This is a genomic window from Niallia sp. HCP3S3_B10 (genome assembly GCF_052064465.1).
GTDB lineage: Bacteria > Bacillota > Bacilli > Bacillales > Cytobacillaceae > Niallia > Niallia hominis.
The window spans coordinates 1-57,671 of the sequence record NZ_JBQHVO010000014.1 but is presented as its reverse complement, the minus strand read 5'-3'; the positions used below and the strand labels follow the sequence as shown (position 1 = coordinate 57,671).

Sequence of the window (57,671 nt, the reverse complement as noted above, 5' to 3'; positions counted from 1 at the left end):
AACAGGTGCTTTAATTGTTTACACTTCAGCAGATTCCGTCCTTCAAATTGCTGCTCATGAAGAGGTTGTGCCATTAGATGAGTTATATCGAATTTGTGAATTAGCAAGAGAATTGACGCTAGACGAGAAATATATGGTTGGACGTATTATTGCTAGACCGTTCTTAGGAGAGCCTGGAAACTTTAAACGGACTGCAAATCGTCATGATTATGCATTAAAACCATTTGATCGTACAGTAATGAATGAATTAAAAGATAATCATATCGAAAGCATTGCAATCGGGAAAATCTCTGATATTTATGATGGTGAAGGGGTTACAAAGTCTTTACGAACAGTTTCAAATATGGATGGAATGGACAAGCTTGTAGATACCTTGAAAATGGATTTTACTGGTCTAAGCTTCTTGAACTTAGTAGATTTTGATGCTTTATTTGGACATAGAAGAGATCCGATTGGTTATGGAAAAGCTCTAGAAGAATATGATGCTAGACTTCCAGAAGTATTTGAACTACTGAAGGATGATGATTTATTAATTATTACGGCAGACCATGGAAATGATCCGATTCATCATGGAACAGACCATACAAGAGAATATGTGCCACTACTAGTGTATAGTAAAGCATTAAAAGAACCGAAGGAATTGCCACTTCGTCAAACATTTGCTGATATTGGCGCAACGGTTGCGGAAAACTTTGACGTTAAACTGCCTAAATATGGAACAAGTTTCTTAAATGACTTAATATAAGGGGAATAATAATGAATTTTACAATGATTAAACAGTCAGCAGATTTCTTAAAACAAAAATATGCAAATACGCCTAAAATTGGCTTAATTCTTGGCTCTGGATTAGGTGTTTTGGCAGAGGAAATTGAAAATCCAGTAAAAATTCCGTATGAAGATATACCGGAATTTCCAGTTTCTACAGTGGAAGGACATGCAGGTCAACTTGTATTTGGCACGATTAATGGAACAGAAGTAGTAGCAATGCAAGGGCGTTTCCATTTCTATGAGGGTTATTCTTTTGATAAAGTAACTTTCCCAGTTCGAGTAATGAAAGAACTAGGCGTGGAAAAATTAATTGTTACAAACGCAGCGGGTGGAGTGAATGAAAACTTTGCACCAGGTGACTTAATGCTAATCTCTGATCATATTAATAATATGGGAACAAACCCATTAATCGGTCCAAATGACAGTAAGTTAGGCGTACGATTCCCTGATATGTCAGAAGCATATTGTAATAATCTTCGTGAAATAGCACGCAATGTCGCAAGTAAGATTAGTCTTAAGGTGCAAGAAGGTGTCTATGTTGGAAATACTGGACCATCTTATGAGACACCAGCTGAAGTAAGAATGCTTCGCGTATTAGGTGGAGATGCAGTCGGCATGTCTACTGTACCAGAAGTAATTGTTGCTCGTCATGCAGGTCTGAAAGTATTAGGTATTTCTTGTATTTCGAATATGGCAGCTGGTATTCTTGATCAACCTCTAAATCACGAGGAAGTAATCGAAACAACGGAGAAAGTTAAAGCAAACTTTCTTCAATATGTAAAAGAATTGATTAAAGAAATCGGTGCATAATGAACTAAGTTAAATGAGAGAGTTACCATTTGAGCAATACTGATTTATGTGGTAGCTCTTTAGTTATTAAAACATTTTACACCGTTTACAAAAATCAAATCCTTTGACGGTTAGTTCATGTGACTTTAATTTTTGCAATGTTAAGAAGAATGATTTCAATACATAATGAAGGAGATTCAATTATGGCATTAAGAATGGTCGACTTAATCGAAAAGAAAAGAGACGGATTAGAATTAACGAAGGAAGAAATAGCGTTTATCATCAATGGGTATACAGAGGGGGAAATACCAGATTATCAAATGAGTGCTTTTGCAATGGCGGTATTTTTTCAAGATATGACAGAAGCAGAACGTGCAGAGCTGACTTTGGCGATGGTGCATTCAGGCGATGTCATCGATCTATCTGCTATTGAAGGTATTAAAGTAGATAAACACTCTACAGGAGGAGTTGGCGATACAACAACTTTAGTATTAGGTCCGCTAGTTGCTGCTGTAGGTGTTCCAGTGGCAAAAATGAGTGGAAGAGGACTAGGTCATACTGGTGGTACAATCGATAAATTAGAATCCGTAAAAGGATTTCATGTCGAAATAGAAAAAGAAGCATTTATTGACTTAGTAAATAAAAATAAATTGGCTGTTATCGGACAAAGTGGTAACCTCACCCCAGCTGATAAAAAATTATATGCATTAAGAGATGTAACAGCGACCGTTAATAGTATTCCTTTAATTGCGAGCAGTATCATGAGTAAGAAAATTGCAGCAGGTGCGGATGCTATTTGCTTAGATGTTAAAACAGGTGCTGGAGCATTTATGAAAACACTAGATGCCTCAAGAGAGCTTGCAGAAGCTATGGTTAGAATAGGGAATAATGTTGGCAGAAAAACAATGGCTGTGATTTCTGATATGAGTCAGCCTCTAGGATATGCAATCGGTAATGCCTTAGAAGTAAAAGAGGCAATTGATACATTAAATGGTAATGGGCCAGAAGATTTGACAGAATTATGCTTAACTTTAGGAAGCCACATGGTGTACTTAGCGGGAAAAGCAGAGTCTACAGATAAAGCGAGAGAAATGCTGCAAGAGGTAATCGATAATGGTAAAGCCCTTGAAACATTTAAACTTTTCTTAAGTTCCCAAGGTGGCGATGCTTCTGTTGTTGATCAAACAGATTTATTACCAAAGGCCAAATATATAATCGAGCTCCCAGCAAAAGAAACTGGCTATGTCGCAGAAATAACTGCTGACAGCATTGGAACAGCTGCTATGCTGTTAGGTGCAGGCAGAGCAACAAAAGAGTCAGAAATTGACCTTGCAGTAGGTTTAGTTTTACGGAAGAAAATCGGTGAAAAAGTCGAAGCAGGCGAATCACTTGTTACGATTTATAGTAATACAAAAGATATTGACGATGTAACAAAAAAATTGTATGAAAATATTAAGCTTTCAGCAAATGAAGTGAAGGCTCCTACTTTAATTTATGAAGTAATTACAGAATAATAAGACAAGAAAAAGACCCACAAATTGTAGAGGGCACTGAAAAGTCTAGTTCTCCAAATAAAATGAGGTTTTATTTATTTGAAAGCGAATAATAAGTTGGTTTGGAGAGGCGTCCGCTCGACTCCTACGGGAGATGCGAGAAAGTCCGAGACCCTGCAGGAGCGTGAGCTGTGAAGCGGCTCGGCGCTCGCCCCGGTGAGTCGTGCGGTAAGCCTCGGAAAACAAAAACCTACACTAAGTTAGAAAGGTTTGGTAACTACCGATTCACCAGGTAATTCACTTTTTCAGTGGCCTCAAATTGTATGAGGCTATTTTATGTTTCATAGCTAATACTTTGTGAGTCTTTTCGTTTATTCTAAGGGAATATCTATTTTTTTATTATACTCTTTCATATAATGCAATCCACCAATATGAAGTTCCAAAGGTTTAGCGTTTGTTTCAAATAGTAATGTTCGCTCATTAATAATTGTTCCATCTTTGTTTTTGGCTAATTGTTGATTCGTTGTCGTTTTTAAAGGGATGTTTTCTTGAGCCTCATTGATAATACTTACTTTATCTAATAGAATAGAATCACTCGTTGAAATACGTATCATTAACTCATCCTTTAATTGAATGTCATTTATCGTCAATTCCCCATTCTCTAATGGTATCACTTTCTTTTTTTCTTCCCCAATAAGAGAAATCGATTTATTTATTTCTTTATATCCAATAAAGTTTTTCATATGGATTTCGAGTGAATCTACATCTTCAGGTAACCCACCATATTCAATGGAAAAAGCATTATTTTTACCAAACGATGAAGAACTACTGTAGCCTTCTAATGGGAGGGGCTGGCCATTGACAATAAGTTCCACTCCGTCAAATCCATGACTGAGACGGTCATAATTCTCGACATTAAATGTTCCTTCTATTACTGTTTGAGTGGGGGTCGCTGTAATGGTTTTAAAATTAACCGTTCCTTTATCGACTTTTAATTTTTTATTAATAGATTGCTTCATTTTTGTTTGCCATGCTTCTTTGTGATTATAGGGAAAAGTAACCGCCCCCTCGATTATTTCGGTATCATTTTTCCAGTAATAGTATTGTAGCTTAAGTTTTTTTGAAAAAGCATTAATAGAATCATATTGTAAAATTCCCGTCATTTTTGTTTTATCATCACTTATTTCATAGTAAGAGCTATTAATATTGGCGTTCGTAAAAAAGCCAGTAATGCTCTGAGGGGTAAAAATACGATCTAAATCATCTGGTAAACCTTCTTCATTTGCTAATGTAATATAGACAACCAATCTATTTTCATCAGACATAAGTCCATTGATCGTTAATGTAGTACCATTTTCTAATAAAAAAGATTGCTCTATATTTTGCCCGAATCCATCTTCGTTTAAATCTTTTAAGGATTGGGTCATAAGCGTAATAAACCTAATAGCTTTTTACCGTAATAAGCAATCGCATTTGATTGGTAAGTAATAAAAATGACTAAGACAATAGCGGCTACTGATAATGGGACCCATCGCTTAAAAGGAAAAAATTTAACTTGCTTAGCATAAAGCGCTTGCGCTAGTCTTTGTTCTAATTCTGGAGGTGCAGTTATGTCTGTTAACTTCTTTTGTTCCTCTAATAATTTCTGTTCAATTGAGTTCATACATCATGCCTCCCATAGACCCTTTTTAATAGGTTTAATCCATTGTGAATTCGTGATTTTACCGTTCCAACAGAGACATTCGTGATTTTTGCAATGGTTGCATTATCTAAATCGTGTAGGTATTTTAATTTAATTGTTTCCGCCTGATATGGATTTAAGGATGATAGCAGTTGTTCTATATCCATCGTCTCTGCTTTATATTTATAGGGGTCTGTTGTTTGAGTTGTACTAGAGTGGAGCTCAATATCATCGACAAGTAACTCTTTATGCTGTTTTTTTAATTTTGTTTTACAAAGGTTTACTAAAATGGTCTTGCTCCAGCTATAGAAGGATTCGATTTTTTCTAGTTGCCCAATTTTCTCATACAAGATGATAATCATTTCTTCCATTATATCCATTGCACCATGAGGATTCTTCATATATGAATAGGCTAAACGATAATAATCATCCTTTTGTTGCATTACTAACTGAAGTAAAGCTTTTTTATTTTGCTTTTTTGCCTTTTGTACGAGTTTTTTCTCATTCATGCGTTCACCTCTCATATATAGGAGTATTTTTCTGTATAAAAAGTTCATTTTTTTATAAAAAAATAAAAAAGGGATAGTATAGATTGTAAAAAAAAGAAACCCAATGGCGAAAAGGAAGCCATTGGGAGTATGTTTATTGTTTTGTTAAAATAACCGGTCCATTAGATGTAATAGCTATAGTATGTTCATATTGTGCTGATAGACTTCCATCAACTGTTCGTGCTGTCCATCCGTCTAAATCAACCTTGGCATGATACATGCCGATATTTAACATCGGTTCAATTGTAATAACCATTCCCTCTTTAAGAGGTGTCCCTACTTTTGGAGGACCATAGTGGGGAATTTGAGGTAGTTCATGCATTTCTTTTCCAATTGCATGACCGACAAAATCTCGAACTACGCCATACCCTTTAGCTTCTGCGAACGTTTGAATGGCATGAGAGATATCTCCCACTCGGTTTCCAATCACCGCTTGTTCTATTCCTATGTATAAGGCTTCTTCTGTTGTTTTTAATAAGTTTTTTGCATCTTCTGAGACATTTCCTACGGGATAAGACCAGGCAGAATCAGCAAGCCATCCATCTAAGTTTACTACCATATCTATCGTAACAATATCTCCGTCTTTTAAGATTGTTTTGGAAGGGAAACCGTGACAGATCACATCATTTATGGATGCACATGTTGCAAAAGGATAACCATGATACCCTTTTTGTTCAGGCGTGGCCCCTCTTTGTAAAATAAAGTTTTCGGCAAACACATCAATTTCTTCGGTCGTAATGCCTGGTTTGATTAATTTTTTTATTTCTTTATGACAATCTGCAAGAATTTCTCCTGCTCTTTTCATTTTTGCAATTTGCTCTGGTGTTTTTAAATGAATCAATTGTTTTCCTCCTTTAATCTCCATTAATTATAACCTAGATCAACAAACTAGCCTAACTTTTCCTATAATATGCACTACTCTTTCTATCTTCATTTAGGGCTATTCTAATTATTTTATGAATATTCCTGGTTGGCTGTATAAACTTGTCTTTTTTGGAAAAAATGGAGGCTATATAGAATGGAGGGTCAATAGATGAAACGCATCATATCAATGTTAATCATTACCTGCTTTATGACATCAATTTTGGCACCAAGCACATTAGCAGCTGAGAAAAAGCAAGAGCTAGTTGATAATGTAAAATCAGCCATTTTAATTGATCGTGATACAGGAACAATCATGTATGAAAAAAACAGCGAGGAAAAGCTTCCCCCAGCAAGTATGACGAAAATAATGACAATGCTTCTTATTATGGAAGCGATTGATCAAGGTAAATTAAAGCTAGACGAGAAAATTCGTACAAGTGAGCATGCGGCATCTATGGGAGGCTCGCAAATTTTCTTAGAACCAGGAGAAGAAATGACAACAGAGGAAATGCTAAAAGGAATTGCTATTGGTTCAGGAAATGATGCAGCAGTAGCTGTTGCAGAAAGACTAGCAGGCTCTGAAGAGGAATTTGTTCATTTAATGAATAAAAAAGCAAAAGAATTAGGCTTAGAAAGTACTCAGTTTCAAAATGTGACAGGGTTGCCGGTAGCAGATCATTACAGTTCTGCAAAAGATATGGCGCTTATGGCTAAAGAGCTATTGAAATATGAAGATATTACTAAATTCACCGGTACCTATGAAGATTATTTAAGGGAAGATACAGATAAAAAGTTTTGGCTCGTTAATACGAATCGTCTTGTGAAGTTTTACCCAGGAGTAGACGGATTGAAAACTGGATTTACAGCTGAAGCTAAATACTGTTTAACAGCAACTGCTATGAAAAATGGAATGAGAGTAATTGCAGTTGTTTTCGGTGCGCCAACATCTAAAGAAAGAAATGCTCAAGTAACCAAAATGCTTGATTACGCATTTAGTCAATATGAAACACATCCATTGCATAAACGAGAAGAGGCAATTGGTAAAGTAAAGGTAAGCAAAGGTTCAGAAAAAGAAGTTACGGCGGTAACTAGTGAACCTATTTCCATCCTAACGAAAAAAGGGGAGCAAATAGATAAGTTAGAAAAAGTAATTACCATGAATAAAAACTTAAAAGCTCCCATTCAAAAAGGACAAGAAATTGGAGAAATTACGTATAAGCAAGATGGCAAAACATTAGTTACAAGTCCATTGGTTGCTCAAAAAGAAGTAAAACAAGCAAAATGGTGGACGTTATTTAAACGATCAGCAGGTATGTTTACAAAAACAGAATAGTCTTTTTTTCCATCTTGTCGAAATAATTTGTATTCCTTCTTTTTTTAGCGAATGAACACTAGTTTTGTCTGTGGAGAAGGAAAAGCTATATAAATCTAGAATAGTTTCTTTAAACCAAATAAGGAGGCTATTCTTGTGAGTCTTAATATTGAGTTGGAAGTAAAGAACAATGTACTTTGTATACGTCTATCTGGGGAATTGGATCATCACTATGCGGAAGAATTGCGTACAAAAGCAACTTCTGCCATAGAGAGCTATAATATTCGTCACATTGTGTTAAATCTTGAAAACTTAACATTCATGGACAGTTCTGGCTTAGGTGTTATCTTGGGCAGATACAAGCAAATAAAGCAGCTTGGAGGAGAAATGGTAATTTGTGCTATTTCCCCTAGTGTACAGCGCTTATTTGATATGTCAGGTATGTTTAAAATTATGAAGCTAGAAACAAATGAAGAATTTGCCCTACAACGATTGGGGGTAGCTTAAAATGAGAAATGAAATGCATATTCAATTTAGTGCTCTGAGCCAGAATGAATCGTTTGCACGTGTGACGGTAGCAGCTTTTATAGCCCAGCTTGATCCTACAATGGATGAATTAACAGAAATTAAAACAGTTGTATCAGAAGCAGTGACAAACTGCATTATTCACGGATATGAAAATGATCCAAGTGGAATTGTTTATATTTCGGTTATATTAGAAGATTCATACATTGATTTAACGATCAGGGATGAAGGGAAAGGAATTTTCGATGTAGAGGAAGCAAGACAGCCATTATTTACGACAAAGCCAGAGCTTGAACGATCTGGTATGGGATTCACCATCATGGAAAACTTTATGGATGATATCGAAATTCAATCAAGTCCAGATAGCGGAACAGAGATTCGTCTGCGTAAGCATTTAATGAATAGCAAAATGCTAAGCAATTAAGGAGAATCGTCTATGGATGTGGAGGTAAAGAAAGATAAGAAGGAAACGTATCTAAAAGACCATGAAGTCAAAGACTTAATAAAACGAAGCCAAGATGGAGATCAGTCAGCAAGAGATACAATCGTTCAGAAAAATATGCGTCTTGTTTGGTCAGTCGTGCAAAGGTTTTTAAATAGAGGCTATGATCCAGATGATTTATTTCAAATTGGATGTATCGGTCTATTAAAATCAGTGGATAAATTTGATTTAAGCTATGATGTTAAATTTTCAACCTATGCTGTTCCAATGATTATTGGAGAAATTCAACGATTTATCCGTGATGACGGAACAGTAAAGGTAAGCAGATCGTTAAAAGAATTAAGCAATAAAATTCGTAAGGCGAAGGACGAATTATCGAAGCAATACGGCAGAACACCAACAGTTGGGGAACTTTCTGAGTTTTTAGATATACCTCCAGAAGATATCGTTCTCGCGCAAGAAGCAGCAAGAACGCCATCCTCCATTCATGAAACAGTTTATGAAAATGATGGGGATCCTATTACTTTATTGGATCAAATCGATGATGGCAATGAAGGCAAATGGTTTGATAAGATTGCTTTGCAGGAAGCAATCCGTGAATTAGATGAAAGAGAACGTCTGATTGTTTATCTAAGATATTATAAAGATCAAACACAGTCAGAAGTAGCAACAAGGCTAGGTATTTCTCAAGTGCAGGTTTCTAGGCTAGAAAAAAAGATTTTACTGCAAATGAAAGATCAGATGGATTTATAAATGGGAAAGTCGGCAAATCTCCATATAGGAGGATTGTCGACTTTTTTATTTGGCTTTACGTAAGAAATGAACAGCAATATATTGAGAGGAATGGATCGAGAGTAGGAGTATTATATGGTTGAAGAAAAAATTACCACTTAGAAGTCCATCATATTTTATAAAAGATTATCGAATACTACATTTAATAGGAAAACAATGTGTGTTAGGACGTGGAACTTATGGCAGAGACGATATATATTCGGATGAGGCATCGTATTCAAAAAAAGTCAGATGAACGGATATTCCTACAGGATCTTGCGCAAATCATTGCCACAGATGAACTGCTGTCGTCACTAAAAAATGTATGTCTTTACCATATAACAGAACAGGATAAGAATATTATTATCATAGACAGTACACGACTTATCCGTGAGATAAAAAAGCGATATAAAGACCTGGAAATTCAATTGATTGGCCCTGCGCAAACAATTATAGAGGTAGTTTTTGAAAAGAAAAAAGTAGCCCTTCCGTTTTTTATACTAGTGTGGTTGTTGCTGTTTATTGGGTCTGGATTGACGATTATGAATTTCCATGAAGATGTAAGTATGCAGACGGTTCATCAGCGCATTTATATGATGATTACCGGTAAGGAAATAGAAAAACCATTAATTTTTCAAATACCTTATTCAATCGGATTAGGACTTGGAATGGTAATATTTTTTAATCATGTTTTTAAAAAGCGCCTAAATGAAGAGCCGAGCCCGTTAGAAGTAGAAGTGTTTAACTATCAGCAGTCCCTAGATCAATATATGATTATGCATGAAAATAAAGAAAGTATTAAAAAAGTAGATGATCATTAGTATTCTTTTTGTGATTTTTGTAGGGCTAGCCTGGGGAATTACGGTTGGTGCTGGATATGTTGCTTTTTTAACTGTATTTGGCATTATTCCTAGGCTGACACAATTGACTAAAACCTTCAGTAAAATCTATGCATATGAATGGGCTGCTGTTTTAGGAGCTGTTTTAGGTACAATCGCATTTTTACAAGAACCTACTTTTTCTTTACCGGCTTTTCTCCTTATTCTAATAGGATTGGCAGATGGAATATATGTGGGAATGATTGCGGCCGCATTAACAGAGGTTTTAGATGTTTTTCCCCTTTTAGCTAAAAGAATTGGAATTGACGATCGATTATTAATTTTAATGATGGCTCTTGTTTTTGGTAAGATCTTTGGCTCCTTGTTTCATTGGATCTATTTTATTCCATAATATTAGAAACGGAAAGGAAGTATAAAGAATGAATAATAGGAGAAAAGTAATCCTTATTACAGATGGAGATGAGTATGCCAAAAGAGCCGTTGAGATTGTAGCAAAGGAAGTAGGCGGGAGATGTATATCTACTTCATTTGGTAATCCTAGCCAGCATAGCGGCAAGGAAATTTTAAGTCTTATTAAGCAAGCCAAACAGGATCCGGTGTTAGTTATGTTTGATGATAGTGGGTTTGTTGGAGAAGGTACTGGTGAAAAAGCATTGAAATACATAGCTACACATCCTGATATAGAAGTGTTGGGAGTTATTGCAGTGGCAAGCAGGACGAGAAGAGAAGAATGGACGAAAATTGATGTTGCGATTGACCAAGATGGAGAACTGACTCCCTATGGTGTCGATAAATATGGAATTCCTGAAATCGAATTGGGAAGAGTGAATGGAGATACTGTATATGTCTTAGATGAGTTAAACTTACCACTTGTAGTTGGGATTGGCGACATTGGGAAAATGGGGAAAAAAGATTCTTATGAAAAAGGAGCACCGATTACGAGAAAAGCAGTTGAATATATATTAGAAAGAAGTGGTTTTTATGAGCAGTAAGACTGAAAAAAAGGTGCAGATATACGAAGATTTAGATAATGTGGAAAAATATATGAAAGACCGGGTCGGACTTGGTACGAGTTTTGATTTAGGAGTCCGCAAAATAAAGGTAATGCAAAAACAAGTCCATTTATATTATGTGAATGGACTATGTGACAGTGTCTTAATTGCTGAATTATTAGAACAGCTATTATTCTTAAATGATACAGATAGAAAATCACAAGCTAGAAATATATTTGATATTGTGGAAAATCAACTTGTTCATCAAAGTGTACAGCCGATTAAAAAAATGGATGAATTAGTAGATCAAGTACTTTCAGGATTAATTGCCATTGTGGTAGAAGGCTATAATCATGGGTTAGTGGTAGATGTCAGAAGCTATCCAGGAAGAATGCCACAAGAACCAGACACAGAAAAGGTAGTTCGTGGTTCACGAGATGGTTTTGTTGAAAATATTATCGTAAATACAGCCATTACAAGAAGAAGAATTAGAGATGAGCGATTACGCTTTGAAATTATGAGAGTAGGAGAGCGCTCTAAAACAGATATTGCTGTTGGTTATATTGATGGAGTAGCAGATCCTGATTTAATTAACATTGTCATAAAAGAGCTGAAAAATATTAAAGCAGATGGATTAACGATGGCGGATAAAACAATTGAGGAATTTTTATTAAAGCAAAGCTATAATCCATATCCTCTAGTTAGATATACCGAAAGAGCGGATGTAGCGGCGACTCATTTATTAGAAGGACATGTGGTTATCTATGTAGATACATCCCCAAGTGTCATTATTACACCAGCAACCTTTTTTCATCATTTACAGCATGCAGAAGAGTATAGGCAAGCACCATTAATTGGTAGCTTTATAAGATGGGTTAGATTTTTAGGTGTTTTTGCTTCGATTTTTTTCCTTCCTCTTTGGTTTTTAGTTGTATTAGAGCCATCCTTATTACCAGAGCGACTATCTTTTATTGGACCAAATGAAACAACAAATATTCCAATTGTCGTCCAAATCTTTATTGCAGATCTAGGATTAGAATTTTTGCGGATTGCAGCCATTCATACGCCAACACCACTGTCAACCGCAATGGGACTAATTGCCGCAGTTCTAATTGGACAAATCGCAATAGATGTAGGTTTATTTGTTCCAGAGGTTATTCTTTATGTGTCAGTTGCGGCAATTGGTAACTTTGCTACACCTAGTTATGAGTTAGGAATAGCGAACAAACTTGTACGATTAATTTTATTAATAGTTGTAGCAATATTCCATACACCAGGTTTTTTTATTGGAATAACTGTCTATCTTTTATTTCTAATCCGGACAAGAACATTAAATGTCCCTTATTTATGGCCGTTTATCCCTTTTTATCCAAAAGCCTTTGCACAAATTCTTTTACGCCGTACGGTTCCAGGTAACAGAATTAGACCTAGTCATTTACATCCACAAGATCGTTTTAAGCAGCCGTAAGCAAAAAAAGAGGCAATTTGATTCTTGAATAGTAGTGAGCGAGAACGGGCAGATTATTTAAAGCTCCTTAGAGAGTGAATAACTGTCCGTTCTCTTTGGTAAAATTAGATGATCAGCTATTGAGAATTGCCTGAAATTATGGTACATTTGGATAATTAAAGTGAGCTAATAATAAAGTGAAACTTCAATCAATTGGCATTTTACCTAACTTGAAATGTTAGTTGAATGAATCGTTTTTTACGAGCTGTATTCCTCTTCAATCTTTTTAAATCGTGATTTGATGGTGAGTGTTATGGCCTTCCTGGCGGGATAGAAATAAGTTTCACAAACAGACAAGTGCTTTCTTTAGACTGTCTGTTTGTGATTAGGAGCATTTATAATATTTTATGGAAGAATAGAGGGGAATCAATGCACTATTACGGAACTTCAAAAGTAAATGATGCTGGTCATCTTGAAATAGGTGGCGTAGATACGCTTTTATTAGTCAAAAAATTTGGAACACCAGTTTACATTTATGATGTTGAATTAATTAGAGAAAGAGCTAGAGGGTTTAAGCAAACGTTTGACCAATTAGGTGTGAAAGCGCAAGTTGCTTATGCAAGTAAGGCCTTTTCTACGATTGCAATGGTTCAGCTAGCAAATGAGGAAGGCTTATCATTGGATGTTGTTTCTGGTGGTGAATTATATACAGCTATTGCTGCTGATTTCCCTGTAGAAAGAATACATTTTCATGGGAATAATAAAAGTAAAGAGGAGCTATTGATGGCAATCGATTATAAGATTGGCTGTATTGTCGTTGATAACTTTTATGAACTTGAAATGCTTCATCAATTATGTGAAGAAAAAAAGACAAAAGTGTCTATTCTTTTAAGGGTAACTCCTGGCATTGAAGCACATACGCATGACTATATATTAACAGGGCAGGAAGATTCAAAGTTTGGATTTGACTTGCAGAATGGACAAGCAGAGGCCGCTTTGTTGAAGGCGAAAGAGTCACCATTTTTAGAAGTTTTAGGACTTCATTGCCATATTGGCTCCCAAATTTTTGATACAACAGGTTTTGTACTTGCTGCAAAAAAAATAATGGCGCATTTAACAGATTGGAAAGCGAAGCATGAATTTGAGTCACAGGTCTTAAATTTAGGTGGTGGCTTTGGTATTCGCTATACAGAGGAAGACCAACCAATCAAGCCCGCTGAATATGTAGAAGTAATCATTAAGGAAGTTAAAGAACAAGTAAGCTATCTGAATATGAAAATGCCAGAAATATGGATTGAGCCAGGAAGATCTCTTGTAGGAGATGCTGGGACTACACTATATCAAATTGGTTCACGAAAAGAAGTCCCAAATGTCAGAAATTATTTAGCGATTGATGGAGGAATGAGTGATAACATTCGTCCTGCTTTATATCAAGCAAAATATGAAGCGGTTCTTGCAAATAAGCCTCTACAAACACCAGATGAAACAGTTTCAATTGCAGGGAAATGCTGTGAATCAGGTGATATGCTTATTTGGGACTTGCCTTTACCAAAGGCGGATGACAAAGATGTCCTTGCTGTATTTTGTACTGGTGCGTATGGGTATTCCATGGCAAATAATTATAATCGGATTCCAAGACCTCCAGTAGTTTTTGTGGAAAACGGGGAAGCAAGATTAGTAGTGAAAAGAGAAACATTTGAAGATTTATTACGATTAGATTTACCGTATAAAGAAGCTGCTTCTTTAAAAAAATAGAGGTTGGAAAAAATTAATTAGCCAATCTATAAAGACGAACAATCTCAAATATAGTGCTTAATTAAAACTACTTTCTCATACTGGTTATCTAAGTTTTTTAAAATAGTCAGGCAGAAAAATGAAGTCGCTCCATTGGCTATCGATGTGTGATGGAACAATACCGAAACAGCCTTTTATAAAGCAAATAAAAAATCCGGACAACTATACAGAAATTTCGTATGGTTGTCCGGATTTTTTGTGGCTCATTAAGAAAAGAAAGACTTAATTGCATCCACTATGCTTGCAAAGACTTCTTTAATCTTTGATAAGAAGCTTTTTCCTTCTTCGCTTTCTAAATATCCAGTGAGTTTATCTTTCGCTTCACTTAGTTGATTTCCTACTTGATTCCAGTCTATGTTAAGCTCTTTTAGTTTATTAAAGAAAGAAATAAGGCTCTGTAACTGCTCATCTGTTAAAGTGATATTTAATTCTTTCGCAGAATCTTGTATGATTGTTTGTACCTCTTCAACCGTTTGTGGTTTTTCCTCCGCTATCTGTTCTTTAATTTTTGCCATTAGAGCAGTAGCTTCTTCTTGTCCAATATCTTCTCCTAAATTAGCTGTTTCTACCATTTCTTCATTTGCTGCCTGTTTTACGTCTTCGGGGATTACGGTATCGGTTGACACCTCATATGCTTTAATAATACCTGTTAAGGCAGCAGTACCTGAAACCTCAATAGGAGCGGTAATATAAATTTTTGCATCTTTTACACCTGCAGTTATTAATGCATTAATATACATCTCATCAGTAACCCAGTTTATATTTTTCGTTGTTACTTGAATACCAGTATCTTTGTCCCCAATTGTAATCGCAGAAGAGGAAATCGCTCTAGTACCAATTAACGATTTTGAGATATAATTTCCTAAATATTGATGTTCTTCTTGATTGGAAACTGTTATGATTTCGGCATCTTCAGGAGCATTCATTTCGGTTAATAAAAGCTGCTTCTGCTCTGTTGTTAAATTCTCACCTAGTGTAACAATCATATCGCCTACTGCAACATCTGCGTAAGCTGGTATTGGTAACACTAGTAAGAATGCAAGTATCAATAGTAGTATTTTATTTTTTTTCATTTAATTCCCTCCTGTATTTCCTTCTGATGTACTAGTTTTAAGTAGACTATATGCCCATCTCTTAGAAATAGCATATAGTTACTTAATATCAAGTGACTATATCTAATAGACGTATATAAATAGTAATAAGTTTCCTATTTATAGTCATATTGTTTTTTCTTTCCCTTTATTATTCTCCATAATGCTTAAAAAAATAAAGTTTTTTGTAGCTTTTTTGTAGATGCGTGCATATTTTATATAGTATTAACTAGAGTTTTAACATCGAGTATTTACGTTTACATTACTTGTTAAAAAGGAAGCTTATTGGTGTAAGAATTAGAAAGAATGTTAAAAGAAATTAGGTAATTGGGCATATGTGGTAATGAATCCTAATGCTTATAAGATTTTCATTGAAGAATATCACTAATTTATGTATGATAGAACCAATAACATATATAATTTTTTTTGGCCGGTCCTAGATAATTCTTGCAAAAGAGGGAAGAAGATGATAATAAATTCGTGGCAACTTCGGTGCAGATGAATATTTTTTTGATTTTAGATCAGGAAAGATTGATTGAATCTTATTCTTGATGGGAAAACTGTTAATGACTATGTTTTAAAAATAATGAGGGATATTAATGATTATTCGATATAAAAAGGCATTTGAAAAGATTGCAATGGGATTATTATCTTTTATGCCTACAGAAAAAGATTTAAAAGTATTACAACAAACAATTAAACAATATGAGACGGATGAAAACTGGCAATTATTTCTGTGGAAAGATGAAGAAGATATTATTGGTTTAATCGGTGTTATTTTTGAAGACGAAGCTTCTATTACGATTCATCATATATCTGTAAATCCATCTCATAGACACCAAGGTGTTGGGAAATCCATGGTACAGGCTGTTAAAGGGCTTTATCCTAATCGTACAATGAAATCAAATGAATTAATTGTGAATTTTTTATCTAAGTGTAGCGATGGTGTTCAAGTAGATAAATAGTAGAAGAGACTGTTTCAGTTGTGGAAAAAACATCTAACGTTTTTCCTGTCTGAAATAGTCTCTTTTTAATTGGCTAAAAATAGTGCCTATTCTCTTTGACGCTTCTGAATAGCCTCTTCGCGCTCCTGGATAACGAGGCTTCTATCACGTTTTAAATGGCGATGTATAATTTCTATGGGGATATCTTTTTGGTTATTCCAGCTGATTTCCATGGAGTGTGCCAACTTTCTACATTGTTTTTCTAGGTGGGAATCAGAAATAGGTAACGGATAAGGACGAAATAAAAGGGTTTGCGCGATATTTTTTTCTTGTTGCCTTAATAAATGGAGTAAACCTTCCCCATCAAGTCCTAACACATGTAAGCCTTCTTTGTGTTTTTCTAAAAGCTTCCTGCTTTTCATGATTGTTTTATGTGCCCCTTTGAAATTTTCCCTTCGATGATGATAGGCAGAGACGGCCATGAGGATGAATCCTACCCAAATGGATTCCTTATTCCGACAATCGACCTTTTTCCAGTATTCTTCTAATATTTCATGACACTCAAAAAAATCTTGATCCCCATGAAAATGAACAAGAAATTGCAGATATTCTTTTGGATACATAATCGTCTCCTTTATTATTAGGCTGGGCTTAAAGATAAAAGCCAACATTGTACATAACTTTCATTATATTAATAATTAAGCTTGGAAAATGCTATTTATATGGTTGTTATTATATCGATAAATGAAAAAAAATGTAATGATATGCTATAAAATAGTGAATTGGATGATTTTTCTGTTGGATAACTATTGTGTTTCCTCTATACTAATACTATCATTATTAAGTTAAGGGTATTCTATTAGGATTTTGGTGAGAATGATGCAGTATAATGTGAAAATTGATAGTTTTGAAGGACCGCTAGATTTGCTTCTTCATTTAATCAATAAATTGGAAATTGATATTTATGATATTAACGTAGCAGAAATTACCGAACAATATTTAGATTATGTTCATGCTATGCAGGTTTTACAATTAGATGTAGCAAGTGAATTCTTGGTGATGGCAGCAACGCTTCTAGCAATTAAAAGCAAAATGCTCTTGCCAAAGCACGAGGAAGATTTACTGGATGACGATATGATCTATGAACCGGAAGAGGATTCACGAGAAGACTTAATTGAAAGGTTAGTAGAATATCGGAAATTTAAAGAGGCAGCCGACGATTTAAAAGAGATGGAATTAGAAAGAGGGCTTATATTTACAAAACCTCCGAGTGATTTATCAGATTTCAGCTTAAAGACCGAGGAAATGGCAAAGCAAGAATTAGATGTTTCTTTATATGATATGCTAGCTGCCTTTCAAAAATTGCTTAAACGAAAAAAGTTGCAGGCGCCACTTGCAACAAAAATCACGAGGCAAGAAATACCGATTGAAAGTCGAATGGATGAAATTGTTGGTTTCTTACGTAATAGAAAAGGGAGAACATCTTTTGATGAACTTTTTCCAGTTGCGACAAAATCACATATTGTAGTGACTTTTTTGGCTATACTAGAACTTTTAAAGCGAAGACAAATATTTGTGGAACAAGAAGGAAACTTCGCAGATATTTTTGTAATGGGAAAGGAAGTTGAATAAAAGGTTGAAAGTGAATGACTGGAAAGCGATTGTTGAGAGTCTTTTATTTGCTGCCGGAGATGAAGGATTAACGATCAAGCAATTAATGCATGTCCTAGATTTGGAGCAATTAGAGGTCGAACAATTAGTAGATGAGTTAATTAAAAATTATCGTAAAGATAAATCCAGAGGAATTTCCATTATTGAAATAGCTGGTACTTATCAATTCGCCACAAAGAAGGAGCATTCGGATTATTTAAAGAAGTTAGTGGAATCTCCCCATGCTTCCACTTTATCGCAGGCTGCATTAGAAACGTTAGCAATCGTAGCCTATAAACAGCCAATTACAAGGGCGGAAATTGAGGATATACGAGGGGTTAAAACAGAAAGACCACTTCATACACTGGCTGCTAAAGCGCTAATTAAAGAAGTTGGTAGGGCAGATGGGGCAGGAAGAGCAATCCTTTATGGAACAACAAAGGAATTTTTAGATCATTTTGGCTTGAAGAATTTAGGAGAACTTCCTCCATTAACAGAAAAAGAAGAAGAGTTTAATCAAGAAGAAGCAGATTTGTTTTTTGAATCTTTTCAGCAAATAGAAGATTAAAAAACGCTGGTACTTAAGTATTCCGACCAAATATAAACCCAAACAATTATACGAGATGTTAACAAAAATTTCGTATAATTGTTTGGGTTTTTTATTTTTTCGAATAGACGCTTTTGGTTATCACCCGCAGAAAGCGTGTATTATGTTTTTTAATAGAATTACTGTCCTAGAAGATATGCGCTGACTGCATTTTAAAGACATGATGCCACCTTTATTGTCATACCTTTTATAAGAACGATTTTCGAAGGAATGGAGTTGACATATAGATGAGTAGTTATAATGAATATGTAAGAAATGTGTTGATTTGGAACCAGCAATTAAAAAGCTTATTAGAGGCAGAAGAAGTACAAAAGGAAGAAAGTATATGGAAAAGGCTTGATAAGTTTTCGTATTTAATGGAAGGGGTTCAAAGAAGACCCATTGAAACAGAAGAATTAATTAAAATACAACACGAGGCAGAGGAGCTCCATGATCAGATGGAAAGCTATTTTGCACAAAGACAACAGCTTGGAACAATATTTATGAAGGAGCCAAACATAGCCGTTGGGAAACATCAATTGCCAAGACTACCTTATGCTTATGATGCACTAGAGCCTTATATTTCAAAAGAAATAATGGAGTTGCATCATCAGAAACATCATCAATCCTATGTGGATGGGCTAAACAAGGCAGAGGAAAAGTTGAAAGAAGCAAGAAAGGATAATGATTTTACACTTGTGAAACATTGGTCTAGAGAGCTTGCTTTTCATGGTTCAGGACATTATCTCCATACGATTTTTTGGAGTAATATGAGTCCCAATGGCGGTGGGGAGCCAAAAGGGGCGTTATTGGAAGAGATAAAGGATTATTTCGGTAGTTACAAAGCATTTAAGCTGCACTTTACAGAAGCAGCGAAAGCGGTAGAGGGTGTTGGCTGGGCGCTTTTAGTATGGTCTCCAAGAGCAAGGCATTTAGAAGTTCTTCAATCTGAGCGTCATATGCTTTTAACACAATGGGATACCATTCCATTATTAGTAATAGATGTTTGGGAACACGCTTACTATTTACAGTATAAAAATAATAGAGGAAAGTATGTAGAAAATTGGTGGAATATCGTTAATTGGAAAGATGTTGAAAACAGATTTTTAAAAGCAAGTGAATTAAAGTGGAGACCTTATTAACTGGAAAGCCTAGTAAATTTGCAAAAAGATGTAAAAAAATATAAAGCTATCTTTGGTATGTAGCGCAGTATACTGGGCTGCATATTTTTTATTTCCTAGTAAAGCATGAATTATAGTCATATGCCTGTCTTTCTTTTCATAAACTTGTACAAATCATAAAAGGAGACGAGGTTGTGTTAAATGAAATCACGTAAAATTATTATTTTTACTATCATTACCTCCATTCTGTTCCTTGCTATTCCACAAAAAAGCAGTGCACAAATGTACGTGAGCGCTCAAAGTGCTATTTTAATGGAACAAGATTCTGGACGAGTTATTTTTGAAAAGGATGCATATACGCAAAGAAGAATTGCCAGTATAACAAAAATAATGACAGCCATTCTTGCAATTGAGTCTGGAAAATTGGATAAGACTGTGACTGTCAGTAGTACGGCCATAAAAACAGAAGGATCGTCTATCTATCTACAAGAAGGGGAAAAAATTAAATTAGAGGATTTAGTATATGGCTTAATGCTTCGTTCAGGAAATGATGCTGCAGTTGCAATTGCGGAAACTGTTGGTGGAAGTTTAGATGGATTTGTCTATTTAATGAACCAAAAGGCAGAAGAAATCGGAATGAAAAACACGCATTTTGCTAACCCTCATGGACTTGATGATCATGAAGACCACTATTCTTCAGCATATGATATGGCATTACTTACCCGCTATGCAATGAACAATGATACATATAAAAAAATTGCTGGAACAGAAAGCTATCGTTCTGAAAGCTCCAATGATAAATGGGATCGTGTCTGGAAAAATAAAAATAAACTATTAACAAGTCTTTATGAATATTCAACTGGAGGAAAAACTGGTTATACGAAGAGAGCAAAAAGAACGTTAGTTAGTACGGCTGAAAAGGATGGAGTGTCATATATTGCTGTCACTTTAAATGATCCTGATGACTGGGACGATCATATCAATCTGTTTGAAACGGCTTTTAAGCAATATAAAATGGTACAGGTATTAGAGGAAGGGGAAATAAAAGCAGTTAAAGATAAGTTCTATAAAAATAAAATTTATTTAAAATCAGCTGTTGAATTCCCTGTGACAAAGAAAGAGGAAGATTTATTTAAGGTAGAGTATAAACTAACAAAACTAAAGGAAGACTGGCAAAGAAATCAGGAGGATGTACCTGAAATAGTTGGTGAAGCAAAAATATATTTAGATGATAAGCTTGTTGATAGTGTCCCTATTCATTTTAAACATGATAAGAACAAAGAAACCAAAAGCTTTTTAGATTATTTCAAGAATATGTTTATGGCAATGACTGGGGTTGGCAAGGATGGTTAATTATATTTGGGCTGCCCTTGCTATAATTGGCATTGTTTTTGCAGCTATTAATGGGACAATGGATGAGGTTAATAAAGCAATTTTTTCTGGGGCAAAAGAAGCAGTGACAATATGTATTGGCCTGATTAGTGTACTTGTTTTCTGGCTTGGAATGATGAAAATAGCGGAGCAGGCAGGCTTGCTCCGAAAACTTACAAACCTATTTAGGCCAATTGTAGCAAAGCTATTTCCAGAGGTTCCAAAGAATCACCCTGCAATGGGGTATATATTATCGAATATGATTGCAAATATATTTGGATTAGGGAATGCGGCAACACCATTAGGAATTAAAGCAATGGAAGAGTTGAAAAGATTAAATGGTGGCAAGAATACAGCCAGTAACAGTATGATTACCTTTCTTGCCCTAAACACATCATGTATAACTTTAATTCCGACAACGGTTATTGCAATTAGAATGAACTATCATTCTGCGTCTCCAACAGATATAGTAGGACCAACCATTATCGCAACCATTTTCTCTTGTATTGGTGGGATTTTGATTGACCGCTATTTTTACCATAAGAGAATGCGGAAAGGGTGATGAGTGATGGAAATAATTTCTTTAATCTCATTGTGGATGATTCCTTCCCTCATTGGGTTTATTTTACTGTATGGGACATTTAAAAAAGTTCCAACTTATGAAAGCTTTGTAGAAGGTGGAAAAGAAGGAATTCAGATTGCTTTCTCCATTATTCCATATTTAGTAGGAATGCTCGTTTCAATCTCTATTTTTCGTGCATCTGGGGCATTAGAGTATTTTATGAGCTTTCTCAAGCCGGTATTAGACTTTATCGGGGTTCCATCTGAAGTAGCACCACTTGCCATTATTAGACCGATTTCAGGAAATGCGGCATTAGGAATGACAAGCGATTTAATTTCTACCTATGGACCTGATTCATTTATTGGAAGGCTTGCTTCTGTCATACAAGGAAGCACAGATACAACCCTCTATGTATTAACCGTTTATTTCGGTGCTGTAGGGATAAAGAAGATGGGGGACGCCCTAAAAGTCGGATTACTAGCAGATCTTGTTGGATTTATCGCTGCTATTGTTGTGGTAACTTTAATGTTTGGAAAATAACAACAAAATGTCTTAGGTGAAGTTTTTGTTTAGGAACTTTGTCTTAAGGCATTTTTTTTGTTTTTTAGTTTACCAGATTCTCTCTAAGTGAGTTCTAAAAATGGTTTTTAATTTTGGTAGTATTTAATGAGTAGCACCCCCTAATTTCAAAGATTTCTTTGAAATTTCATCAATTTATGTCATAATTCATAGGAATGGCAAAAAAAGAACGATCAAGCGTTTTGAATTAGTCTATTTTCTAATAAATTGACACTATAAAAATAGGATAAACATTTAGAAATACTTTATAAAAACGATCAATCATTTTTTACTGTTGAGAAATTGGATGAGGTGATAGAGTTGGAAAGACTACAAAAAGTAATTGCACATGCAGGAATTGCATCAAGAAGAAAAGCAGAGGAATTAATCCTTGAAGGAAAAGTAAGGGTTAATGGAAAAACAGTTAAAGAGTTAGGCGTAAAAGTCGGTTCTAACGATAAAATTGAAGTAAGTGGCATCCCTGTAGAAAGAGAAGAACCTGTTTATTTCATACTATATAAACCAAGAGGAGTAATCTCTAGTGTTAATGATGATAAAGGGAGAAAAGTCGTCACAGATTATTTCACTGAAATAGAAGCAAGAATTTATCCAATTGGACGCCTAGACTATGATACATCTGGCATTATTTTGTTAACGAACGATGGAGAATTTGCTAATTTAATGATGCATCCAAAGGGTGAAATTGAAAAAGTCTATGTTGCTAAAGTGAAGGGAATACCAGCGCGGGAAAAAGTAAAGCAATTGGAAAGAGGCATTATGCTAGAGGATGGAAAAACTGCTCCAGCAAGAGCAAAAATCCTGTCTGTCGATAAGAAAAAAGGAACAAGTATCGTTGAGTTGAAAATCCATGAGGGAAGAAATCGTCAAGTAAGAAGAATGTTTGAGGCGATTGGAACACCTGTTATGAAATTAAAAAGAGAAAGATATTCTTTCTTAAATTTAAATGGTTTACAACCTGGAGATGCTCGGGAACTTACTGCACATGAAGTGAAGTTATTGAGAGCAGAAGCACAGAAAAAGAAGGGGTAATTATACTATATATATGATTTCAGCTGGAGAGAGTTTATTTAATACAATGACTTTCCTCTGCTGCTTCTAATTATTCACTGAATATCAGAAAAAGCTTTCTCATTTGTTCTGTTATAAATAGGTAAATCAACAAAAGTTCATAAAAGTGTCACATATGGCAATGGGATGATAACAATATCTGCATGATAATAATGCTATAATAAATGTGACAAATAAGAGAAATCATCTAAATAATTTACTATTTAATTGGAAAACTGCAGTATAAATAATAGTCCATAACATACATTGCATTTATTTATACATGTAACATACGAAACATAATAGGACAATATATCGTTTCGTGTATTTTGTTAGGAGGTATGAACGATGGAGAAGGAAATTAAAATCCTAGTGGTAGATGACGAAGAAAGAATTAGACGTCTTTTAAAAATGTACTTAGAAAGAGAAGAGTTTACTGTAGAGGAAGCGGAAGATGGAGTGAGCGCTCTTTCTAAGGCATTAAACACTGATTATGATGTTATCTTACTCGATCTGATGATGCCTGGAAAAGATGGTATGGAGGTATGCAAGGAGTTAAGAGAGAAAAAAACTACTCCTGTTATCATGCTTACTGCTAAAGGGGAAGAAGTAAATAGAGTTCAAGGATTTGAAGTTGGTACAGATGATTATATTGTAAAGCCATTTAGTCCTAGAGAGGTAGTTTTAAGAGTAAAAGCACTCTTGAGACGTTCAACCACCACTACATTTGAACAAAGTGACAGCTCATCAAAGGACGTCATCATATTTCCAGCATTAACCATTGATCATGATGCACATCGTGTATTAGCTAGCGGTAAAGAAGTAAGCTTAACTCCAAAGGAATATGAACTATTATATTTCCTAGCTAAGTCACCAGATAAGGTATTTGATCGAGAATTACTATTAAAAGAAGTATGGCATTACGAATTTTTTGGTGATTTAAGAACAGTCGATACACATGTTAAAAGATTAAGAGAAAAGCTTAATCGCGTTTCGGAAGAGGCAGCTAGCATGATTGTTACTGTTTGGGGAGTAGGCTATAAGTTTGAGGTTAACAATGGATGAAGTTTTGGCGAAGCGTAGTATTTAAGCTTTGGATAACCTTTTTATTGCTGGTTTCCGTTGTTTTAACGATTCTTACAATCATGCTACTGGAGTATTTTGAGCAATATTATACAGAGCAAACGGAAACTGAATTAACCAATACAGCAACTAAAATATCAGAAATAATGAAAGAACATAATAATCAGACTGGATTAGAAATTGTAGGGGAACTTTTAGATCATTCGACTGGAGCATTCATCATTTCTTCTCCTGACCAAATTTATTATTATCCAGAGAGTCGTCTACAGGAACTTTCCGTTTCTTACATTGAAGAAAATGAAGCATTAAAAAACGTGGCATCAAGTAATGAGCCAACCGTTGTGATGACAAGATGGAAGAATAAGGATGATACACCTGAGCAGGTAGCAATCGTAGGTTCTCCCCTACATGTTAATGGGAATGATGGGGCTGTTTTTATTTATCAGTCTTTACAATCGATGAATGAATCTAAGCAGTCAACAGCTAAATTTATCGTATTAGCTGCTGTTATTGCCATTATTTTAACGACGATATTTGCGTTTTTCTTATTAACAAGAATTACTGCGCCTTTAAGAAAGATGAGAGAAGCTGCCTTTGAAGTATCTCAAGGGAATTTTTCGACAAAGGTACCTATAATGGCGCAAGATGAAATCGGTGAACTTTCGATTGCGTTCAATGAAATGGCAAGAAGATTACATTTTAATATGAACGCCTTAAGCCAAGAAAAAGAACAGTTGGATAATATTTTAAGTGGAATGGCAGATGGGGTACTAACACTTAATCGAAATGGGAGCTTGCTCCTTACCAATCCACCAGCAGAAAAATTCTTGCAACACTGGTATTATGAAAAAGGCGAATTAAGTGATATGCATGCGCAAATTCCTAATGAACTGAAGAAATTATTTCAGCTTGCCGTCCATACTGGTAACGAACAAATAGATGAAATCACTTTACAAGGCAGAAACTGGGTTATGATTGTTAGTCCCCTTTATAATAAAAAGGATATTAGGGGAGCAATTGTGGTTATTCGCGATATGACAGAGGAACGGAAATTAGATAAGTTGCGGATTGATTTTATTGCGAATATTTCTCATGAACTTAGAACTCCGATAAGTATGTTACAAGGATATAGTGAAGCAATTGTAGATAATATTGCTGAATCAGAGGAAGAAAAGAGAGAAATGGCACGGATAATCTACGATGAGTCATTAAGAATGGGGCGCTTAGTAAATGAATTTCTAGATTTAGCCCGAATGGAAACTGGCTACTTAGAACTAAGAAAAGAACAAGTTGATTTAAATAGCTTTATAAACCGCGTTGCAAGAAAGTTTAAAACAATTGCGAAAGAGAAGGAAATAGTTTTTACTGTTTTTATTTCAGAAGATATTGGTGAATATGAGCTGGATCCAGATCGTATCGAGCAAGTTTTAACCAATATAATGGATAATAGTTTACGACATACGCCGAGTGAGGGTACTGTTTCTTTACGTGCTCGTTCTGATGATTACGGAGTATATATAGAAGTGGAGGATACAGGGGCAGGTATTCCTGAGGAAGATTTGCCATATGTTTTTGAACGTTTTTATAAAGCAGATAAAGCAAGAACAAGAGGGAATGCAGGGACTGGCCTAGGATTAGCTATTGTAAAAAATATCATTGACGCCCATGGTGGCGATATTTCTGTTTACAGTAAATATGGTCGAGGGACGACATTTTTTATCTTTTTACCTCGAAATAAAGAAGAAAATTAGAGAAAGTGCCGATTCTTCTTGATTCATGAGAAACAATTTAACATAATAGAACATATGGGGGTGTCATGGAAGGATTTTGACCCTACAAGCTATTTTTCCATTTTGTATGTAGGAATGTTACTACATGCAAGTATAACTTGTAAGGGTAAACTTTTCTTGACCCCCTTTTATTATATTTATTCCACTATTAAACTTCTGTAAGACGGAACGCTTGCTAAGTAATTTCAAGAAAAATAGGCGGGAGATCAACTGTATGTGAGTGCTCAAAATGTTTCAACTATCAGTATGGGATGAAGAAAAAGTACTGATGATAGTTGCACATTATAAGGAATAAGTAAAAGAAACTAGAATTAATTATAAAATACTGAAACTAATGACACTAAATTACGACTAATATATTGAACGGGGGAGGGGAAAAGATGAACTCCGTTTTTGATGAAATCTATACTAAGTATCATCATGACGTTTTTCAATTTTTATTTTATATGGTAAATCACAAGGAGACGGCAGAAGATTTAGTACAAGAAGTTTATATTCGTGTTCTAAATTCCTATCATCGCTTTGAGGGTAAGAGTACGGAGAAAACCTGGTTATTTAGTATTGCTAGAAATGTTGCCATCGACCATTTTCGTAAACAAAAGAATTGGAAAGAGCGTATTATTGATAAGTTTGACTGGTCCAAACAGCAAATAAAAGCAGATGGATTTCTTCCAGAAGAAATTACCATGCAATCGGAAGAAATGAAGAGTGTTTACAATGCGTTACAATATTGTACAGTAGACCAGAAAATGGTTATTGTGTTTCGATATATTCAAGAACTTTCCATATCAGAGACAGCGAAAACACTTGGATGGACAGAAAGTAAAGTGAAAACAACACAGCACAGAGCATTAAAGGCACTACGGACCTTTTTAGAGGAAAACGGGGGGAAGGAGGATTCTTATGCCGAAACAAAAGTGGAATGATGAAAAAATCAAGCAAACCCTTAAGCAATTGCCATCTATTAAAGATGAACGGAGCCCGGAATTTATTTATCATACTATCCAAATGAGAAAGAAATCTGTTCACAAAACAAGAGTATTCATGCCAATATTGGCGACAGTATGCACAATGATGATTCTATTTATTATTAGTCAAAGTTTTTTGGACAGCAATGAATCATTGGAGAGCGAAAGTAAAGTTGCTGATAATTCTGCTTTAATGAAAAATAGTGTGTCCGAAAAGGTAGAAGAAAATGAAATACAAAATTCTGAAATTACGGATCGGCAAACGAAAATGGCCTCACCGGCTCTTACAAAAGTTGCTATATATCATGAAGACGTAGGTGATTCTGAGGTAATAACCTATCCAATTCCTGATCAAAATATCCAAGTGATTGTTCCTGTTAGCATTTTAGTTGAAAATCCGAATCATTTATCTAGGTTTGATTTATATGTTCAAAATATAGATAAAATGATTGGTGTTAATAAACAGTTAAGTGACTATTTTCCAATTAGTCCAGAGCTGTTTACTTATCATTTAAGTAATAATACCATCGAAGTAGACACGAAACAAAAATTGACGAACATTGGTTCACATTCTGAGGACTTTTTTAATACACTAATTCAGCAGCAATTGCAGACAATTGGTGCAAAGAAAATGATGTTTTATACAGACGGAAAACTAGGAGTTGAGCTCGGTAATCGAAAAGAAACGACTATTGAATATAGTCCGCTGGAAAAACGTGCCTACTTCCTTTTGCAAGATGAATCAACAGAAAAACCATTATATGTACCTTGGGAAAAACCTTATGATACAATTGAAAATGCTTTTGATGCAATGGAAGATGATATGGAAACACATGGATTAACAGCATCAATCCCTGATACAATTGATATTGATAAGGTTTCAAAGGACGAAGGGAAAAGGCAGTTAATTGTCCATTTGTCGAATGAAAGTAAAATGGAAGAGGATCAGAAGACGTTATATGCAATCGAATCTATCCTTTTAACTGCAAAGGACTTTAAATACTCAACAGTTAAGTTTGAGAATACGAAAGTTGAAGCAGTTGGTGAATTTCAATTAACGAAAGAATTAGCTGTTCCAGTTGCTGCAAATAGAGTGGATATAAAAGAATAAAGGGAAAGAGGCTGGGACAAAACTAAATAATTAATCTTTAAAGACGAACAATCTTTAATTTAGCTCTTAAATAAAGCTACTTTCTCATGAGGGTTATCTATGTTTTTAAATATAGTTAAGTGTAAAAACTAAGTCGTTCCATTGCGCTACAGACGCTCGCTTTCCGCGGGGAGGAAGCTGAGCCTCCTCGCATTCGCTGCGGGGTCTAAAGCGTCTCTTTTTCCCGCAGGAGTCGAGCGTCCTCCGCTCCATTACACTTCGTTTTTAAATCTTTTTCTAAAAAAACAAACACGAACTATAATGTAATTTAATTACATTATAGTTCGTGTTTGTTTTTGATTGAAATGCTTATGTCCCAGCCTCTTTTTATGTTCTAATTTTATAAAATAGTGCTTCCCCATGAAATTAATAAAGGAAGCTATTTTGAGAAAATATATTCTTCCTTTTATCAAAGCTTGGAACAAAATAGGATAAAAAAAGAATAAATGAATAAAATAATTTTTGTTGCCTTTTTAAACAACTATAAGTGAAAGAAGGGAAAGATTTTACAGCTGCCTATTCTATAGTTCTAACAATTAACATGTACTCATAAGTTGAAAGAGTAGAAACAGTAGGGACTGTTAGTTAAAAGAAAGAATTGCTAATACATTTTAATAGGAGCAAACAGATACAATGCATGTTTAGTAAAAAAATTGATTTTATTGTATATCTGTATATGAAGAGTAGGAATCTATGTAAATGTCAATTGCAATAGGTGAATTTTAAATGGACCTCTTCATGTAAATTTTCCATACAAGACTGTCTTTTGATACGAAAGGAAAAGGAGGATACTAATGGGAGACTATATTAGGCGAATACTTATAGCCGCTATTATGCTATTATTTATAAGTTTACTGTTTTTAGGGGGCAAGCATTCACAAGCAAAAGCATTTTCCCTCGCTGACCGCACAAAAGCATGGACTTGGCCAAGTGAAGGAATAATAACGGATACCTTTAATACAAGAAATGGGACACATAAAGGAATAGATATTGCAGGAGATCTTGGAGACAAAGTGTATGTGGTAGATGAAGGGGTCGTAACAAAATCCTATTATTCTCAATCCTATGGCAATGTTATTTTTGTTAAACATGAAAATGACTTAGAAACGGTCTATGCTCATCTAAATAAACTGCATGTAAAGGAAAAACAATTGGTAAAAAAAGGGGAATTGATTGGTGAAATGGGGAATACAGGATATTCCTCTGGTGTACATTTACATTTTGAAATACATAATAAAGAGTGGACCATTACAAAAGAAAATGCAATAAATCCAATTTTAGTATTAGGAAATGTACAAGTAGGTCAGACTGTAAAAATAGCTGTGCAAGAAGAGGTAGAGGATGTAGTAACAGAACCCATTCACTCTCCTAAAAAAAATTTGCTTCTAGAGGAAGAAAAAAAGTTGGAAGAAGAGTATATAAAGAGAAGCATGCAGAAAATGGAGCTGGAATTGGAGAAAGAAGATGACTCAGAATATACAACGATACCATATAAGAAGGCAAGTATATATCTAAAAAGCAGTGAGTATCTTATAGAAGATAAAAATGAGGAATTTACTTAGAATGTATAGGAATAGGTAAAGTGAGTTAGTTTCTTTCATGAGAGGAATCAACCGAATCCTTTTATTAAAAAAGGCTAACGGCAAAAAGCGTTCACAAGATACTATCCCGAAGTTAAAGTATAATAGTATTTTGTGAACTCTTTTTGATTGAAAATAAGTCATTTATATGTGAAATTGTGAACAATATATGAAGTTCTAAGCAAACTTCTTCACAAATATTGTTTGTTTCATGTATAATAACAATTGTAAAACAACAAATTAATATTGGTCTATCTTCGGGGCAGGGTGAAATTCCCGACCGACGGTGATGAGTCTTGCACTCAAAGTCCGTGACCCTACTTCGGTAGGTTGATTTGGTGAAATTCCAAAACCGACAGTAAAGTCTGGATGGGAGAAGATGGAGGTTCTGCAATCGTTCAAAATAGCTTTTCAGAACGTTTATTAAGAATGCAACCTTTAAACTACTCCCTCAAGTATATCTTTAGCTTGAGGGTTTTTATTTGCAGTATTCTTAATAAATTGCTGAATCTTTCTTCTTAGGTAGATGGATCCTAAAAAGAAGGAGAGAAGAAAATGAAGAAAAAAATGAATGTAAGAAAGTATGTTTTGATTGGGATGATGAGTAGTTTAGCTTATGTGTTAATGATGCTTAAATTTCCAATTCCACCATTTCCAAGCTACTTAAAAGTTGACTTTAGTGATATTCCTGCTTTAGTTGCAGCACTTATTTTAGGACCTGTAGCAGGAATATTAGTTGAATTGATAAAAAATATATTGGATTATTTAATAACAGGAAGTGAAACAGGAATTCCAGTTGGTCATTTTGCTAATTTTATCGCTGGAATCTCATTTATACTGCCAACCTATTTTATTTATAATAAAATTAAGTCAAAAAAAGGGATGGCTATCGGTTTAACATTAAGTATTTTAATCATGACTGCTTTATTAAGTCTATTTAATTACTTTATCATGTTACCTTTCTATAATGCGTTAATGAAAATTCCGAATGATACTACTATATTAAGACAAACAATTATTTCCGCAATTATTCCATTCAATTTATTAAAAGGGATAATTATTTCAATAATCTTTACGTTAGTATTTTCAAAAATGGGTGTATGGATTAATAAACAAATTCCATCACGAAATGTTTAATCTTAAGGGACAGGGAAAAAAGCATGTCAGCTAGCGATAAACACGAATGGTTATGCGGTAATATACGTATAACCATTCGTGTTTTAAGTTTTATAAAAAAGGTTTCAAAACAGTCTGTTGCTATTACTCGCAGTCTGAATACACTGCGCTTTCCATGGGGCTGCGCGAAAAGTATAGTTTCTCTCAATTAAATAAGGGTTGATTTATTTGAAAACGAATGAAATACCCAAATTTAAAAGTCGGCCACCAACAATTATGGTTAAACGCAGTTTTTCAGTGCCCTCTTTTCGCCTAGTAGGTCGCCTTTTTCTCGCTAATCCTATAGGGAGTATCATCTATTACACTTTATACGGCTTAATAAATAAAAAGCAGAAAGGATACATAATTCCTTTCTGCTTTGTTTATGATAAAGAAAACTATTCGAATTTTAGTGGATCTCCATCAAAAGATTCATCCGCAACTTTGATAGAATCAGTCGGACAACCTTCAAAAGCATCTAACATATCATCAAGTAATACCTCAGGGACTTCAACTGTTCCTTCATTATCATCTAACATAACGAATGCAATACCTTCGTCATCGTAATCATAAATATCAGGCGCCGCAGCTCCGCAAGCTCCACATGCAATACATGTGTCTTTATCAACAATTGTATATTTTGCCATGAGTAAAAAAACCTCCAGTGTTATTCATACGGAGTATATACATGACTAGCATACTCCTTACTATTATCTTATTGTAAGACTGAATCTTTAACTTTTCAATAAAAAAGAGACAGAAAAAGTAGAAAGTCAGAATAACTTTTCTTAAAATAGTCAAAAATTCAAGCAGTTTTTAGAAAGATTAATGCTCGCTTCACTAAAAATATTATATGTTGGGAGATCAAAGTTCACTTAATAATTGAATTCATGTTAAAATAAAAGAAATATTACAAACAAATTTCAACAAAATTTGTCGAATATAGAGGAAGATGAATGTATGTCCTTTTTGAAAATAATTATTCTTAACTGTTTATATAAAATGAATGGAGAAAGGACCATATACTCCATCCTTCATATATTAAATGGCAAAAAATCATCCCAAACAATCCAAGATATTCATATCTTTCAGTTAACCTCCTTATATCAGTCCTTTCCTATGTTAGCAAGAGATCAATTAGAGGAAGTTATTCAAACATTATATAAGGAAAAATGGCTTGTACAGTCTTTAGATAATCATTATTTTATTAATGATACTAGAAAGGGAGAGTTGGAGAATTTGTTAAAGGATAATCCACTTCCAAATTATTTAAATGGTTGGAAATTTCATGCCATTACAGAGCCTTTTTGGCAAAGGTTGTCTTTATTTATACAAGTTGCTTCCCATTTGTCTGGAAACAGTATTCGATATATACCAGTACAAAGAAATCCTGTGACCCAATTATGGCTGAAAGAGACTCTCCATTCAATAGCTATAGATAGAAGTAACATTAATAAGTACCTTTATAAAGATTTAGTAAAATGTCTTGAGGAGATTGAAATAAATCCAGCAATCCTGATTAACAGATTAACAGGTTTAAAAAAAATAGGTCTTACGTCAGATCAAGCTGCATTAGAAATGAAAATGGATCCCTCCTTATATCAGTTATCTTTTCTTGCTATTCTTCATTTTATGATAGAAAGAATCCTTTCTAATAAGGAGGACTATTCCTTATTATGTTATATGATTGAAGATAATAAAAAAAATTATACGTTAACGGCTTCAACAGCAAAAACATATGATCTTATTCAAAAAGGCCATAATATAGAGGAAATTGTTCATTTAAGAAATTTAAAACAAAGTACAATTGAAGACCATATTATTGAAGTATTATTAAATGTTCCTGCATTTCCAGTTCATAGTCTGGTGAGCGAGGAAAAAATGACGAGAATTAAAGATAGCATCGAGCAATCATCGTCTAAATCATTAAAGGTAATAAAGCAACAATTACCAGATGTCTCTTATTTTGAGATACGTGTGGTGATGGCAAGGTATGGTGATTCATGATGAAATTAGAAGACAAACTAAAAGAGTACTTTCAATTAACCCAATTTCGTGGAGGACAGAAAGAAACGATTGCGTCGGTTCTTAATCATAGAGATACGCTGGCGATGCTGCCAACTGGAACAGGAAAGTCGTTATGTTATCAGTTTGCCGGAATGCTTCTCGAAGGTACCGTCATCATAATATCTCCACTTTTATCTTTAATGCAGGATCAAGTAGAACAAATGAAGATGAAAGGGGAAAAAAGAGTAGTTGCTTTAAATTCCTTTCTAACACCAGGAGAAAAGCAACGGGTACTTAAACGAATTAACCAATACAAGTATATTTTTATTTCCCCAGAAATGATTTCTATGACTCATATCCTTGAAATTTTTCAACGAATGAAGATTTGCTTATTTGTAATTGATGAAGCACATTGTATTTCACAATGGGGATATGATTTTCGACCAGATTATCAAAAATTAGGAAAAATTCGACAAAAATTGAATAATCCTTTGACATTAGCTTTGACAGCGACAGCTACAGAAGAAATTCGCAAGGATATTAAGAGGTCGTTAAATCTAGAAAATGTTGAGGAGATTATTTATTCTGTTGATCGACCTAATATTGCTATTAATATTGAAGAATTAGCACATACCCAAGAAAAAATGGAGAAGCTTCTTGCAAATATTCAAGCGCTTGATGGGCAGGGAATCGTCTATTTCTCTAGTAAAAAGTTGGCTGAACAGACTGTTGCTTTCTTAAAAGAAAGAGCTTCGAAACGAATAATGGCCTATCATGGAGGAATGTCCCAGGAAGACCGAATCCTCGTGCAACAACAATTTCAAGCTGGTCAGCTAGACGTTATTTGTGCTACAAGTGCATTTGGAATGGGGATTAATAAGGAAGACATCCGCTTCATTATCCACTTTCATATGCCTACACAATTAGAATCTTATCTTCAGGAAATTGGAAGAGCAGGAAGGGATGGGAACCAGAGTGTGTCGATGGTTCTTTATACACCAGGCGATGAATGGATTGCTTATCAGTTAATTGAATCGGAGTTGCCAGATGAGCTTCAGATTAATAAATGGAAAGCACTTTTAAGGAAATACCGAACAGTTGATGATTGGATGAAAAATGAAAGTTATCAGTTACAAATGCTTTTTTCTGAAACACAGTGGCGAGTTTTGGAATCATATATTGAGCCAAAAAATAAATCAATGGAAGAATTGTGGCATTCTCTAGAATTATATTGCAAGTTCCGTGAAGAAAGAGTGAAAGTAAAAAAACAGAAAATACAAGAACTGATAGCTTGGTTACATTCTGAAACATGTAGAAGAAAGTATATTATGGAATATTTCGGAGAAAAGTACAAAAGCAAAAGAAAAGAAAAATGCTGTGACAGATGTGGATTGGAGTTATCTGATTTCTTTCAAAGTAAGAACAATAGACAGAATAAGCCACAAGTTGATTGGAAAGAGCAGTTAGCTTTTATTTTAAATATAAAAAAGTAGGGTATGTAAATGAATAAAGCAAAATATACGGAGTTAATTAACCAATTGACAGATCGTGATCTATTGAAAAATGTATATATGACCCAAGTTATCCTATTAATTATAGCTATCTTTCTACATATGATTATATTTAGATGGAATCCTCCGATTACCTATTTATTTAAGTATGAATGGACAGATTTTATAATTGGAATCATTGCGGGACTTGTGGTTGTAATATTGGATATTTGGTTGATGAATCGGTTTTCTGCTCATTATCATGATGATGGTGGTGTGAACAAACGAATTTTTCAAGATAGACATCCTTTTCATATTGCGTTCATAGCATTAGTAGTAGCATTTAGTGAAGAATTACTTTTTCGTGGTGTCATCCAGTCTAATTTAGGGCTAGTTCTAAGTTGTCTTCTTTTTGCTATTATGCATTATCGGTATTTATTCAATCCTTTTTTATTTGCTAATGTTGTATTAGTAAGTATTGTTATTGGAGTCTTATATGAAGTGACAGAAAATCTTTGGGTTACAGTGATTATGCATTTTCTTATTGATTTCCTGCTCGGCTGTATTATTCGGTTTAATTTGTTTCAAAAGGAAATTTGCGTATCAAAGTGAATGTTCGGTGGAGGAAAAGCTCACTTATTGGGGAACTGTTAGGATGGGATGTAAATGAAAAAAGAAGATCCATATAGGGTTCAAGCTGAATTACAGAAACAACGTTTAGTAAAGGTGACAAAGGAAGAGGAAAAATCCGAGGAACGAGCGGAAGAATCGTCATTGCCTTCAAGAAGCGCTGTTCATAAAAATAAAAAGAAAAAATTTAAAGTTCCAATAATTAGTTTATTAGCATTTATATTTGTGCTCTTGCCAGTTGTCTTATTATTAATAAATAGTTTATTAAATGGAAAAGATTTTTCTAATCTTTTATCAACAGAAAATACTTCTAGTTTATTTGAAAATGTAAATATACAAAAAGAAAATCCATCCAATAATAAATCAAATCAGGACAAAACGGAAGAAGGAGAACAAGAAGAATTAGTGATAGATAGTAATACAACCGAAACAGAAGAAGAGGAAGATGTACTTACAGATAATTCAAAAGAAAAAACGGTAGAAGAAGAGGATAAAGCAACAAAGGAAAAGACTGAATCGGAACAAACAAGTGAGAATCCGCCAAAAAATGAAGAAACAGAAGAGGTCATGGAGCAAGCAAATGCAAATGAGAAGATAGTATATCATACTGTCGAAAAAGGAGAAAATTTATATCGAATCGCTTTAAAATATTTCCCTAATGGGGATGGAATCGAAAAAATAAAATCCGCTAATAATATGACAAATGACCAAGTTCAGTTAGGACAAACGTTAAAAATTGTACTAGAACAATAATTAATTAATTCTAACTTGTCCACTAACTACATATATATATATAAAGCGATTGATAAGTAATGTTGCTTACACATGAGGTCTATGTGAAGAACAGATACTTTAAAATTGTGCTATTTAAAGGAGGGAGCGACTTTGGAAAGTCCAATCTTCCCTGAAGACTATGTGTTAGATGGAACAACTAAAAAAGTTATCCTAAAAATAATCGAGAAAAAGAAAAAATTTGATCTGTTAAAAAGACGTCACATACTCATTATGTGGTGTACTATCTTTACGACCTTTTGTTATTTTCTTTGGCTTTATAAGCAAATTGCTATACCCTATTCCCATTCATTTGCTGTTATGTTTTCCGTGTATGTGGAAGAAAGCATTAATCTTTATATTCTTCTGTTTATAATCGGAGTATTTGGATATATGAATGTATTGAGACAAAAGAGGGATAAAGCAGAAAAAGAGTTCCATGACTTGCGTTGCGAGTTTATTGATAAAAGTAAAGATTTATTTGGGAATAGTGAAACGTGGAACAGACGACATGAAATGTATAATAAATTAAAAGATTTCTACGACATAAATTTATTTCATCAAGCAAAGTAAAAAGGTGTAAGATATGAAGAGGGCTATAAAGAACAAAAGATACCTACGAGGGAGGTATCTTTTTGAATATAAACAGAAAATAACCTTAAAAAATCTTTTTCTGCTGCCGATCATCTTTAATAATTTCTACTGCCTCTCTAAAACGCTGGGAATGTACGATTTCTCTTTGTCTAAGAAAACGGAGGCTATCATTTAAATCTGGGTCATCACTCATATTGATGATCCATTGGTATGTGGCCCTAGCCTTTTCCTCTGCAGCTATATCTTCATATAGATCAGCAATTGGATCTCCCTTTGCCTGTATATAGGTTGCTGTCCAAGGATTGCCTGCAGCATCATGGTAAAATAAGGCGTGGTCATGATTAACATAGTGATCACCAAGACCTGCAGCCTTCAGTTGATCTGGAGTAGCATCTTTCGTTAATTTATATATCATCGTAGCAATCATTTCTAAATGAGCAAATTCTTCTGTTCCTATGTCTGTTAATAATCCAATAACACGATCAGGGATGGAATATCTCTGATTTAAGTATCTTAATGCAGCTGCAAGTTCACCATCTGCACCTCCATATTGTTCAATTAAAAATTTTGCAAGCATTGGATTGCAGGTACTCACTTTAACGGGGTATTGTAACTTTTTCTCATATAACCACATAATATTCTATTCTCCTTTATCGCAAAATTAAATATTTGAAGTATGTTTACACTTGCCAAGGCCAAGGGGGTGAATCCCAATCCCATGGTGAACCAGATGGGCTATTTCCAAATTGCAATAAAGGTCCATATTTGCTTTCATATAACTTTTTGAATTTTTCTCGTTCTTTTACATAATGGTTAAATTGATTAATAGCATCTTGATCATGATGATGGGTATCTAAGTATAGGGTTAGTTCGACTAGTACAAAGTCGACGGCTTGGAGTTGTTCTAATAATTGATAATATTCAGGTGGAAGCTGCTTCATAATTTTTTCACTCCCTTATTTTTTTCTCATATGGACTGTAGTAAGGGTCGTAAAGAGCTTTCCATAGAGTGCCTGCTTTTAAAGCTTCCATTGGACTAAACTGAGGAAGGTGTGGTGGCTGAAAACCAAGAAATAAATTGGGCGGCGTTGAGTACACTTTTGTTTTTATCGGTGGACAGGGATCAAACTGACTGATAAAAGGATGATATTCTCTGTAAAATGAAGGCATAATAATTTCCCTCCTTTATAATGGGTATACTTTACATCTTATGTCTAGAAATTAATTTACATGCTTTCTTTTATAGAAGCTCAACTTTTCCTTCTTGCTTTTTTTACAAGTGAAATCTAAAAAATAGGAATATTTTGTTTCCATTTAGCTAATCGAAATAAAAGGAAATGGTATTCTTAAAATTAGTAAAACAAGCTGAAATTGTATTAAAATAAAGGAATCAGCATAAAGGGTAATACGGGGAGGTTTTTATGGTATTTTTATTGGGCGGCTTTATTTTGCTTGTAATTTTTTGTATTGCATTCCTTATCTATATGAAAAATATCGCGAATGAGAATAATGTGAAATATGAGCTATTCTACTTTCCTAACTTTCCTTCATCGATCCATGAAATAACGCTATTTTTTATTTCGGATATACACCGAAGAACCATTGACGATACTATAATCAATGAGGTGATTGATGTAGCAGAGCTGGTAATAATAGGTGGAGACCTTTTAGAAAAGGGGGTAAACTTGGAGCAAACAAGGGAAAATTTACGCAAGCTGAAACAAATTGGACCCGTTTATTTTGTCTGGGGAAATAATGATTATGAAATAGATCGGGATGCATTAGAGAGTTTGTTGAATGAAGAAGACATCGTTTTGTTGGATAATAAAGCAGTATCTTTTATGTCATCAAATGGAGAAGGCTGGTCTTTAATTGGAATAGAAGATTATTCGTTAGAGTATGATGATTTAGAAACGGCACTTCAACAGGTAGAGAACAATAGCTTTAAAATATTAATTAGTCATAATCCAAAAATAATCGAAGAATTAGATGAAGAAAATCAAATTTCTTTAGTATTAAGTGGTCACACTCATGGTGGCCAAATTCGGATATTTGGTTTTGGACCATATGAATTAGGTGGAACAAAGCTAATCGGAAAGACTACTTTGTTTGTTAGTAATGGATACGGCACAACAAGTATTCCTTTAAGATTAGGGGCAAAGCCAGAAACACATATTATTAGAATTCAACACAAACAGAATGAGGAAGAAATATAATTTTTTAAGCCAACAGTTTGAATAGTTGGCTTTTTCATTTTAAATAATCTCACTTAATAATATTACTCACCGATTACTCCTTCTTTTCATAAACTGCATTAAGAGTTTTTTCAAGGAGCAGGAGGCGTAGTCATGCGTTTGGAGAGATTAAATAGTAATAGAATTAAAATCCATCTGACCACCGATGATCTGTATGAACGTGGATTGACCAAGGAAGATATATGGAAAGACTCGATAAAGTGGCAGTATTTTTTTCATGAAATGCTTGAAGAAGCAAATGATTTATTTGATATGGAGATACATGGATCAGTAGCTGTTGAAATATTTTCAATGAAAGCTCAAGGTATGGTAATGATTTTAACCATAACAGAAAATGAATTGGATACAGAAGAAATCTTATCAGAAGGTTTTTTAGAGATGCAAGTAACTGTAGAAGAAACAGTGGATATATTATATGAATTCATAGATATAGAGGATGTTATTGACGCAGGGAAACAATTAGTGCAAAATAATTTTACTGGCGGTTCATTATATAATCTAAATGAAATATATTATTTATGCTTTACAGATATTTCTTCGTACAAAGAAGAACAAATGATTGCTATTCTAAGTGAGTATGGGGAAAGTAGTTTAAAGAGTATATACATTATTGAAGAATATGGAAATACGATAATAAGCGATAATGCTATTGAGACGCTAGTACAGTATTTCTAATTTGTTAGAAATACTAAAGCAGCCTGTATACGTAGAATCATACGAGGATGGGCGGTTAGACAGGTGACACTCGTTTGAAGATATGTGTATTCAGGCTGTGGCTAATAGCAACCAACATATACGAAAATTCCTTTACATATAAATGAGATAGAATGATTTTCCTTTTTATTCTTATGTTTTTTAGAATAAAGTTGCTTTAAAAGCAAATAAAATCATCTATCTTTTTTTGTGATTTTAAAAATATTCTACATAAAAATTTACAAGTTGATGATTGGTAAAACCTGTTGAAAGTGTTAAAATGAAATGGGGATATCCTTCCCATCATTTTTGTTTGGCCTCAAGTAATTTTATCGAGTAAAGAAATTAGTTTATAGACAAATGAATTAATGATAATTAAATGAGGGTGGGGTAGGACAAAGAATCGTTTAATTGAATATACTGATAGTAGTAGAATATGAAATAAAAAACAGTTATCCACAGTAAAAAATGGATTTATTGATGGAGAATATGCCTGAAGCTGGCAAAATCAGATAGCTTATGTGTTAGTTGATTCTGTATCAAGTTTTCTGACGAATTTTCTTGCATCTTGCAGGTAAAAGAGTATACTATGCTTTGAATTAGCAAATAAACAAGAAATAATAAAATCATTTATGTTTTCGATTCTATAAAAGAAGCTAAATAATTATTCTTATAAAGAAGAACTACAGTTTATAAACTGGTAGTTTTTTAGGAGGATTTATTAATGGTAGCCAACAAATCTAACGAGAAGAATCATGTAGAAGAGCAACACGATGTTTTGAAATCAACACAAACAATAATTCATAAAGCTTTAAACAAGCTTGGTTACTCAGATGAAGTGTATGAATTATTAAAAGAGCCGATTCGAATGATGACAGTTAAAATTCCTGTGAGAATGGATGATGGAACTGTAAAAATCTTCACAGGCTACCGCGCTCAGCATAATGACGCAGTTGGACCTACAAAGGGTGGTATTCGTTTTCATCCGAATGTTACAGAAACAGAAGTGAAAGCACTCTCCATTTGGATGAGTTTAAAATGTGGAATTGTGGACCTTCCTTACGGTGGTGGGAAAGGTGGAATTGTCTGTGATCCTCGTGATATGTCCTTTAGGGAATTGGAACGATTAAGCAGAGGTTATGTACGTGCAATTAGTCAAATTGTTGGTCCGACGAAAGATATTCCTGCTCCAGATGTTTTTACTAATTCACAGATTATGGCATGGATGATGGACGAGTATAGCCGAATTGATGAATTTAATTCACCTGGATTTATTACAGGGAAACCACTTGTATTAGGTGGATCACAAGGACGAGAGACTGCTACTGCTAAAGGTGTTACCATTTGTATTCGGGAGGCCGCAAAAAGAAGAGGCATATCTATTGAAGGTGCACGAGTTGTTGTACAAGGATTTGGAAATGCGGGCAGCTTTTTGGCTAAGTTTATGCATGATGCTGGTGCAAAAGTAATTGGTATTTCAGATGCATATGGAGCATTGCATGATCCAGAAGGTTTGGATATTGACTATTTATTAGATAGAAGAGATAGTTTTGGGACTGTTACTAATTTATTTAATAATACAATTTCAAATAAAGATTTACTGGAATTAGATTGTGATATTTTAGTTCCTGCAGCGATTGAAAACCAGATTACAGAACAAAATGCTCATAATATAAAAGCTAGTATTGTGGTGGAAGCGGCAAATGGACCTACAACATTGGAAGCTACCCGTATTTTAACGGAAAGAGGAATATTATTGGTTCCTGATGTATTAGCTTCAGCTGGAGGAGTTACTGTCTCTTATTTTGAATGGGTTCAAAATAATCAAGGGTACTACTGGACAGAAGAAGAAGTAGAAGAAAGATTAGAAAAAGTAATGAGCAAATCCTTTAAAAACATCTATGATACTGCCGAAATGCGTCGTGTAGATATGAGATTGGCAGCATATATGGTGGGGGTTAGAAAAATGGCGGAAGCATCTAGATTCCGCGGTTGGATATAAAATTGGCTAAATCTATTGCTCAATTTACAAAAATCTCCTATCCTTATAGGTAGGAGATTTTTTATTTTGGCACTTTTTAGGGTAAATTTCTTCCACATAGCGATTCCATATTCATTAATAGAAAAGGATTTCTTAAGGAAGTTTACCCTTATGGTAAAATGTTAGGAGTGAACGATTTGAAAAGAGAAGAGGCTATTATCATTGGTGCTGGTCCATGCGGTCTGGCAGCAGCAATCGCTTTAAAGAAAATAAATATAAATCCACTAATTATTGAAAAAGGAAATATTGTAAATGCCATCCATGGTTATCCTACTCATCAGACATTTTTCAGTACAAGTGAGAAGCTGGAAATAGGTGAAGTAGCTTTTATAACAGAACAATATAAGCCTAATAGAAATCAGGCGTTAGTATATTATCGAGAAGTAGCAAAAAGAAAAGAGCTTCGCATTAATGCATTCGAAGAAGTTCTGGAAGTTAATAAAACAGAAGAGCAATCATTTATTGTAAAAACGGAAAAAGCAACATATATTGCTCCCTATATTATCGTTGCAACTGGATATTATGATCATCCAAATTATATGAATGTTCCAGGAGAAGAGTTAGAAAAGGTAATGCATTATTTTAAAGAGGCACACCCTTATTTCAATCATGATGTAACGGTCATAGGCGGGAAAAACTCAAGCGTAGATGCAGCAATTGAATTGGTGAAAGCTGGCGCAAGAGTAACAGTTTTATACAGAGGCAGTGAATATTCTTCCAGTATCAAGCCATGGATTTTGCCCGAATTTGAATCGTTAGTGAGAAAAGGGATTATCAAAATGGAATTTGAAGCAAATGTCGTAGAAATTAAAGAAACGACACTTCTTTATGAAGTGAATGACCAAATTCATGAAATAAAAAATGATTTTGTGTTTGCGATGACTGGATATCATCCTGATCATGAATTTTTAAAAAAAATGGGTGTAGAAATCGAGAAAGAAACAGGGAGACCTATATTTGACCCAGAAACGATGGAAACGAATAGGAATGGAATATTTATTGCTGGGGTAATTGCGGCAGGAAATGATGCAAATGAAATCTTTATCGAAAATGGAAGATTTCACGGTGAGCAAATTGCCAAAGCGATCCTAGAAAAAAATAGATAGGTCCGAATACTCCTTAAACAGAGGAAAAGGGGAATTGACATGTTGGCGATTTTTTCAGCCGGAATAGCGCCTGGATTAGCATTATTAAGCTATTTTTATTTAAAAGATCAATATGGTTCAGAACCAATATCACTGGTCTTGCGGTCTTTTATTTCAGGCGCACTACTTGTTTTTCCAATCATGTTTATACAATATGTGTTACAAACAGAGAATGTTATTCCAGAAGGTATTTGGAGTGCACTGTTTACCACCAGCCTATTAGAAGAATTTTTTAAATGGTTTATTCTTTTTTATACAGCAGTTAAGCATGCTGATTTTGATGAACCTTATGATGGAATCGTGTATGGAGTTGCCGTTTCATTAGGATTTGCGACCATGGAAAATATTCTTTATCTAGTGGCAAACGGACTAGAATATGCTATTGGAAGAGCATTGCTCCCTGTTTCCAGTCATGCACTATTTGGAGTCATTATGGGCTATTATTTTGGTAAAGGAAAATTCATTGTGCCAAGAGGGAAATGGTTGGTATATTCTTTACTTGTTCCTTTTATCCTTCATGGTGTTTATGATTATATATTATCCTGGGAGAAAATTTGGCTGATTTTTATTACCCCATTTATGCTCTATTTATGGTGGCTAGGACTTCGAAAGGTAAAGAGTGCTCGAGAGTTAAGTAATGAACCTATACAAAAAATGACAGGAACATGAATGTATAAAGGAATAGAGGGGAAAATTTACCATTATGCGAAAAATGGTTTCTTAAACCTCTATGGAATAGGGATGAGTGGCAATATAAAAAGGCAACAAAGTAGAGTGAATAACTTCACTCTACTTTTTTTGTATAAAAAACCATTTGCTACAAAAAATACTGTTAATGTTAATAGTATTTAGTTATGGGGGTAATAAGCATGAATAAAAAGTTTTTACTCACAAAAATATCGGTCATCCTTTTTGTTTTGTTAGAACTACTAGCATTCCCTTTTCATGATCAAAAAGTGCATGCATTTTCTGAACAAGTTATACAGCATGGTGCTGTAGGGGATGATGTTATTGAATTACAGGCTAGACTGCAATACGTAGGCTATTATAATGGAAAGATTGATGGTGTTTTTGGTTGGCAAACATATTGGGCATTAAGAAACTTTCAGTATGAATTCGGATTGCCAATTGATGGTTTAGCTGGCACTAAGACGAAAGATAAGCTACTTCGTGCAACCAAATATAATGAACAGTTTGTAAAAGAACAAATTAACCGTGGAAAAAAGTTCTCCCATTATGGTGGAGTTGATTTAGAAAAGCAAAAGACTCCGTCTGCTAAGAAAGAGACAACGCAAAAGCAAACAAAAAAACCTAATACTAAAACGGAGAAAAAGCCAAGTAATAATACAGCTAAGAAGCAAAGTGATACACAGAAGAAAGCAAGTAATGGTGGCCAAGCAACCCCGAAAAATAATACTTCTGGAAACCAGAATGGTACGGGGACAAGTGCTGGTGAGGGAGGTACTGCAACAGAGAATAATAACACTCCAGCACCACAAAATACAACTAATACAAATGGTGGCGAAAATACTACAGGGAAAGAACCAACTGCAGCAAACGTACCAAGTGGATTTTCACAAAATGATATTCAATTAATGGCTAATGCAGTATATGGTGAAGCAAGAGGTGAGCCATATGTCGGCCAAGTAGCTGTTGCAGCAGTAATTCTAAACAGAGTTAATAGTGCTACATTTCCTAATACCGTTTCTGGTGTCATTTTTGAACCACGTGCGTTTACAGCGGTTGCTGACGGACAAATATGGCTAACTCCTAATGAAAGAGCAAAAGAAGCAGTATTAGATGCGATAAATGGATGGGATCCAACGGGTCATGCTTTGTATTATTTTAATCCGGATACAGCAACTAGTGCATGGATTTGGGGTCGACCACAAATTAAACAAATAGGTAAGCACATATTTTGTAAATAGTGGGGTGAGATGAATGTTAAGAGGAATATTAATAGGAGTATTAACACTTGGGATAGCAGGAGTAGCCTACTGGGGCTATCAAGAACACAAAGAGAAAAATGCAGTATTATTAAATGCAGAGAATAACTATCAAAGGGCTTTCCATGATTTAACGTATCAAGTAGATTTACTTCATGACCAAATTGGTACAACATTAGCAATGAATTCACAAGAATCTCTTTCTCCTGCATTGGCAGAAGTATGGAGAATTACATCTGAAGCACATTCAGATGTGGGACAGTTGCCATTAACATTGCTACCATTTAATAAAACAGAAGAATTCCTAGCAAACATTGGTGACTTTAGTTACCGTACTGCTGTAAGAGATTTAAATTCAGAACCATTATCTGATGATGAATATAAGAAATTAGATGAATTGTATAAAGAAGCAGCAGATATCCAAGATGAATTACGAAATGTTCAGCATCTAGTTCTGGAAAATAATCTCCGCTGGATGGATGTTGAAATGGCATTAGCCACAGATAAGCAGTTAGATAATACCATTATTGATGGTTTGAAAACCGTAGAAAATAAAGTGGAAGGTTATCAGGAAACAAGTTTTGGAGTAACAAATGTTAATATGGAAAAAAAGGACGAAAACTTCAAACATTTAAAAGGAAAGAAGATTTCTGAAAAAGAAGCAGAAAATATTGCAAAAGAATTTGCTGAATTTAAAAATCCTGTAGATGTGAAAGTCACTGAAAGTGGAGAAGGTTCAAATTATGGATTCTATAGTGTAACATTAAAGGAAAAAGGTACAGATATAGAAGCCAATATGGATATAACAAAACAAGGTGGATATCCAATATGGTCGATTGTTTCTCGAGATGTAAAAAAAGATAAAATTAGCCTTAATGAAGCGAATAATAATGCTGTGAAATTTTTAAAGGATCATAACTTTAAAAACTTAGCTTTATTTGAAAGTATGCAGTATGAAAACATTGGTGTGTTTAATTTTGTAACAGAAGTCGATGGAGTAAAAATATATCCAGATAGCATAAAAATGAAAGTTGCATTAGATAATGGAAATATCATTGGCTTTGCAGCAGAGGATTATTTAATGGCAAATACAGAAAGAGAAATAAAAGATCCGGTGATATCTAAACAAGATGCATTAAAGAAAATCAACAAACAGGTTAATATTATGGATGATGGATTAGCAATAATCCTTAATGATCTTAATGAAGAAGTGTTATGTTATGAATTTATTGGAACATTAGGAGAAGATACTTATCGGATTTATATTAACGCCGATAATGGAACAGAAGAAAAAGTTGAAAAATTAAAGAATGCTGAACCAGTTTATGAAGAAGTAGTATAATAAAAATAAAAAAGCTGTCAACAGGCTCTAAAAAGGAGAAGGTTGACAGTTTTTTTCTCTTATTCTTAAACTCCAGTAAGACGCTCCATAAGGTGGTATTGCCAAATATAATTTAATCATGCAATAATGATACATGAAAGTAGGTATATAGTTCGGTGTATAGAGTATATTTATGAGTCCTAAGAACTATTTACGGATAGAAGTGCTACAATTAAATAAAAATAAAGTACATAATAAAGGTAGATATAATCCAAAAAAAGGAAAGTGTGAGATAAGTGATTTCAATTGGAGATACATTAATTATTGAACCGATTCATGGAGAAAAAAAAGTTGATCAATATAAAAGCCGTGTTTTAGGAATGGAGGAAAAATCCCTTTATATTGAATATCCCATTCATCTTGAAACAAATAAGCTGATTTTTCTAATGAATGGTGCTCAATTAAGAGTGAATTTTGTTACAAATGAAGGAATCGCTTATTTATTTCATTCAGAAGTAATCGGAAGAAAAAAAGATAATAATGTACCGGTGTTAATTCTTTCATTACCTAGCATAGATCAAATGATTAAAATTCAGCGAAGACAATTCGTACGGATTGAAACAAGTATTGATATGGCTATTCATCCAATGGAAGTAGAGAACTCCTTTCAGCCATTCACAACGGTATCTTTAGATTTTAGTGCAGGGGGAGCTGCGGTTATTGTTCCTAAAAAAATATACTTAGAGGAAAATAGTAAGATAAAAGTTTCATTAGTCTTACCCTTACAGAACGGAGAGTATAATTATTTGCATCTAGATGCGGAGATTAAAAAAATCATTGATTACAATGAAAATAGCAATAAAATGTCTATTGAATTTTTAGATATTGAGCCAGTGGATCGTCAGTCGATGTTAAGATTTAGTTTTGACCGCCAATTATCCTTAAAAAAGAAAGGGCTTGAAATCTGAATAAAGGAATACTAAAACTCCGATACTAACTTTATAGGATGAATTCGTATTGATGATCGCTAGGAAGTTTTACTTTCTTCTCTACGATTGTAGTAGTGGCTAGTAAAAGGAGTGCTTCGAATGAAAACGGTAGAAAGAATTATAATAAAGATAATCCTGCTTCAAATCGTCTTTTTTTTAGTTGGTCAAATATTTCATATGTGGGATATTATCCCGGAAATAAGAACCATTACCCAATATGAAGGAGTTATGGATTCCAATTTTATATCCTTTCTTGAGACTTTTGGAAGAAAATAAAACATGAATGAAGAAATTTGTCTTTTTTTCTTATAATTGTTATATACAAAAATGCTACATAAATAAGCCGATATTAGTGATAAAAAATGAAAAGAAATATGTTAAAATAAAAGATAGTTAAGCCAAATTAAGGCTAGCTCTCCTAATGATGAGATGCTGCTTTTAAGAAGGATTGTATATTCTTTAGAAGCCAACAACGGTTATGGAGAATTTTAATAAGATAATTGGTATATTTGAGCCAGTAGTTCAGGAGGATTTATGGAAAAGAAAATTAGCATTGCAATTGATGGCCCCGCAGCTGCAGGGAAAAGTACGGTTGCAAAGATTGTCGCAGAACAATTAGGATATATTTATATCGATACAGGTGCGATGTATAGAGCATTAACCTATAAGGCAATAAATCATAAATTGAATTTAGAAGAAGAAGAGAATTTAATAAATATGTTAAATGAGACTGTGATTGAATTATTCCCAGGTGAGCAAGGACAATTAATTTTCTTAGATAGCAAAGACGTAACAAAGGAAATTCGTTCAAGTGAAGTAACGAACTCTGTTTCTATCGTTTCGAAGCATAAGCTTGTAAGGGAAGAAATGGTAAGAAGGCAGCAAATGTTTGCAGTAAATGGTGGAGTGGTAATGGATGGTAGAGATATCGGCACCCATGTGATTCCTACTGCTGAGGTGAAAGTATTCCTTTTAGCGTCTGTTGATGAAAGAGCTTTTAGAAGACATAAAGAGAACATAGAAAAAGGATATGAATCTGACTTAGAACAATTAAAACAGGAAATTGCTGCAAGGGATAAATTAGATTCAGAACGTGAAGTTGCCCCCCTTAAGAAGGCGGATGATGCGATTGAAATCGACACAACTTCTTTATCTATTTATAATGTAGTAGATAAAATCATGGAATTAACAAGAGAAAAAATAAGCAATTAATTTTAACAGATAGAAGATCCACTTAATCTTAAAAACTAGTCTAGTGTTTCTTGCTTGACAAAAAAACAAGTTTGTAAGAAGTTTAAAGAGAAGAATTCTTAAAATTCGTATGCATGATAAATTTATTTAAGCTGCAGGATGTTTTTAAACAAATATTTATGCAGGTAGAGTCGAAGGAGGAGTACATATGTCTGAGGAATTAAATGATGTAGTTGTAAATAATTATTCTGTTGGAGACGTAGTAAATGGTCAGATTACGAAGGTAGAAGAAAAACAGGTAATTGTTGCAATCAGTGATAGTAAACTTGATGGGATACTTCCAATAAGTGAATTATCAAGCTTGCACATTGAAAAAGCAAGTGATGTTGTGTCAGAAGGAGACAAGCTTGAATTAGAAGTTATTAAAGTGGAAGAGGATGCCCTTGTTTTATCAAAAAGAAAAGTCGATGCCAAAAAGGCGTGGGATCAACTTGAAGAGAAGTTTAATTCAGGTGAAGTTTTCGAAGCAGAAGTAAAAGACGTTGTTAAAGGCGGACTTGTTGTTGATCTTGGTGTAAGAGGCTTTGTACCTGCATCCTTAGTAGAAGCTCATTATGTAGAAGACTTTTCTGATTACAAAGGTAAGACAATTTCTTTTAAAATTGTCGAACTAGAAAAAGATAAAAGCCGCCTTATTCTATCCCATCGCGCTGTAGTAGAGGAAGAGAAAAGTAAGCAAAAGCAAAATCTTCTTGACTCGATTGAAGCTGGCCAAACACTAACAGGTACTGTACAAAGAATTACTGATTTTGGTGCGTTTGTTGACTTGGGAGGCATTGATGGATTAGTTCATATTTCTCAATTGTCCCATGAACATATTTCTAGCCCAACAGATGTAGTTCAAGAAGGTCAGGAAGTAAATGTGAAGGTACTAAGTGTAGATCGTAATAATGACCGTATCTCTTTATCTATTAAAGAAACACAGCCAGGACCATGGGCGAACATTGCAGATCGTGCTGAAAAAGGTAGTGTACTAGATGGAACAGTTAAGCGTATTGTTTCATATGGCGCGTTTGTTGAAGTGTTCCCAGGGGTAGAAGGACTTGTGCATATTTCACAAATCGCCCATAAACATATTGGAACACCACATGAAGTGCTAAAAGAAGGTCAAGAAGTTCAAGTGAAAGTTTTAGATGTTAACGAAGAAGACCAACGCCTTTCACTAAGTATTAAAGAACTTACAGAGAAAGAAGTGGATGAGGAAGAAGTGTATGAGCTTCCTGAAGAATCAAAAGGTTTCCAATTAGGTGATATGATTGGAGAACAATTGAAAAAGTTGAAAAACTAATTTCTTTGTTTCGTTAAATAGAAAGAAGATATAATAGGGTGGCCATTTTTTTAGGTCACCCTTTTTGCAATGCCTACTTATTATCGTTTAATAATCTGCCTTCTTCAGGACTTTGTAATCGAGTTGAACCATTATAATGAAGTGCTTGGTCACGGTCAGACTCTACTCGGTTACTTTGTTTTAATTTTTTTTCCTGTCTATCCTTAGCCATAGAATTTACCTCCCAAAATAATTAATTGATTCCATTCATGACATGGTCCGTTCACTTCCTTAATGGAAGTTTCTTTTTAGTATTCTACAGAATAGTCGAAACTACATGATGAAAAAAATTCCTTTTGCATAGCAACATATTTCCTTTGTTTACTTGTATCTTTTTCGTTTAAATTACATCCTGCCGAGACATAATGGGAATTAGGAGAGTGAGTATAATGGAGGGATCAATCTTTTTATTTTGTGCATGGTTTATCTGGATTGTTACGACGTTTTTTTTACAAAAAGATAATCCGAAGCGAACTAAATATTCCATTTATGTATTAATAGCAATTGTTTTAAGCCCCTTTAAATGGGAGTGGCATGAAATAAGTAGTTCTGTTTTACTTTTGAGTATATTAATTATCTCGTTTTATTCTACTGGTCGTTTACGATGGAAAACGACTATTTATATTATCATAGCGTCCTTTTTTACGATGTTAACTTATGCCACATATGAACTGATGGCAATCATTGATCCTATCTGGGTATTTATTCCAGGACCTTGGCTTAAAGTAAGTATATTGTTTGTCCTAGTTATCCTTTTACATAAAAATATAGTCTGTCAAATACTTATTTTGCTAATTGGAAGTAGCACTGGAGAAATATTATTGAGTAGCATTTTAAGAAATTATCAGATGGAATATTATATTGGTTCTTTGAGCTTTTTTGACTATTTAATGCCTGGTGTAGTTGGATTCTTATCCCTATTTTATATAAGAATGACACTAGTAAAATGGGAACAGCATGTATTTATGCTTGAAAAGGAGAGACAAAAAAATATATGAGTAACTTTACTTATCCAATTTTACTTGGAGTAATTGTTGGGACAATATTAAGAATGTATATGCTAAGAACAGATTATCGCCAATATCCTACTTATTTGCATGGGAAAATTATTCATATCGCGCTAGGCTTCATAGCAGCAGGGCTGGGTTCCGTGGCCATTCCTGCAATCTTAAACAAAGATTATACAGCAGTAACTTTCTTAACTGTTGCAGCTTCTCAATTTCGAGAGGTTAGAAATATGGAACGAAATACGCTTACGGAGTTGGATAGTTTCGAAATGGTTCCAAGAGGAAAAACGTATATTGAAGGAATTGCTATTGCTTTTGAAAGCAGGAACTATTTGGTAATGTTTGCAGGTCTTTTAAGCACCTTTGGCTATATTATTTATAATATATGGACAGGTATTCTTGCAGCAATCATCTCTGTAATCATAGCGAAAAAATTGATGTCTGGTGGTCAATTAAAGGATATTGTAGATATTTCATATGCAAAGCCAATGTTTGATGATTCGGGTCTATATGTAGATACCATTTATATTATGAATATTGGTTTGCCAGAGCGGCAGAAGGAAGTCTTAAAGTATGGAATGGGCTTTATCTTGACTCCTAAAAATTTTAATGCCAGAACTACCATTGCAAATTTAGGACAGAGGCAGGCAATTCTATATGATGTGACTACTGCTCTTGGTGTCTATCGAGACTCTGGAACACCCGCATTAGTACCATTAGCTAAACGGGATTTAGAGGATGGAAGGGTGGCTGTATTCGTGCTACCTCAAATACAAAATGAAAAAAAGGCGATTAGTATTATTGGAGCCGTGCCAACGTTAGAAAATGCCATTCGGATGCCCAGTAAACGCTTAGAAAGAGAGGGAGAGATAGAATGAATTTAGAAAAATACATTTTAGCCTCCATTACAACTAATCCAAGCAAAGTCGCACCAGGAAACGGTGTGTATTATTGTGAAAATACGACTGAGATGGAGAATGTTGCCACTAATCTAGAAGCTATATTAGATGGGATTGCTCATAAAATTGGGGAGGAAGTTTATATTATAGTAAAGCATTAAATGCAAATTAGATAAAGTTTTCCAATGAAGAAGGAAGTTTTCAATAGGATTTAGTTTATAAAAGATTAGGGTGTAAGGGAGCTTATATATTTTATAAAAACCAATATATACGAATTAGCGCATACATTGTGAAAAAGTTATAAAAATGATGATTATTGTAAAGAAATGTAGTTTTCTGTTGCTTGGATAACATCTCTTTGATAAACTGTTTTAGTTAGGGGTCTACTTCTCTATTTTAGGGTTAGCCCCTATTTTTACTATTTTTATGTTAAAGGGTATTACTTGAGCAATCGATTATTGGTTTCATTATGTTTAGAATCTTAGGAATAAGTTTTTCATTTTGTTTTTAATCTTGCTTATAAGAGTGTGATTTCAGCCTAAAAAACAACAAATTCGAATGATAAAGAATTCTAATATCCACGAAACTAAAAAGCGGAAGTACTATATTTTCATGTACTTATGTTATAAAGGTAATAAATAATTTAAGAATGTTCTTTAACACTGTGATTACTTAGTTACTATTTTTTTAAGGAATCATGTGGCATGGATAGAATGATTATGTGTGAAGGGAATGATAGCGATGGCTAAACCAGTTATTGCGATAGTTGGAAGACCGAATGTAGGAAAATCGACTATCTTTAATCGGATAGTGGGAGAACGTATTTCAATTGTGGAAGATATACCAGGAGTAACGAGAGATCGTATTTATAGCTCTGCAGAATGGTTAAACCATGATTTTAATCTTATTGATACAGGTGGAATCGATATTGGGGATGAACCATTTTTAGATCAAATACGTATGCAAGCGGAGATAGCAATAGAAGAGGCAGATGTTATTATCTTTATAACAAATGGTCGTGAAGGGGTTACTTCTGCCGATGAAGAAGTTGCAAAAATATTGTATAAAGCTAAAAAGCCAGTTGTTCTTGCCGTTAATAAAGTAGATAATCCGGATATGAGAGAACAAATCTATGATTTTTATGCATTAGGATTTGGCGAACCATTTCCAATTTCAGGATCTCATGGTTTAGGTCTCGGTGATTTATTGGATGAAGCTGCAAAGCATTTTCCTAAGCATGATACAAAGGATTACGGTGATGATATTATTAAATTTTCTCTTATTGGGAGACCAAATGTAGGGAAATCATCCTTAGTTAATGCAATGTTAGGAGAAGATCGAGTAATCGTTAGTAATGTAGCTGGTACTACTCGAGATGCAATTGATTCTGAGGTAACGGTTAACGGAGAAAAGTTTGTTATTATCGATACAGCAGGAATGAGAAAAAAAGGAAAAGTATACGAATCTACAGAGAAATATAGTGTATTACGAGCATTGCGAGCAATTGAAAGATCGGATGTTGTTTTAGTTGTTATTGATGGAGAAGAAGGAATTATTGAACAGGATAAAAAAATTGCTGGATATGCACATGAAGCTGGAAGAGCAGTGATTATTGTCGTGAATAAATGGGATGCAGTAGAAAAAGATGAGAAAACAATGAAAACATTTGAACAAAATATTAGGGAACATTTCTTATTCCTTGATTATGCTCCAATTGTTTTCCTTTCAGCAAAAACGAAGAAACGGATTCATACATTAATACCGATGATTAAAGTTGCTAGCGAAAATCATACTCGTAGAGTGGAAACAAGTGTGTTGAACGATGTTATAATGGATGCTGTAGCGATGAATCCTACTCCAACCGATAAAGGTAAACGATTGAAAATATACTACACTACCCAGGTTGCGGTTGGACCACCAACTTTTGTCGTTTTTGTCAATGATCCAGAATTACTTCACTTTTCTTATGAGCGATTTTTAGAAAATCGTATTAGAGATGCATTTGGTTTTGAGGGAACACCGATTAAAATCTTTGCAAGAGAAAGAAAATAATAGAGGTGTAAAGAAGATGAAAATTCAAAAAACTGTAGCGATGATTGGTGCTGGCAGTTGGGGAACAGCACTTTCATTAGTACTTGGCGATAATGGTCATACTGTTCGTATTTGGGGTAAAGATGAGAAAAATATTGCAGAGATCAATAATTTGCATCAAAATAATAAATATTTACCAGGTATAACCTTACCTAAAGAAGTAGTCGGAACTACATCTTTAGAAGAAAGTGTTCGCAATGTTGATTTTATTATTTTAGCTATACCAACAAAAGCGATGCGAGAGGTTATTCCGCAATTGCTTCCATATATAAACGAACCAAAAACAATCATTCATGTTAGTAAAGGAATTGAGCCTGAAACGTTAATGCGTATTTCTGAAATTATCGAGGAAGAGATACCAGAAAGTAAACGAAAAAGCATTGTTGTATTATCAGGTCCTAGTCATGCAGAGGAAGTGAGTCTTCGACATCCGACGACCGTTACAGTATCATCCAAGAATATGACCGAAGCAGAACTTGTTCAAGATTTATTTATTAATCATAATTTCAGGGTTTATACAAATCCAGATCTTATAGGTGTTGAAATTGGCGGAGCATTAAAAAATATCATTGCAGTTTGTGCAGGTATTGCAGATGGTTTAGGATTTGGTGATAATGCCAAGGCAGCTTTAATAACAAGAGGACTTGCTGAAATGGCTAGGCTGGGAACAAGAATGGGAGCAAATCCCCTTACGTTTGCAGGTTTGACTGGGATTGGAGATTTAATTGTTACATGTACAAGTGTCCATTCTAGAAACTGGAGAGCTGGTAACATGCTTGGAAAAGGCCAAGTGTTAGATGAAGTTCTTGCTCAAATGGGTATGGTTGTGGAAGGAATTCGGACTACAAAAGCTGCACATCAGCTGTCAGAAAAATATGGTGTTACGATGCCTATTACGAATGCTTTATTCCAGATTTTATTTAATGATCAAGATGCAAAAGCTGCCGTAGAGAGCTTAATGGCAAGAGGAAAAACGAATGAAATGGAAGATTTAATAAACATCCTTGCCTCTCAGTACATAGAATAAGAAAAAGATGTGTATTTTTCATCCTTTCTTATAAAAGGATGAAAAAGGAATCTTTTTAAGCAAATATAGGCGTTTTAATGGTTCGAAAATGGATGTAATAACATAAAATGTTTTGAAGCAACCTAGTGGAATGAACAGGGTATGGGTCAAATAGTTGATGGATAATCAAAGTGAAAAGTTTCCCCTACTTTTTACTTTGATTTTTTTATTTTTCCCATTTTTAAACTTCAGGAAGAAGCAACAGAAAGCTTAGGATAATTTGAGGAAGAAAGTGGAAGATAAAACTATCCGTGAAGGTTAAATTGCCTCAACTACCCATTAGGTGTCAGGAAAGAAAGCATCCACAAATGGAAGTTCGCTTAAATCATAGTGATGATTTAGTTTAAATGCTTTATTATAGAGATGTGTGAAAACCTTGAAACATGTTGGTTAACTAGAAAGACTGGCTGATTAATATTATTTTCCCTTCCTTGTCTCTTTTCTATCTTTTTTCCAAACAAAAATGTCATATCCCTTCTCTTCATGTATATATTGAAGAGAAGGTTTTTTATTTTATCTATGAGTGTTTTTTATGAATTAGGTAAATTTCAGAATCAAATAAAAAACGTATGGATGGGTACCATTTTTACGTTCATAAACAACTAACTTGCTAAGTAAATATAAAAACTAGCAAAAAAAAGGAGGGGAAAATAAAAAATAAGTCATAAAGAGATAGGACAACATCATAAATATATATTGTCTAATAGTATTAAAAGGATAATTCTATCCCATGTACTAGGAAAAGTTCAGGAGGGGATCACTTGGAAAAGGTAAATATTTTTAAAGATATTGCCGAAAGAACGGGCGGTGATATTTACTTAGGTGTAGTAGGTGCAGTACGTACTGGAAAATCAACTTTTATAAAAAAATTCATGGAATTGGTCGTAATTCCGAATATGGAAAATGAAGGGGAAAGAACAAGAACAAAAGATGAGCTTCCTCAAAGTGCAGCAGGAAAAACGATTATGACAACAGAACCGAAGTTCGTTCCAAATCAAGCGGCCTCTATTAAAGTAGATGAAGGGTTAGAAGTAAATATTAGGCTTGTTGATTGTGTTGGCTATACAGTGCCTGGAGCACAAGGATATGAGGATGAAAATGGGCCTAGAATGATAAATACACCATGGTATGAAGAACCAATTCCATTCCATGAAGCTGCTGAAATAGGAACTAGAAAGGTAATTCAAGAGCACAGTACAATTGGAGTAGTTATTACAACAGATGGTACTATTGGCGATATTCCAAGAAGTAACTATCTAGAAGCTGAAAATAGAGTAATTGAGGAATTAAAAGAGGTTGGGAAGCCGTTTATTATGATTATAAACAGTGCACAGCCATATCATCCCAATACGGAAGCATTAAAGGATGAGCTTTCTGAAAAATACGATATCCCAGTAATTGCGATGAGTGTAGAAAGTATGCGTGAAGCAGATGTTTTAAATGTAATGCGTGAAGCATTATTCGAGTTCCCGGTATTGGAAGTAAATGTGAATTTACCGAGCTGGGTAATGGTATTAAGAGAAAATCATTGGTTAAGAGATAATTACCAAGAAGCAGTAAAAGAAACAGTAAAAGACATTAAGAGATTAAGAGATGTAGATAGAGTTGTCTCTCAATTTAGTGAATATGAATTTATTGAAAATGCTGGTCTAGCTGGCATTGAAATGGGCCAAGGGATTGCCGAAATTGATCTATTTGCACCAGATGAGTTATATGATGACATTTTAAAAGAAATTGTCGGGGTAGAAATTAGAGGAAAAGACCACTTACTAGAATTAATGCAAGATTTTGCCCATGCAAAAACGGAATATGATCAAATTTCAGACGCATTAAAAATGGTGAAGCAAACAGGTTATGGGATTGCTGCTCCATCCTTAGTTGATATGAGCTTAGATGAACCTGAAATCATCCGTCAGGGATCTAGATTCGGCGTTAGACTAAAAGCTGTAGCGCCTTCTATCCATATGATTAAAGTAGATGTTGAAAGTGAATTTGCTCCAATTATTGGATCGGAAAAACAAAGTGAAGAATTAGTCAGATATTTAATGCAGGATTTTGAGGATGATCCATTATCAATTTGGAATTCAGATATTTTTGGAAGAAGCTTAAGTTCAATCGTCCGAGAAGGCATTCAAGCTAAACTCTCCCTTATGCCAGAAAATGCTCGCTATAAATTAAAAGAAACATTAGAAAGAATTATCAATGAAGGTTCTGGTGGACTAATAGCAATTATTTTGTAAGAACTCTATTTTAGGGTTCTTTTTTTTTATTTTATTTCGAGAAGAAAGCGAAATTTGGTATAAAAAAAGCCTAATAGAGGCATTTTATTTATTCTTATACCCACCATTTACTTAAGTGAAACAATGGAGTTATAGTTCTTTTTACGTTTTAATTTTGGTTGTAAATGGAAATTTTATGGTTTTAATGTTACGCTTTTATTTCAAAATAAGAAAATATCGCTATCAATACATAAAATTTCTTGATATGCATAAACGATTATGATAATCTTTTAAAGGAATTAGCGTTATATAAGGTTTCTTATTCTTTATGTAAGGGTTAAGTTACTTTATACTTGAATACTTCTTTGAGTGAACAAATGTATGTCATTTAAGAAAAAATTCGGTAGGACGTATATAATTCCGTTAATTTGTTTACAAATAAAGATATGAAACTAATTTTAGGCTTTTATTTGAAACACTCGGGAGGAGGTGAAAGGCATGAACAAGACAGAATTAATCAATGCAGTTGCTGAAGCAAGTGAACTATCAAAAAAGGACGCTACTAAAGCAGTTGACGCTGTTTTCGATACAATCTTGAATGCTTTAAAAGATGGTGATAAGGTTCAACTTATCGGTTTTGGTAACTTCGAGGTACGTGAACGTGCGGCTCGTAAAGGTCGTAACCCACAAACTGGTGAAGAAATTGAAATCGCAGCAAGCAAAGTTCCTGCTTTTAAACCAGGTAAAGCACTTAAAGACGCAGTGAAATAATTACATATAATAGTATTTCACTAAAACCGCGAAATTATCGCGGTTTTTTTTTATGAGTTTTTTTATAAAATAATGATGATTGAAATGAAAGGAGAAAAAGGAATAAGAGAGAATCTTTCCAAAGTAGTATGAGTAAAATGTTTGTGGGAGAATAAATATCCTTTTTGTCTAGTTGGGGGACTCGTCCCCCAACTAGACAAAAAGGCCACCAAGCGA

General features: G+C 34.3%; 60 protein-coding genes and 1 riboswitch (1 of these 61 running past the window's edge). Of the genes, 49 read left to right on the top strand and 11 right to left on the bottom strand.

Annotation, left to right across the window (positions count from 1 at the left end):
* The 3 genes from deoB to ACTNDN_RS09005 all read left to right on the top strand — a co-directional run.
* Positions 1-745, top strand: the 3' portion of a protein-coding gene (gene deoB / locus ACTNDN_RS09015) for a phosphopentomutase (RefSeq protein WP_031537325.1). It extends 440 nt beyond the left edge of the window; the window shows 745 of its 1,185 coding nt (coding positions 441-1,185); the start codon falls outside the window, past its left edge; it ends in the stop codon at positions 743-745.
* 11 nt (positions 746-756) lie between these two features.
* Complete coding sequence (locus tag ACTNDN_RS09010) at positions 757-1,578, top strand: purine-nucleoside phosphorylase (RefSeq protein WP_031537326.1); 822 nt, start codon at positions 757-759, stop codon at positions 1,576-1,578.
* Between the two features lie 182 nt (positions 1,579-1,760).
* Positions 1,761-3,071 (top strand): pyrimidine-nucleoside phosphorylase, encoded by a 1,311-nt coding sequence (locus tag ACTNDN_RS09005; RefSeq protein WP_031537327.1) that lies wholly within the window; start codon positions 1,761-1,763, stop codon positions 3,069-3,071.
* 350 nt (positions 3,072-3,421) lie between these two features.
* Here ACTNDN_RS09005 and ACTNDN_RS09000 read toward each other — a convergent pair whose 3' ends face one another.
* The 4 genes from ACTNDN_RS09000 to map all read right to left on the bottom strand — a co-directional run bounded on the left by ACTNDN_RS09000 (position 3,422) and on the right by map (position 6,120).
* Positions 3,422-4,477, bottom strand: a complete 1,056-nt coding sequence (locus tag ACTNDN_RS09000) for a DUF4179 domain-containing protein (RefSeq protein WP_441131106.1) — start codon at positions 4,475-4,477, stop codon at positions 3,422-3,424.
* On the bottom strand, positions 4,474-4,713 hold the full coding sequence (locus ACTNDN_RS08995) for a hypothetical protein (RefSeq protein ID WP_441131105.1): 240 nt from the start codon (positions 4,711-4,713) through the stop codon (positions 4,474-4,476). The genes ACTNDN_RS09000 and ACTNDN_RS08995 overlap by 4 nt, the downstream gene beginning before the upstream one ends.
* Complete coding sequence (locus ACTNDN_RS08990; RefSeq protein WP_441131103.1) at positions 4,710-5,240, bottom strand: RNA polymerase sigma factor; 531 nt, start codon at positions 5,238-5,240, stop codon at positions 4,710-4,712. The genes ACTNDN_RS08995 and ACTNDN_RS08990 overlap by 4 nt, the downstream gene beginning before the upstream one ends.
* A 133-nt stretch (positions 5,241-5,373) precedes the next feature.
* Complete coding sequence (gene map / locus ACTNDN_RS08985; RefSeq protein WP_441131101.1) at positions 5,374-6,120, bottom strand: type I methionyl aminopeptidase; 747 nt, start codon at positions 6,118-6,120, stop codon at positions 5,374-5,376.
* Positions 6,121-6,312: 192 nt separating this feature from the next.
* Between map and ACTNDN_RS08980 the strand changes: the two genes are divergently transcribed.
* From ACTNDN_RS08980 to lysA, 9 genes are all read left to right on the top strand, one after another.
* Entirely contained in the window at positions 6,313-7,476 is a 1,164-nt protein-coding gene (locus ACTNDN_RS08980) for a D-alanyl-D-alanine carboxypeptidase family protein (RefSeq protein ID WP_031537332.1), read from the top strand.
* 135 nt (positions 7,477-7,611) lie between these two features.
* Positions 7,612-7,962 (top strand): anti-sigma F factor antagonist, encoded by a 351-nt coding sequence (gene spoIIAA / locus ACTNDN_RS08975; protein WP_031537333.1) that lies wholly within the window; start codon positions 7,612-7,614, stop codon positions 7,960-7,962.
* A 1-nt stretch (position 7,963) separates the two neighbouring features.
* Positions 7,964-8,404, top strand: coding sequence for an anti-sigma F factor (gene spoIIAB / locus ACTNDN_RS08970; protein WP_031537335.1), 441 nt, complete (start codon positions 7,964-7,966; stop codon positions 8,402-8,404).
* Between the two features lie 12 nt (positions 8,405-8,416).
* A complete protein-coding gene (gene sigF / locus ACTNDN_RS08965; RefSeq protein ID WP_031537337.1) occupies positions 8,417-9,175 on the top strand; it encodes an RNA polymerase sporulation sigma factor SigF in 759 nt (252 codons plus the stop codon).
* 218 nt (positions 9,176-9,393) lie between these two features.
* The gene (locus tag ACTNDN_RS08960) at positions 9,394-10,014 is read left to right on the top strand and encodes a stage V sporulation protein AA (RefSeq protein ID WP_031537340.1); all 621 of its coding nucleotides are present in this window, start codon (positions 9,394-9,396) and stop codon (positions 10,012-10,014) included.
* On the top strand, positions 10,004-10,423 hold the full coding sequence (locus ACTNDN_RS08955) for a stage V sporulation protein AB (RefSeq protein ID WP_031537342.1): 420 nt from the start codon (positions 10,004-10,006) through the stop codon (positions 10,421-10,423). The genes ACTNDN_RS08960 and ACTNDN_RS08955 overlap by 11 nt, the downstream gene beginning before the upstream one ends.
* A gap of 28 nt (positions 10,424-10,451) precedes the next feature.
* Positions 10,452-11,024: a stage V sporulation protein AE gene (locus ACTNDN_RS08950; protein WP_031537343.1), complete on the top strand. Its 573-nt coding sequence runs from the start codon at positions 10,452-10,454 to the stop codon at positions 11,022-11,024.
* Positions 11,014-12,492, top strand: coding sequence for a spore germination protein (locus tag ACTNDN_RS08945; RefSeq protein ID WP_441131099.1), 1,479 nt, complete (start codon positions 11,014-11,016; stop codon positions 12,490-12,492). The genes ACTNDN_RS08950 and ACTNDN_RS08945 overlap by 11 nt, the downstream gene beginning before the upstream one ends.
* A 408-nt stretch (positions 12,493-12,900) precedes the next feature.
* On the top strand, positions 12,901-14,226 hold the full coding sequence (gene lysA, locus ACTNDN_RS08940; RefSeq protein WP_251628020.1) for a diaminopimelate decarboxylase: 1,326 nt from the start codon (positions 12,901-12,903) through the stop codon (positions 14,224-14,226).
* A gap of 245 nt (positions 14,227-14,471) precedes the next feature.
* Here the strand turns inward: lysA and ACTNDN_RS08935 are convergent, their stop codons facing one another.
* Entirely contained in the window at positions 14,472-15,338 is an 867-nt protein-coding gene (locus tag ACTNDN_RS08935; protein WP_235249782.1) for a DUF1002 domain-containing protein, read from the bottom strand.
* Between the two features lie 617 nt (positions 15,339-15,955).
* Here ACTNDN_RS08935 and ACTNDN_RS08930 point away from each other — a divergent pair.
* Complete coding sequence (locus tag ACTNDN_RS08930) at positions 15,956-16,321, top strand: GNAT family N-acetyltransferase (protein WP_031537349.1); 366 nt, start codon at positions 15,956-15,958, stop codon at positions 16,319-16,321.
* A gap of 86 nt (positions 16,322-16,407) precedes the next feature.
* On the opposite strand, the gene ACTNDN_RS08925 is transcribed toward ACTNDN_RS08930, so the two are convergent.
* Positions 16,408-16,923, bottom strand: a complete 516-nt coding sequence (locus ACTNDN_RS08925) for a DUF309 domain-containing protein (RefSeq protein WP_441131097.1) — start codon at positions 16,921-16,923, stop codon at positions 16,408-16,410.
* 256 nt (positions 16,924-17,179) lie between these two features.
* Here ACTNDN_RS08925 and ACTNDN_RS08920 point away from each other — a divergent pair, with 256 nt between their 5' ends.
* From ACTNDN_RS08920 to ACTNDN_RS08860, 13 genes are all read left to right on the top strand, one after another.
* Complete coding sequence (locus tag ACTNDN_RS08920) at positions 17,180-17,932, top strand: segregation/condensation protein A (protein WP_031537351.1); 753 nt, start codon at positions 17,180-17,182, stop codon at positions 17,930-17,932.
* Positions 17,933-17,936: 4 nt separating this feature from the next.
* Positions 17,937-18,518 (top strand): SMC-Scp complex subunit ScpB, encoded by a 582-nt coding sequence (gene scpB / locus ACTNDN_RS08915; RefSeq protein ID WP_251628030.1) that lies wholly within the window; start codon positions 17,937-17,939, stop codon positions 18,516-18,518.
* A gap of 266 nt (positions 18,519-18,784) precedes the next feature.
* Positions 18,785-19,678 (top strand): superoxide dismutase, encoded by an 894-nt coding sequence (locus tag ACTNDN_RS08910; protein WP_031537354.1) that lies wholly within the window; start codon positions 18,785-18,787, stop codon positions 19,676-19,678.
* 180 nt (positions 19,679-19,858) lie between these two features.
* Positions 19,859-21,010, top strand: a complete 1,152-nt coding sequence (locus ACTNDN_RS08905) for a D-alanyl-D-alanine carboxypeptidase family protein (RefSeq protein WP_251628016.1) — start codon at positions 19,859-19,861, stop codon at positions 21,008-21,010.
* Positions 21,003-21,590: a nucleoside recognition domain-containing protein gene (locus ACTNDN_RS08900; protein ID WP_031537356.1), complete on the top strand. Its 588-nt coding sequence runs from the start codon at positions 21,003-21,005 to the stop codon at positions 21,588-21,590. Before ACTNDN_RS08905 ends, ACTNDN_RS08900 begins: the two co-directional genes overlap by 8 nt.
* A gap of 6 nt (positions 21,591-21,596) precedes the next feature.
* On the top strand, positions 21,597-22,130 hold the full coding sequence (locus ACTNDN_RS08895; RefSeq protein WP_031537357.1) for a spore maturation protein: 534 nt from the start codon (positions 21,597-21,599) through the stop codon (positions 22,128-22,130).
* 339 nt (positions 22,131-22,469) lie between these two features.
* Positions 22,470-23,198, top strand: a complete 729-nt coding sequence (rluB, locus tag ACTNDN_RS08890) for a 23S rRNA pseudouridine(2605) synthase RluB (RefSeq protein WP_235249822.1) — start codon at positions 22,470-22,472, stop codon at positions 23,196-23,198.
* A gap of 366 nt (positions 23,199-23,564) precedes the next feature.
* Positions 23,565-24,281, top strand: a complete 717-nt coding sequence (locus ACTNDN_RS08885) for a response regulator transcription factor (RefSeq protein ID WP_235249831.1) — start codon at positions 23,565-23,567, stop codon at positions 24,279-24,281.
* Positions 24,278-26,050: an ATP-binding protein gene (locus tag ACTNDN_RS08880; protein ID WP_235249839.1), complete on the top strand. Its 1,773-nt coding sequence runs from the start codon at positions 24,278-24,280 to the stop codon at positions 26,048-26,050. The genes ACTNDN_RS08885 and ACTNDN_RS08880 overlap by 4 nt, the downstream gene beginning before the upstream one ends.
* A 398-nt stretch (positions 26,051-26,448) precedes the next feature.
* Positions 26,449-27,015: an RNA polymerase sigma factor SigX gene (gene sigX, locus ACTNDN_RS08875; RefSeq protein ID WP_268817824.1), complete on the top strand. Its 567-nt coding sequence runs from the start codon at positions 26,449-26,451 to the stop codon at positions 27,013-27,015.
* Complete coding sequence (locus ACTNDN_RS08870) at positions 26,993-28,168, top strand: GerMN domain-containing protein (protein WP_031537365.1); 1,176 nt, start codon at positions 26,993-26,995, stop codon at positions 28,166-28,168. The genes sigX and ACTNDN_RS08870 overlap by 23 nt, the downstream gene beginning before the upstream one ends.
* 833 nt (positions 28,169-29,001) lie before the next feature.
* Positions 29,002-29,769: a M23 family metallopeptidase gene (locus ACTNDN_RS08865; RefSeq protein WP_251628013.1), complete on the top strand. Its 768-nt coding sequence runs from the start codon at positions 29,002-29,004 to the stop codon at positions 29,767-29,769.
* 267 nt (positions 29,770-30,036) lie between these two features.
* Positions 30,037-30,172: riboswitch (FMN riboswitch) on the top strand.
* A gap of 170 nt (positions 30,173-30,342) precedes the next feature.
* The gene (locus ACTNDN_RS08860; protein ID WP_031537367.1) at positions 30,343-30,924 is read left to right on the top strand and encodes an ECF transporter S component; all 582 of its coding nucleotides are present in this window, start codon (positions 30,343-30,345) and stop codon (positions 30,922-30,924) included.
* Between the two features lie 416 nt (positions 30,925-31,340).
* Here ACTNDN_RS08860 and ACTNDN_RS08855 read toward each other — a convergent pair whose 3' ends face one another.
* Entirely contained in the window at positions 31,341-31,589 is a 249-nt protein-coding gene (locus ACTNDN_RS08855) for a ferredoxin (protein ID WP_031537368.1), read from the bottom strand.
* 313 nt (positions 31,590-31,902) lie between these two features.
* Here ACTNDN_RS08855 and ACTNDN_RS08850 point away from each other — a divergent pair, with 313 nt between their 5' ends.
* The 5 genes from ACTNDN_RS08850 (at position 31,903) to ACTNDN_RS08830 (ending at position 36,413) form a co-directional block, all read left to right on the top strand.
* Positions 31,903-32,949, top strand: a complete 1,047-nt coding sequence (locus ACTNDN_RS08850) for a helix-turn-helix domain-containing protein (protein ID WP_441131092.1) — start codon at positions 31,903-31,905, stop codon at positions 32,947-32,949.
* The gene (locus ACTNDN_RS08845; protein WP_441131091.1) at positions 32,946-34,442 is read left to right on the top strand and encodes a RecQ family ATP-dependent DNA helicase; all 1,497 of its coding nucleotides are present in this window, start codon (positions 32,946-32,948) and stop codon (positions 34,440-34,442) included. Before ACTNDN_RS08850 ends, ACTNDN_RS08845 begins: the two co-directional genes overlap by 4 nt.
* A 9-nt stretch (positions 34,443-34,451) precedes the next feature.
* Entirely contained in the window at positions 34,452-35,051 is a 600-nt protein-coding gene (locus tag ACTNDN_RS08840; RefSeq protein ID WP_441131089.1) for a lysostaphin resistance A-like protein, read from the top strand.
* 54 nt (positions 35,052-35,105) lie between these two features.
* Positions 35,106-35,822 carry a LysM peptidoglycan-binding domain-containing protein gene (locus ACTNDN_RS08835; protein ID WP_441131088.1) on the top strand — a complete coding sequence of 239 codons (717 nt, stop codon included), beginning with the start codon at positions 35,106-35,108 and terminating at the stop codon, positions 35,820-35,822.
* 132 nt (positions 35,823-35,954) lie between these two features.
* Entirely contained in the window at positions 35,955-36,413 is a 459-nt protein-coding gene (locus ACTNDN_RS08830; protein ID WP_031537375.1) for a DUF2663 family protein, read from the top strand.
* Between the two features lie 85 nt (positions 36,414-36,498).
* Here the strand turns inward: ACTNDN_RS08830 and ACTNDN_RS08825 are convergent, their stop codons facing one another.
* Genes ACTNDN_RS08825 through ACTNDN_RS08815 form a run of 3 tightly spaced genes read right to left on the bottom strand, consistent with a single transcriptional unit; the run spans position 36,499 to position 37,604 of the window.
* The gene (locus ACTNDN_RS08825; RefSeq protein WP_031537377.1) at positions 36,499-37,068 is read right to left on the bottom strand and encodes a manganese catalase family protein; all 570 of its coding nucleotides are present in this window, start codon (positions 37,066-37,068) and stop codon (positions 36,499-36,501) included.
* Positions 37,069-37,114: 46 nt separating this feature from the next.
* Entirely contained in the window at positions 37,115-37,375 is a 261-nt protein-coding gene (locus ACTNDN_RS08820) for a spore coat protein CotJB (RefSeq protein WP_235249931.1), read from the bottom strand.
* Positions 37,376-37,382: 7 nt separating this feature from the next.
* The gene (locus ACTNDN_RS08815) at positions 37,383-37,604 is read right to left on the bottom strand and encodes a spore coat associated protein CotJA (RefSeq protein WP_031537380.1); all 222 of its coding nucleotides are present in this window, start codon (positions 37,602-37,604) and stop codon (positions 37,383-37,385) included.
* Positions 37,605-37,855: 251 nt separating this feature from the next.
* Between ACTNDN_RS08815 and ACTNDN_RS08810 the strand changes: the two genes are divergently transcribed.
* The 11 genes from ACTNDN_RS08810 to rpsA all read left to right on the top strand — a co-directional run bounded on the left by ACTNDN_RS08810 (position 37,856) and on the right by rpsA (position 49,363).
* Positions 37,856-38,650 (top strand): metallophosphoesterase, encoded by a 795-nt coding sequence (locus tag ACTNDN_RS08810; RefSeq protein WP_235249944.1) that lies wholly within the window; start codon positions 37,856-37,858, stop codon positions 38,648-38,650.
* A 132-nt stretch (positions 38,651-38,782) separates the two neighbouring features.
* Positions 38,783-39,364 (top strand): adaptor protein MecA, encoded by a 582-nt coding sequence (locus ACTNDN_RS08805; RefSeq protein WP_031538283.1) that lies wholly within the window; start codon positions 38,783-38,785, stop codon positions 39,362-39,364.
* Positions 39,365-40,106: 742 nt separating this feature from the next.
* On the top strand, positions 40,107-41,384 hold the full coding sequence (locus ACTNDN_RS08800) for a Glu/Leu/Phe/Val family dehydrogenase (protein ID WP_235249946.1): 1,278 nt from the start codon (positions 40,107-40,109) through the stop codon (positions 41,382-41,384).
* Between the two features lie 176 nt (positions 41,385-41,560).
* Entirely contained in the window at positions 41,561-42,529 is a 969-nt protein-coding gene (locus ACTNDN_RS08795; RefSeq protein WP_031538285.1) for a YpdA family putative bacillithiol disulfide reductase, read from the top strand.
* 39 nt (positions 42,530-42,568) lie between these two features.
* Positions 42,569-43,237, top strand: a complete 669-nt coding sequence (gene prsW, locus ACTNDN_RS08790; protein ID WP_235249986.1) for a glutamic-type intramembrane protease PrsW — start codon at positions 42,569-42,571, stop codon at positions 43,235-43,237.
* 200 nt (positions 43,238-43,437) lie between these two features.
* On the top strand, positions 43,438-44,496 hold the full coding sequence (gene sleB, locus ACTNDN_RS08785) for a spore cortex-lytic enzyme (RefSeq protein WP_031538288.1): 1,059 nt from the start codon (positions 43,438-43,440) through the stop codon (positions 44,494-44,496).
* 13 nt (positions 44,497-44,509) lie between these two features.
* Positions 44,510-45,856 carry a germination protein YpeB gene (ypeB, locus tag ACTNDN_RS08780; RefSeq protein ID WP_031538289.1) on the top strand — a complete coding sequence of 449 codons (1,347 nt, stop codon included), beginning with the start codon at positions 44,510-44,512 and terminating at the stop codon, positions 45,854-45,856.
* Positions 45,857-46,131: 275 nt separating this feature from the next.
* Positions 46,132-46,803 (top strand): flagellar brake protein, encoded by a 672-nt coding sequence (locus ACTNDN_RS08775; RefSeq protein ID WP_031538290.1) that lies wholly within the window; start codon positions 46,132-46,134, stop codon positions 46,801-46,803.
* A gap of 120 nt (positions 46,804-46,923) precedes the next feature.
* On the top strand, positions 46,924-47,100 hold the full coding sequence (locus ACTNDN_RS08770; protein WP_031538291.1) for a DUF5359 family protein: 177 nt from the start codon (positions 46,924-46,926) through the stop codon (positions 47,098-47,100).
* Between the two features lie 258 nt (positions 47,101-47,358).
* Positions 47,359-48,036, top strand: coding sequence for a (d)CMP kinase (gene cmk / locus ACTNDN_RS08765; RefSeq protein ID WP_031538292.1), 678 nt, complete (start codon positions 47,359-47,361; stop codon positions 48,034-48,036).
* Positions 48,037-48,223: 187 nt separating this feature from the next.
* Positions 48,224-49,363: a 30S ribosomal protein S1 gene (gene rpsA / locus ACTNDN_RS08760; protein WP_031538293.1), complete on the top strand. Its 1,140-nt coding sequence runs from the start codon at positions 48,224-48,226 to the stop codon at positions 49,361-49,363.
* A gap of 73 nt (positions 49,364-49,436) precedes the next feature.
* Here the strand turns inward: rpsA and ACTNDN_RS08755 are convergent, their stop codons facing one another.
* Entirely contained in the window at positions 49,437-49,574 is a 138-nt protein-coding gene (locus ACTNDN_RS08755; RefSeq protein ID WP_065429089.1) for a YpzI family protein, read from the bottom strand.
* Between the two features lie 217 nt (positions 49,575-49,791).
* Here ACTNDN_RS08755 and ACTNDN_RS08750 point away from each other — a divergent pair, with 217 nt between their 5' ends.
* The 7 genes from ACTNDN_RS08750 to ACTNDN_RS08720 all read left to right on the top strand — a co-directional run bounded on the left by ACTNDN_RS08750 (position 49,792) and on the right by ACTNDN_RS08720 (position 57,455).
* Positions 49,792-50,400 (top strand): YphA family membrane protein, encoded by a 609-nt coding sequence (locus ACTNDN_RS08750; protein WP_441131087.1) that lies wholly within the window; start codon positions 49,792-49,794, stop codon positions 50,398-50,400.
* Positions 50,397-51,287 (top strand): YIEGIA family protein, encoded by an 891-nt coding sequence (locus ACTNDN_RS08745; protein WP_031538295.1) that lies wholly within the window; start codon positions 50,397-50,399, stop codon positions 51,285-51,287. Before ACTNDN_RS08750 ends, ACTNDN_RS08745 begins: the two co-directional genes overlap by 4 nt.
* Positions 51,284-51,469 carry a capping complex subunit for YIEGIA gene (locus ACTNDN_RS08740; RefSeq protein ID WP_031538296.1) on the top strand — a complete coding sequence of 62 codons (186 nt, stop codon included), beginning with the start codon at positions 51,284-51,286 and terminating at the stop codon, positions 51,467-51,469. The genes ACTNDN_RS08745 and ACTNDN_RS08740 overlap by 4 nt, the downstream gene beginning before the upstream one ends.
* Before the next feature lie 580 nt (positions 51,470-52,049).
* On the top strand, positions 52,050-53,360 hold the full coding sequence (gene der, locus ACTNDN_RS08735) for a ribosome biogenesis GTPase Der (protein WP_031538297.1): 1,311 nt from the start codon (positions 52,050-52,052) through the stop codon (positions 53,358-53,360).
* A 16-nt stretch (positions 53,361-53,376) separates the two neighbouring features.
* A complete protein-coding gene (locus ACTNDN_RS08730; RefSeq protein ID WP_031538298.1) occupies positions 53,377-54,426 on the top strand; it encodes an NAD(P)H-dependent glycerol-3-phosphate dehydrogenase in 1,050 nt (349 codons plus the stop codon).
* An 800-nt stretch (positions 54,427-55,226) separates the two neighbouring features.
* Positions 55,227-56,705, top strand: coding sequence for a stage IV sporulation protein A (gene spoIVA / locus ACTNDN_RS08725; protein WP_031538299.1), 1,479 nt, complete (start codon positions 55,227-55,229; stop codon positions 56,703-56,705).
* 477 nt (positions 56,706-57,182) lie between these two features.
* A complete protein-coding gene (locus tag ACTNDN_RS08720; RefSeq protein ID WP_016203034.1) occupies positions 57,183-57,455 on the top strand; it encodes an HU family DNA-binding protein in 273 nt (90 codons plus the stop codon).
* Positions 57,456-57,671: the final 216 nt, after the last annotated feature.

Coding starts and splice junctions, on each gene's coding strand:
- ACTNDN_RS09010 (WP_031537326.1), top strand. CDS start 757: ATGAATTTTACAATGATTAAACAGTCAGCAGATTTCTTAAAACAAAAA.
- ACTNDN_RS09005 (WP_031537327.1), top strand. CDS start 1,761: ATGGCATTAAGAATGGTCGACTTAATCGAAAAGAAAAGAGACGGATTA.
- ACTNDN_RS09000 (WP_441131106.1), bottom strand. CDS start 4,477: ATGACCCAATCCTTAAAAGATTTAAACGAAGATGGATTCGGGCAAAAT.
- ACTNDN_RS08995 (WP_441131105.1), bottom strand. CDS start 4,713: ATGAACTCAATTGAACAGAAATTATTAGAGGAACAAAAGAAGTTAACA.
- ACTNDN_RS08990 (WP_441131103.1), bottom strand. CDS start 5,240: ATGAATGAGAAAAAACTCGTACAAAAGGCAAAAAAGCAAAATAAAAAA.
- ACTNDN_RS08980 (WP_031537332.1), top strand. CDS start 6,313: ATGAAACGCATCATATCAATGTTAATCATTACCTGCTTTATGACATCA.
- spoIIAB (WP_031537335.1), top strand. CDS start 7,964: ATGAGAAATGAAATGCATATTCAATTTAGTGCTCTGAGCCAGAATGAA.
- sigF (WP_031537337.1), top strand. CDS start 8,417: ATGGATGTGGAGGTAAAGAAAGATAAGAAGGAAACGTATCTAAAAGAC.
- ACTNDN_RS08960 (WP_031537340.1), top strand. CDS start 9,394: ATGGCAGAGACGATATATATTCGGATGAGGCATCGTATTCAAAAAAAG.
- ACTNDN_RS08955 (WP_031537342.1), top strand. CDS start 10,004: ATGATCATTAGTATTCTTTTTGTGATTTTTGTAGGGCTAGCCTGGGGA.
- ACTNDN_RS08950 (WP_031537343.1), top strand. CDS start 10,452: ATGAATAATAGGAGAAAAGTAATCCTTATTACAGATGGAGATGAGTAT.
- ACTNDN_RS08945 (WP_441131099.1), top strand. CDS start 11,014: ATGAGCAGTAAGACTGAAAAAAAGGTGCAGATATACGAAGATTTAGAT.
- lysA (WP_251628020.1), top strand. CDS start 12,901: ATGCACTATTACGGAACTTCAAAAGTAAATGATGCTGGTCATCTTGAA.
- ACTNDN_RS08935 (WP_235249782.1), bottom strand. CDS start 15,338: ATGAAAAAAAATAAAATACTACTATTGATACTTGCATTCTTACTAGTG.
- ACTNDN_RS08930 (WP_031537349.1), top strand. CDS start 15,956: ATGATTATTCGATATAAAAAGGCATTTGAAAAGATTGCAATGGGATTA.
- ACTNDN_RS08925 (WP_441131097.1), bottom strand. CDS start 16,923: ATGTATCCAAAAGAATATCTGCAATTTCTTGTTCATTTTCATGGGGAT.
- ACTNDN_RS08920 (WP_031537351.1), top strand. CDS start 17,180: ATGCAGTATAATGTGAAAATTGATAGTTTTGAAGGACCGCTAGATTTG.
- ACTNDN_RS08910 (WP_031537354.1), top strand. CDS start 18,785: ATGAGTAGTTATAATGAATATGTAAGAAATGTGTTGATTTGGAACCAG.
- ACTNDN_RS08905 (WP_251628016.1), top strand. CDS start 19,859: ATGAAATCACGTAAAATTATTATTTTTACTATCATTACCTCCATTCTG.
- ACTNDN_RS08900 (WP_031537356.1), top strand. CDS start 21,003: ATGGTTAATTATATTTGGGCTGCCCTTGCTATAATTGGCATTGTTTTT.
- ACTNDN_RS08895 (WP_031537357.1), top strand. CDS start 21,597: ATGGAAATAATTTCTTTAATCTCATTGTGGATGATTCCTTCCCTCATT.
- ACTNDN_RS08885 (WP_235249831.1), top strand. CDS start 23,565: ATGGAGAAGGAAATTAAAATCCTAGTGGTAGATGACGAAGAAAGAATT.
- ACTNDN_RS08880 (WP_235249839.1), top strand. CDS start 24,278: ATGAAGTTTTGGCGAAGCGTAGTATTTAAGCTTTGGATAACCTTTTTA.
- ACTNDN_RS08870 (WP_031537365.1), top strand. CDS start 26,993: ATGCCGAAACAAAAGTGGAATGATGAAAAAATCAAGCAAACCCTTAAG.
- ACTNDN_RS08865 (WP_251628013.1), top strand. CDS start 29,002: ATGGGAGACTATATTAGGCGAATACTTATAGCCGCTATTATGCTATTA.
- ACTNDN_RS08860 (WP_031537367.1), top strand. CDS start 30,343: ATGAAGAAAAAAATGAATGTAAGAAAGTATGTTTTGATTGGGATGATG.
- ACTNDN_RS08855 (WP_031537368.1), bottom strand. CDS start 31,589: ATGGCAAAATATACAATTGTTGATAAAGACACATGTATTGCATGTGGA.
- ACTNDN_RS08850 (WP_441131092.1), top strand. CDS start 31,903: ATGTCCTTTTTGAAAATAATTATTCTTAACTGTTTATATAAAATGAAT.
- ACTNDN_RS08845 (WP_441131091.1), top strand. CDS start 32,946: ATGATGAAATTAGAAGACAAACTAAAAGAGTACTTTCAATTAACCCAA.
- ACTNDN_RS08840 (WP_441131089.1), top strand. CDS start 34,452: ATGAATAAAGCAAAATATACGGAGTTAATTAACCAATTGACAGATCGT.
- ACTNDN_RS08835 (WP_441131088.1), top strand. CDS start 35,106: ATGAAAAAAGAAGATCCATATAGGGTTCAAGCTGAATTACAGAAACAA.
- ACTNDN_RS08825 (WP_031537377.1), bottom strand. CDS start 37,068: ATGTGGTTATATGAGAAAAAGTTACAATACCCCGTTAAAGTGAGTACC.
- ACTNDN_RS08820 (WP_235249931.1), bottom strand. CDS start 37,375: ATGAAGCAGCTTCCACCTGAATATTATCAATTATTAGAACAACTCCAA.
- ACTNDN_RS08815 (WP_031537380.1), bottom strand. CDS start 37,604: ATGCCTTCATTTTACAGAGAATATCATCCTTTTATCAGTCAGTTTGAT.
- ACTNDN_RS08810 (WP_235249944.1), top strand. CDS start 37,856: ATGGTATTTTTATTGGGCGGCTTTATTTTGCTTGTAATTTTTTGTATT.
- ACTNDN_RS08805 (WP_031538283.1), top strand. CDS start 38,783: ATGCGTTTGGAGAGATTAAATAGTAATAGAATTAAAATCCATCTGACC.
- ACTNDN_RS08800 (WP_235249946.1), top strand. CDS start 40,107: ATGGTAGCCAACAAATCTAACGAGAAGAATCATGTAGAAGAGCAACAC.
- prsW (WP_235249986.1), top strand. CDS start 42,569: ATGTTGGCGATTTTTTCAGCCGGAATAGCGCCTGGATTAGCATTATTA.
- sleB (WP_031538288.1), top strand. CDS start 43,438: ATGAATAAAAAGTTTTTACTCACAAAAATATCGGTCATCCTTTTTGTT.
- ypeB (WP_031538289.1), top strand. CDS start 44,510: ATGTTAAGAGGAATATTAATAGGAGTATTAACACTTGGGATAGCAGGA.
- ACTNDN_RS08770 (WP_031538291.1), top strand. CDS start 46,924: ATGAAAACGGTAGAAAGAATTATAATAAAGATAATCCTGCTTCAAATC.
- cmk (WP_031538292.1), top strand. CDS start 47,359: ATGGAAAAGAAAATTAGCATTGCAATTGATGGCCCCGCAGCTGCAGGG.
- rpsA (WP_031538293.1), top strand. CDS start 48,224: ATGTCTGAGGAATTAAATGATGTAGTTGTAAATAATTATTCTGTTGGA.
- ACTNDN_RS08755 (WP_065429089.1), bottom strand. CDS start 49,574: ATGGCTAAGGATAGACAGGAAAAAAAATTAAAACAAAGTAACCGAGTA.
- ACTNDN_RS08750 (WP_441131087.1), top strand. CDS start 49,792: ATGGAGGGATCAATCTTTTTATTTTGTGCATGGTTTATCTGGATTGTT.
- ACTNDN_RS08745 (WP_031538295.1), top strand. CDS start 50,397: ATGAGTAACTTTACTTATCCAATTTTACTTGGAGTAATTGTTGGGACA.
- ACTNDN_RS08740 (WP_031538296.1), top strand. CDS start 51,284: ATGAATTTAGAAAAATACATTTTAGCCTCCATTACAACTAATCCAAGC.
- der (WP_031538297.1), top strand. CDS start 52,050: ATGGCTAAACCAGTTATTGCGATAGTTGGAAGACCGAATGTAGGAAAA.
- ACTNDN_RS08730 (WP_031538298.1), top strand. CDS start 53,377: ATGAAAATTCAAAAAACTGTAGCGATGATTGGTGCTGGCAGTTGGGGA.
- ACTNDN_RS08720 (WP_016203034.1), top strand. CDS start 57,183: ATGAACAAGACAGAATTAATCAATGCAGTTGCTGAAGCAAGTGAACTA.